The sequence below is a fragment of the Virgibacillus sp. L01 genome (assembly GCF_052246775.1).
Lineage (GTDB): Bacteria > Bacillota > Bacilli > Bacillales > Amphibacillaceae > Lentibacillus.
In genome coordinates this window covers 865,073-922,743 of the sequence record NZ_JBQQCP010000001.1, presented here as the reverse complement: position 1 = coordinate 922,743, position 57,671 = coordinate 865,073, and the positions used below count along the sequence as shown (strand labels likewise).

At 39.2% G+C, this 57,671-nt stretch carries 48 protein-coding genes and 1 riboswitch (2 of these 49 running past the window's edge); of the genes, 31 read left to right on the top strand and 17 right to left on the bottom strand.

Annotated features, from left to right (window positions below; translation table 11 throughout):
* Positions 1-22: the 5' end (the start) of a DUF1450 domain-containing protein gene (locus ACTWQM_RS04195; protein WP_443257090.1), read on the bottom strand. Its footprint begins 224 nt before the window's first position; only the first 22 of its 246 coding nucleotides appear in the window; the start codon lies at positions 20-22; its stop codon lies beyond the left edge, outside the window.
* 133 nt (positions 23-155) lie between these two features.
* Positions 156-1,355, bottom strand: coding sequence for an MFS transporter (locus ACTWQM_RS04190; protein ID WP_443256899.1), 1,200 nt, complete (start codon positions 1,353-1,355; stop codon positions 156-158).
* Positions 1,356-1,623: 268 nt separating this feature from the next.
* Between ACTWQM_RS04190 and ACTWQM_RS04185 the strand changes: the two genes are divergently transcribed.
* Positions 1,624-2,523 carry a DUF1002 domain-containing protein gene (locus ACTWQM_RS04185; RefSeq protein WP_443257089.1) on the top strand — a complete coding sequence of 300 codons (900 nt, stop codon included), beginning with the start codon at positions 1,624-1,626 and terminating at the stop codon, positions 2,521-2,523.
* A 493-nt stretch (positions 2,524-3,016) separates the two neighbouring features.
* Here the strand turns inward: ACTWQM_RS04185 and ACTWQM_RS04180 are convergent, their stop codons facing one another.
* The gene (locus ACTWQM_RS04180) at positions 3,017-3,385 is read right to left on the bottom strand and encodes a DUF3899 domain-containing protein (RefSeq protein ID WP_443256898.1); all 369 of its coding nucleotides are present in this window, start codon (positions 3,383-3,385) and stop codon (positions 3,017-3,019) included.
* A gap of 250 nt (positions 3,386-3,635) precedes the next feature.
* On the opposite strand from ACTWQM_RS04180, the gene ACTWQM_RS04175 reads away from it, so the two are divergent.
* The 6 genes from ACTWQM_RS04175 to ACTWQM_RS04150 all read left to right on the top strand — a co-directional run bounded on the left by ACTWQM_RS04175 (position 3,636) and on the right by ACTWQM_RS04150 (position 10,839).
* Positions 3,636-5,345, top strand: coding sequence for an ABC transporter substrate-binding protein (locus ACTWQM_RS04175; protein ID WP_443256897.1), 1,710 nt, complete (start codon positions 3,636-3,638; stop codon positions 5,343-5,345).
* Between the two features lie 152 nt (positions 5,346-5,497).
* The gene (gene opp3b, locus ACTWQM_RS04170; protein WP_443256896.1) at positions 5,498-6,427 is read left to right on the top strand and encodes an oligopeptide ABC transporter permease; all 930 of its coding nucleotides are present in this window, start codon (positions 5,498-5,500) and stop codon (positions 6,425-6,427) included.
* Complete coding sequence (gene opp3C, locus ACTWQM_RS04165; protein WP_443256895.1) at positions 6,428-7,585, top strand: oligopeptide ABC transporter permease; 1,158 nt, start codon at positions 6,428-6,430, stop codon at positions 7,583-7,585. It begins immediately after the preceding gene.
* Between the two features lie 18 nt (positions 7,586-7,603).
* The gene (locus tag ACTWQM_RS04160; RefSeq protein ID WP_443256894.1) at positions 7,604-8,656 is read left to right on the top strand and encodes an ABC transporter ATP-binding protein; all 1,053 of its coding nucleotides are present in this window, start codon (positions 7,604-7,606) and stop codon (positions 8,654-8,656) included.
* Positions 8,656-9,591 carry an ABC transporter ATP-binding protein gene (locus ACTWQM_RS04155; protein ID WP_443256893.1) on the top strand — a complete coding sequence of 312 codons (936 nt, stop codon included), beginning with the start codon at positions 8,656-8,658 and terminating at the stop codon, positions 9,589-9,591. Before ACTWQM_RS04160 ends, ACTWQM_RS04155 begins: the two co-directional genes overlap by 1 nt.
* Before the next feature lie 471 nt (positions 9,592-10,062).
* Positions 10,063-10,839: a LysM peptidoglycan-binding domain-containing protein gene (locus ACTWQM_RS04150; RefSeq protein ID WP_443256892.1), complete on the top strand. Its 777-nt coding sequence runs from the start codon at positions 10,063-10,065 to the stop codon at positions 10,837-10,839.
* A gap of 64 nt (positions 10,840-10,903) precedes the next feature.
* Here the strand turns inward: ACTWQM_RS04150 and ACTWQM_RS04145 are convergent, their stop codons facing one another.
* Positions 10,904-11,035 (bottom strand): hypothetical protein, encoded by a 132-nt coding sequence (locus ACTWQM_RS04145; protein WP_443256891.1) that lies wholly within the window; start codon positions 11,033-11,035, stop codon positions 10,904-10,906.
* Positions 11,036-11,164: 129 nt separating this feature from the next.
* Here ACTWQM_RS04145 and ACTWQM_RS04140 point away from each other — a divergent pair, with 129 nt between their 5' ends.
* The 3 genes from ACTWQM_RS04140 (at position 11,165) to ACTWQM_RS04130 (ending at position 13,803) form a co-directional block, all read left to right on the top strand.
* Positions 11,165-11,569, top strand: coding sequence for a hypothetical protein (locus ACTWQM_RS04140; protein ID WP_443256890.1), 405 nt, complete (start codon positions 11,165-11,167; stop codon positions 11,567-11,569).
* A gap of 64 nt (positions 11,570-11,633) precedes the next feature.
* A complete protein-coding gene (locus ACTWQM_RS04135) occupies positions 11,634-12,824 on the top strand; it encodes a glycine C-acetyltransferase (RefSeq protein ID WP_443256889.1) in 1,191 nt (396 codons plus the stop codon).
* 46 nt (positions 12,825-12,870) lie between these two features.
* Complete coding sequence (locus ACTWQM_RS04130; protein WP_443256888.1) at positions 12,871-13,803, top strand: L-threonine 3-dehydrogenase; 933 nt, start codon at positions 12,871-12,873, stop codon at positions 13,801-13,803.
* Between the two features lie 198 nt (positions 13,804-14,001).
* Here the strand turns inward: ACTWQM_RS04130 and ACTWQM_RS04125 are convergent, their stop codons facing one another.
* Positions 14,002-15,621 carry an ABC-F family ATP-binding cassette domain-containing protein gene (locus ACTWQM_RS04125; RefSeq protein WP_443256887.1) on the bottom strand — a complete coding sequence of 540 codons (1,620 nt, stop codon included), beginning with the start codon at positions 15,619-15,621 and terminating at the stop codon, positions 14,002-14,004.
* A gap of 270 nt (positions 15,622-15,891) precedes the next feature.
* Between ACTWQM_RS04125 and ACTWQM_RS04120 the strand changes: the two genes are divergently transcribed.
* Positions 15,892-16,524: a hypothetical protein gene (locus ACTWQM_RS04120; protein WP_443256886.1), complete on the top strand. Its 633-nt coding sequence runs from the start codon at positions 15,892-15,894 to the stop codon at positions 16,522-16,524.
* A 129-nt stretch (positions 16,525-16,653) separates the two neighbouring features.
* Positions 16,654-17,637, top strand: a complete 984-nt coding sequence (locus tag ACTWQM_RS04115) for a helix-turn-helix transcriptional regulator (protein ID WP_443256885.1) — start codon at positions 16,654-16,656, stop codon at positions 17,635-17,637.
* Positions 17,638-17,907: 270 nt separating this feature from the next.
* On the opposite strand, the gene ACTWQM_RS04110 is transcribed toward ACTWQM_RS04115, so the two are convergent.
* The 5 genes from ACTWQM_RS04110 to rarD all read right to left on the bottom strand — a co-directional run bounded on the left by ACTWQM_RS04110 (position 17,908) and on the right by rarD (position 23,858).
* A complete protein-coding gene (locus tag ACTWQM_RS04110; RefSeq protein WP_443256884.1) occupies positions 17,908-18,540 on the bottom strand; it encodes a YpmS family protein in 633 nt (210 codons plus the stop codon).
* Positions 18,541-18,543: 3 nt separating this feature from the next.
* Positions 18,544-19,431 carry an SGNH/GDSL hydrolase family protein gene (locus tag ACTWQM_RS04105; protein WP_443256883.1) on the bottom strand — a complete coding sequence of 296 codons (888 nt, stop codon included), beginning with the start codon at positions 19,429-19,431 and terminating at the stop codon, positions 18,544-18,546.
* 356 nt (positions 19,432-19,787) lie between these two features.
* Entirely contained in the window at positions 19,788-20,774 is a 987-nt protein-coding gene (locus tag ACTWQM_RS04100; protein WP_443256882.1) for a homoserine dehydrogenase, read from the bottom strand.
* 55 nt (positions 20,775-20,829) lie between these two features.
* On the bottom strand, positions 20,830-22,590 hold the full coding sequence (locus ACTWQM_RS04095) for an aminotransferase class V-fold PLP-dependent enzyme (RefSeq protein ID WP_443256881.1): 1,761 nt from the start codon (positions 22,588-22,590) through the stop codon (positions 20,830-20,832).
* A gap of 97 nt (positions 22,591-22,687) precedes the next feature.
* Positions 22,688-22,806: riboswitch (SAM riboswitch) on the bottom strand.
* Between the two features lie 149 nt (positions 22,807-22,955).
* Positions 22,956-23,858 carry an EamA family transporter RarD gene (gene rarD / locus ACTWQM_RS04090; RefSeq protein WP_443256880.1) on the bottom strand — a complete coding sequence of 301 codons (903 nt, stop codon included), beginning with the start codon at positions 23,856-23,858 and terminating at the stop codon, positions 22,956-22,958.
* 887 nt (positions 23,859-24,745) lie between these two features.
* Here rarD and megL point away from each other — a divergent pair.
* On the top strand, positions 24,746-25,930 hold the full coding sequence (gene megL, locus ACTWQM_RS04085) for a methionine gamma-lyase (protein ID WP_443256879.1): 1,185 nt from the start codon (positions 24,746-24,748) through the stop codon (positions 25,928-25,930).
* Positions 25,931-25,933: 3 nt separating this feature from the next.
* On the opposite strand, the gene ACTWQM_RS04080 is transcribed toward megL, so the two are convergent.
* Complete coding sequence (locus ACTWQM_RS04080) at positions 25,934-26,488, bottom strand: short-chain dehydrogenase (protein ID WP_443256878.1); 555 nt, start codon at positions 26,486-26,488, stop codon at positions 25,934-25,936.
* A gap of 99 nt (positions 26,489-26,587) precedes the next feature.
* Between ACTWQM_RS04080 and cls the strand changes: the two genes are divergently transcribed.
* The 7 genes from cls (at position 26,588) to hutG (ending at position 35,976) form a co-directional block, all read left to right on the top strand.
* Positions 26,588-28,030 carry a cardiolipin synthase gene (gene cls, locus ACTWQM_RS04075; protein ID WP_443256877.1) on the top strand — a complete coding sequence of 481 codons (1,443 nt, stop codon included), beginning with the start codon at positions 26,588-26,590 and terminating at the stop codon, positions 28,028-28,030.
* 61 nt (positions 28,031-28,091) lie between these two features.
* The gene (locus ACTWQM_RS04070; RefSeq protein WP_443256876.1) at positions 28,092-28,613 is read left to right on the top strand and encodes an acyl-CoA thioesterase; all 522 of its coding nucleotides are present in this window, start codon (positions 28,092-28,094) and stop codon (positions 28,611-28,613) included.
* A gap of 159 nt (positions 28,614-28,772) precedes the next feature.
* The gene (locus ACTWQM_RS04065; protein ID WP_443256875.1) at positions 28,773-30,197 is read left to right on the top strand and encodes an alanine/glycine:cation symporter family protein; all 1,425 of its coding nucleotides are present in this window, start codon (positions 28,773-28,775) and stop codon (positions 30,195-30,197) included.
* A 400-nt stretch (positions 30,198-30,597) separates the two neighbouring features.
* Entirely contained in the window at positions 30,598-32,118 is a 1,521-nt protein-coding gene (gene hutH / locus ACTWQM_RS04060; RefSeq protein ID WP_443256874.1) for a histidine ammonia-lyase, read from the top strand.
* A complete protein-coding gene (gene hutU, locus ACTWQM_RS04055; protein ID WP_443256873.1) occupies positions 32,111-33,757 on the top strand; it encodes a urocanate hydratase in 1,647 nt (548 codons plus the stop codon). The genes hutH and hutU overlap by 8 nt, the downstream gene beginning before the upstream one ends.
* 15 nt (positions 33,758-33,772) lie before the next feature.
* Entirely contained in the window at positions 33,773-35,026 is a 1,254-nt protein-coding gene (gene hutI, locus ACTWQM_RS04050; protein WP_443256872.1) for an imidazolonepropionase, read from the top strand.
* Positions 35,023-35,976, top strand: coding sequence for a formimidoylglutamase (hutG, locus tag ACTWQM_RS04045; protein WP_443256871.1), 954 nt, complete (start codon positions 35,023-35,025; stop codon positions 35,974-35,976). The genes hutI and hutG overlap by 4 nt, the downstream gene beginning before the upstream one ends.
* Positions 35,977-36,010: 34 nt before the next feature.
* Here hutG and ACTWQM_RS04040 read toward each other — a convergent pair whose 3' ends face one another.
* Positions 36,011-36,340, bottom strand: coding sequence for a winged helix-turn-helix transcriptional regulator (locus ACTWQM_RS04040; protein WP_443256870.1), 330 nt, complete (start codon positions 36,338-36,340; stop codon positions 36,011-36,013).
* A gap of 182 nt (positions 36,341-36,522) precedes the next feature.
* On the opposite strand from ACTWQM_RS04040, the gene ACTWQM_RS04035 reads away from it, so the two are divergent.
* The gene (locus tag ACTWQM_RS04035; RefSeq protein WP_443256869.1) at positions 36,523-37,767 is read left to right on the top strand and encodes an aminopeptidase; all 1,245 of its coding nucleotides are present in this window, start codon (positions 36,523-36,525) and stop codon (positions 37,765-37,767) included.
* Between the two features lie 737 nt (positions 37,768-38,504).
* Here ACTWQM_RS04035 and recQ read toward each other — a convergent pair.
* On the bottom strand, positions 38,505-40,652 hold the full coding sequence (gene recQ / locus ACTWQM_RS04030; protein WP_443257088.1) for a DNA helicase RecQ: 2,148 nt from the start codon (positions 40,650-40,652) through the stop codon (positions 38,505-38,507).
* A gap of 565 nt (positions 40,653-41,217) precedes the next feature.
* Positions 41,218-42,513 (bottom strand): branched-chain amino acid transport system II carrier protein, encoded by a 1,296-nt coding sequence (gene brnQ / locus ACTWQM_RS04025; RefSeq protein ID WP_443256868.1) that lies wholly within the window; start codon positions 42,511-42,513, stop codon positions 41,218-41,220.
* A 331-nt stretch (positions 42,514-42,844) separates the two neighbouring features.
* Between brnQ and ACTWQM_RS04020 the strand changes: the two genes are divergently transcribed.
* On the top strand, positions 42,845-44,719 hold the full coding sequence (locus ACTWQM_RS04020) for a cation:proton antiporter (protein ID WP_443256867.1): 1,875 nt from the start codon (positions 42,845-42,847) through the stop codon (positions 44,717-44,719).
* Positions 44,720-44,871: 152 nt separating this feature from the next.
* On the opposite strand, the gene ACTWQM_RS04015 is transcribed toward ACTWQM_RS04020, so the two are convergent.
* Positions 44,872-45,051, bottom strand: a complete 180-nt coding sequence (locus tag ACTWQM_RS04015) for an SE1832 family protein (RefSeq protein ID WP_443256866.1) — start codon at positions 45,049-45,051, stop codon at positions 44,872-44,874.
* Between the two features lie 92 nt (positions 45,052-45,143).
* Between ACTWQM_RS04015 and ACTWQM_RS04010 the strand changes: the two genes are divergently transcribed.
* Positions 45,144-46,007 (top strand): GNAT family N-acetyltransferase, encoded by an 864-nt coding sequence (locus ACTWQM_RS04010; RefSeq protein WP_443256865.1) that lies wholly within the window; start codon positions 45,144-45,146, stop codon positions 46,005-46,007.
* A 192-nt stretch (positions 46,008-46,199) separates the two neighbouring features.
* Here ACTWQM_RS04010 and ACTWQM_RS04005 read toward each other — a convergent pair whose 3' ends face one another.
* Positions 46,200-47,285 carry an AI-2E family transporter gene (locus tag ACTWQM_RS04005; RefSeq protein WP_443256864.1) on the bottom strand — a complete coding sequence of 362 codons (1,086 nt, stop codon included), beginning with the start codon at positions 47,283-47,285 and terminating at the stop codon, positions 46,200-46,202.
* A 193-nt stretch (positions 47,286-47,478) separates the two neighbouring features.
* Between ACTWQM_RS04005 and ACTWQM_RS04000 the strand changes: the two genes are divergently transcribed.
* The 6 genes from ACTWQM_RS04000 to ACTWQM_RS03975 all read left to right on the top strand — a co-directional run bounded on the left by ACTWQM_RS04000 (position 47,479) and on the right by ACTWQM_RS03975 (position 54,130).
* On the top strand, positions 47,479-49,206 hold the full coding sequence (locus tag ACTWQM_RS04000; protein WP_443256863.1) for a phospho-sugar mutase: 1,728 nt from the start codon (positions 47,479-47,481) through the stop codon (positions 49,204-49,206).
* Positions 49,207-49,564: 358 nt separating this feature from the next.
* On the top strand, positions 49,565-50,323 hold the full coding sequence (locus tag ACTWQM_RS03995; RefSeq protein WP_443256862.1) for a TerC family protein: 759 nt from the start codon (positions 49,565-49,567) through the stop codon (positions 50,321-50,323).
* Positions 50,324-50,343: 20 nt separating this feature from the next.
* Positions 50,344-50,703, top strand: a complete 360-nt coding sequence (locus ACTWQM_RS03990) for a DUF488 domain-containing protein (protein ID WP_443256861.1) — start codon at positions 50,344-50,346, stop codon at positions 50,701-50,703.
* A 128-nt stretch (positions 50,704-50,831) separates the two neighbouring features.
* Entirely contained in the window at positions 50,832-52,001 is a 1,170-nt protein-coding gene (locus tag ACTWQM_RS03985) for a chromate transporter (protein WP_443256860.1), read from the top strand.
* Between the two features lie 15 nt (positions 52,002-52,016).
* Positions 52,017-52,457, top strand: coding sequence for an OsmC family protein (locus ACTWQM_RS03980; RefSeq protein ID WP_443256859.1), 441 nt, complete (start codon positions 52,017-52,019; stop codon positions 52,455-52,457).
* Positions 52,458-52,735: 278 nt separating this feature from the next.
* Positions 52,736-54,130, top strand: coding sequence for an L-cystine transporter (locus ACTWQM_RS03975; protein WP_443256858.1), 1,395 nt, complete (start codon positions 52,736-52,738; stop codon positions 54,128-54,130).
* A gap of 254 nt (positions 54,131-54,384) precedes the next feature.
* Here ACTWQM_RS03975 and ACTWQM_RS03970 read toward each other — a convergent pair whose 3' ends face one another.
* Positions 54,385-56,175: a DNA ligase D gene (locus tag ACTWQM_RS03970; RefSeq protein WP_443257087.1), complete on the bottom strand. Its 1,791-nt coding sequence runs from the start codon at positions 56,173-56,175 to the stop codon at positions 54,385-54,387.
* 116 nt (positions 56,176-56,291) lie between these two features.
* Between ACTWQM_RS03970 and ku the strand changes: the two genes are divergently transcribed.
* Together ku and ACTWQM_RS03960 are read left to right on the top strand one after the other, a co-directional pair.
* Positions 56,292-57,152, top strand: coding sequence for a non-homologous end joining protein Ku (gene ku, locus ACTWQM_RS03965; protein ID WP_443256857.1), 861 nt, complete (start codon positions 56,292-56,294; stop codon positions 57,150-57,152).
* Positions 57,153-57,336: 184 nt separating this feature from the next.
* Positions 57,337-57,671, top strand: the 5' end (the start) of a protein-coding gene (locus ACTWQM_RS03960; RefSeq protein ID WP_443256856.1) for an acyltransferase family protein. The gene runs 682 nt beyond the window's last position; the window shows 335 of its 1,017 coding nt (coding positions 1-335); its start codon is at positions 57,337-57,339; the stop codon falls past the right edge of the window.

Genomic DNA, 57,671 nt, shown 5'->3' with positions numbered 1-57,671 from the left:
CCTCAACAACGACAATTCCCATTGCTATCACTTTCTTTCTAATGTCTGAATAAATTATTGACTCTACTAGTTGTAGCATATTCAGTATAACAAATCAATATATTATTGTCGGGAATATTGTTTTAGTATTTATAATTTAGTGTAGAGACCCGGGATTACGAAGAGGAAAGTGAATGCGTCCGTTTCCCCTCATATTCGTGCTTATACCATGCTCCAAGCATTATAGCTCCGCCTATCAGGAGCAGACCACTTGTTACGAAAAACACTGCGGAGAAGCCGAAGAACCCAGCCAGCATACCTCCCAGTGCAGGTCCGATAATATTTCCTAAAAACCGTAAGCTGGTATTATACCCGAGCACTTCACCCTGCATTGACAATGGTGCTTCCTGTCGTATATATGCGACTCGGACTGGAACTAATCCGCCGATCGAAATTCCAAGAAGAAATCTTAAAACAACTAGCTGCCAAATATTGGTCACAAATGCTCCGGGTAAATAGACAATACCGGCCATGAATAATAAGAAAATCATTATCTTTGTGTAGCCTATACGATCCCCTAATCTGCCCCAGCGCTTTGCCATCAACAAATTTCCAAGACCTGCAGCTGAGAAGGCCACGCCAGAATAGAATGCAATGCTGGCCGTGCCGTGTATCTCAGCTACATATAAGGATAAAATTGGCTGGATGCTAAAATGTGCAATTTGAACCAATGTGGAGATAAGCATGACTACGAGCAATACCGGGTTGCGAATGATATGCATAAGTACTTCTTTAGTAGAATAAGATACCTTTTCCTGATTATCATCTGAAAACTGTATTAAAATCTCTCTTACACCAACTAACACAATTATAGCGGATAAAAATATTGTGATGGAAATCCACTTGAATGTGGAAGCATATCCGAAAGCATCAGCGAGCACACCGCCAAGTAAAGGCCCCATCAATGCTCCTGTAATACTTCCAGTCTGTAATGTTCCAAGCACCTGACCGGCAATTCGCCTCGGTGTCTGTGTTGAAATCATGGCCTGTGACATTGGGATAAATCCAGTAAATATACCCATAAATAAACGCAATAAAAAAAGCTCCCAAACTGAATTGGCGAACCCCATTAGGAGTACCGATAATCCAAGCCCCATAGCTGAGATAATCAGAATTTTTTTTCTGCCATACTTGTCACCAATGCGTCCCCAGATTGGCGAGAAAATAAAGGCGGTGACAAAGGTAATTCCGAAAACCCAGCCTGACCAGGTCTGTACATATGAATCAGAGAAACTGCCGAATTCTTCTATATATAACGAAATAAATGGAAGCACCATTGTAATACTTCCGGCAATAAAAAAGTTGGCGAACCACATAATAATTAAATTTCGTTTTATATTAGGATTTTGCTCTGAAATAACAAATCCCTTCTTTCAATATTATTTCGATACACTAAATATATAGTAATAGTAGCTAATTTTACAATATAATGCTCATTGTTTCATTACCACAATGTTAAATTGGTAAACGAATAGGGAAAAATGTATTCATAGTCATCATAAAGCGTTATAATGTATCGTAATTACTAATAGTATTAGACAAGCATCTTATAAAAAACTGACTAATAAAGGAGTAACTGTAATGATGAAAAGTTATTTGAAGTTTGCTGCTGTTTTAGTGTTGATAGTTGGCTTAATTACTAGTCTTGCAGCACCTGCTCAGGCTGCTAATAATGGTGGTATAAATGAAAAACTGGGTGTACCAATTGTTGTCTACGGTGATACCTTGTCAGACGACCAAAAAAGCAAAGTGACGGAGCTACTGGAAGTTACAGATCCTGAGGCGGTAAAAGAATATTCTGTAACTGGTGAGGATATCGCCAATTATATTGATGGTGATCCAAATTCAAGAATGTTTTCATCGGCAAAAATTACGCGTCAGGAAAAAGGTGAAGGCTTAAAAATTAATATTGTAACGCCAGAAAATATTACACAGGTAACAAGTGATATGTATGCGAACGCATTATTGACGGCTGGGGTAGAGGATGCAACAGTTGATGTTGCTTCACCAGTTAAAGTTAGCGGACACTCCGCATTAACGGGAATTTATAAGGCCTATGACGCTGAAGGGCAGCCGCTTGATAAGGAGCGAATGCAATTAGCTGACGAAGAACTTGGTGTCGCAACAGATCTAGCCAAGGATGGGTTAAGTCAGGAAAAAGTAAGTGAATTGCTTACAGAAATTAAAAAAGCAATATCAGAGCAAAATCCGGCTACAAAGGAAGATGTTGAGAGAATCGTTCAGGAGCAGCTTGATCAGTTGGGAATATCATTAAGTGATGCAGATCGTCAAATGCTAATTGATTTATTTAATAAAATGAAAGATTTGGATATTAACTTTGATGAAGTGAAGAATCAGCTTGATAATATTGCTTCTAAAGTACAGGATGTCGTGAACGATGAAGGGTTCTGGAATAAAGTGGAGAACTTCTTTAAAAAGTTCGCTAACGTAATTGGAAACTTTTTAGAAGGTTTGTTTAACTAATAATTTGGGTTTGATGGCAAAATTTACAGGTAAGGATTGTCCACTATTGGCATCGGGTTCAGTTTTGGTAGCGTAAAATGCTAATAACACTAATCAATTAGCATACAGTTCGCCCCTATTGTGGAAGAACCTATTTATTAGTGGAATGAGGATCCGGTTTACTGATTTGACGGATCCTCATTCCGCTATTTCCTTGAAAATCCACGTTTTAAGCTGGGGTTCGGATCCTCATTCCGCTATTTGTCATTTCTACCTCAAATTTGGCTGATTTTCTGCTTTTAAAGGAACGAGGATCCGTCTCACCCTTCAGAGAGCGCATTTTCTGCTATTTAGCGGAATGAGGATCCACTTCGACTGTTTATCGGATCCTCATTCTGAGTAACAATAGTTCATCCCCTCCTATTGCCAGCCTAAGTACAAACAATGCTTAACCCCATAAAACCTTTTAAAAACAAAAAACAACTTATTTATTCGTAATAGATCATTCCATACATTATTGATAACCATAATAGATAAGTACTAATGCGATTAGCAGGGTAATTAATGCGATACTTTGAAAACGTGCAAACTTATAGAAACGTTGATTTACTTTTGATGAAGGAAGTGGCTTGTCTTTCCATTCTTCAAGATAATCACTATGTGATGACATTACATTTCGAAACCTTCTGAAGCCGAATGTAACCCCATCAAAGAACCCGCCTTTCATTGTATACATTGCTAAAAATATGACAAGATAAATCAATGAAAAATAAAATATCATGTTAATGATGTGAACCAATGAGAAGGCTGGTGCCCGAAAATAAACCATGATAAAAATTATACTTATATTGAGAATCAGGATGAACCAATTTTTCCTGTACATTTATCTATTCCACCTTCAAAAATACAATAATATTGAGTATATCATAGTTTAAAATAGTTGAATTGTAATAAAGCTGTAAAATATTTAAGAGCTGATAATGATTGATAGGCAACCGATACAGAGAGACCCGTTTTAATTTTCACAAAAAAGCCTTTACAAACTTGTAAGAAAAATTGTATAATTCTATTTAGTAGATGAAATCTGCTAAAAAGTCAGAAAAATTAATATTATCAAGGGGGTAATTTTCAACATGAAGTTGAAGAAGGTATGGTTTTTAGCACTAGCTTTAATGCTAGGTCTCTTCCTCGCAGCTTGTTCCGGTGGAGATGACGGAGGAGATACGTCGTCAGAAGGCGGAGATGACACAAGCACTGAGGAAAACAGTGGAGAAGAAACAGGTGAAGAAGAAGCTTCAGAGCCTGAACAGGTATTAAATCTTATAAATGGTGATACTATTCCATCAATGGACGCATCTATGGTTACTGATGAATATGGTATCAAATTCTTAGGCGCGACAATGGAAGGGCTTTATCGTATGAAGGATGGCGAAGTTGTACCTGGTATTGCTACAGATCACAAAGTAGGTGAAGATGGTTTAACTTGGACATTCACACTTCGTGAAGACGCAAAATGGTCAAATGGTGACCCTGTAACGGCACATGACTTTGTTTACTCTTGGAAGCGTGCGGTAAATCCTGATACTGGATCAGAATATGGTCCATATATGATGGGTGGCGTTATCAAAAATGCGACAGCTGTTAACGCAGGTGATGTACCGGTTGAAGAATTAGGTGTAAAAGCAATAGATGATTATACATTTGAAGTTACACTGGAAAGCCCAGTACCTTACTTTGAATCATTGACTACATTCGCAACATATTATCCGTTAAATCAGAAATTTGTTGAAGCGCAAGGTGACAAGTATGCTACAAGCACAGACACACTTGTTTTCAACGGACCATTTACTTTGGATAACTGGGAAAGCACAAGCAGTTCTTGGGAGCTTAATAAAAACGCGGACTACTGGGATGCTGAAACAGTAAAACTTGAAAAATTGACTTATGAAGTTGTAAAAGATCCGCAAACAGCGGTAGACCTTTATGAATCCGGTGAAATTGACCGTGCTGGTTTATCTTCTGACCTTGTAGATCAATATGCTACACATGACGATTATCGTGTAGTACCTGAAACATCATTATTCTATCTAAAACTTAACCAAACAGGAAGCGAAGCGCTTGCAAATGTTAATGTCCGTAAAGCGATAAGTAAAGCATTTGACAAAGAAGCATTAGTTAACGAAATTCTTAACAACGGTTCACTTGTATCAACTGGATTTGTTCCAAAAGACTTCGTTCAGACTCCAAGTGGCGAAGATTTCCGTGAAGCAAGTGGTGATCTTGTAACTTACGATAAAGAGGAAGCGAAGAAACTTTGGGAAAAAGGTCTTGAAGAGATTGGTAAAGATTCTGTTACACTAGAATTCCTTGCAGGTGATAGTGAAACAGCGAAAACAATGAACGAATATCTTGCTAATCAGCTTGAAACGAATCTTCCAGGACTAACAATTGAATTGAAACAGGTTCCATTCGAACAACGTCTTGATTTGGATACGAACATGGATTACCAAATTCAGTTCTCTGGTTGGGGTCCAGACTATCTTGATCCATATACATTCTTAAATCTATGGATTACTGATGGCGGAAACAACAAAATGGGATTCTCAAACGAAAAGTATGATAAGTTACTAGAAGAGACTGCAACAACGTTAGCACAGGATCCTGAAGCTCGTTACGCAAACTTCCTTGAAGCGGAAAAAATTCTAGCTGAACAAGCGGCTGTAGCACCTATCTATCAAAGTGCAATGGCTCAACTAGTTCGTCCTAAAGTCCAGGATGTTTACGTAAATGCGTTTGGACCTACTTACGAGTACAAGTGGGCAAGTGTAGGAGCGACAGAATAAAAATTATTTAATAAAATATGCTATAATTTGAAAGGGAAGAGAGTATATGACCTTATGGCATATGCTCTCTTTTGCCCTTTTCGCAAAAAAGTCATATAATATTGAATATTTTTTAAACAGCAGGAATAAACAGAAATTCAGGAGGTGCAGAAATGCTTCGTTATATATTAAAGCGTGTTTTTTATATGGCAATTACTTTATTTATTATTGCCACCGTCTCGTTTTTTCTTATGAAAATGCTTCCAGGAAGTCCATTGTCGGTTGAAAATAAATTAAGTGAAGCACAGCAGGCAGTTGTTTTGGAAAAATACGGATTGAATGACCCCATTCCTGTTCAATACGTGAAATACATAGCAGGTCTTGTACAGGGTGATTTAGGTATATCCTTCCAGTTTGATAATACCCCGGTAACGGATATCATAATGGATCGTATCGGTCCTTCTATGGTACTCGGTGCACAGGCCCTCGTTTTTGGGACAATCCTAGGAATATTATTTGGGCTAATTGCAGCAATTTCCCATAATGGTATTCTCGATTACGGCTCCACTATCATTGCTGTATTGGGTACTTCTATTCCTTCCTTTATATTTGCAGGGTTATTACAGTGGTATTTAGCTGTGAAATTTGAATGGTTCCCTGTAGCATTGTGGGGGACATATGAACATACCGTATTACCTACAATTGCATTGTTGATTTTCCCAATGGCGATAGCAGCTCGTTTTACAAGAACGGAAATGCTTGAAGTACTTGGTTCTGATTTTATTACGACTGCCAGAGCTAAAGGTGTAACTGAATTTGGGATTATTTTCAAACATGGTCTAAGAAATGCTCTTATTCCACTAGTTACAGTTGTAGGACCAATGGCTGTCGGCTTAATGACAGGAACACTGGTTATTGAACAGATTTTTGCCGTTCCGGGAATTGGTGAACAATTCGTTACATCTGTCATGGTAGTGGACTACCCTACCATTATGGGGCTGACGCTATTCTTTGCGTTCTTATTTGTGGCAATAATCTTGATAATCGATCTTCTATATGTATTAATCGACCCAAGAATCCGACTGACGGGAGGGGAAAGTTAAATGACACAAGAAAACGAGCATAAAGACGTACCTAAAGAACTTTTAGTTCCCCTCGAACGGAAAGAGGATACAAGCGAAAAAATTTCTGGTCAATCCAGATCATTTATGCAGGATGCTAGAAGGACCTTTTTTAAGAATAAATTTGCAGTTATTAGTATGATCCTGCTTGTCATTATCGTTCTCTTAAGTATTATCGGACCATATTTCAACGAATATAAGATGGATGGTCAGGATCTTTCGAGGGCAAAAATGCCACCACGTGTACCTGTTCTAGAAAACATTTCTTGGCTAGGTGTAAATGGTACATTAACAAGTGAGTTTGACGGCGATACAGTTAAAGAAGCAACCAAGAATGCTGTTATGCGTTATGATAACAATGAAGAATTTATTGACATTAAAGTACTGGCTGAGGGAGATGGTTCAGCTGACTCAGCTGAAGTAGAGGCTACTTATCACATATACGAAGCACAGGAAATGATGGATCAATATTATTGGTTAGGAACCGATACACTCGGACGTGACCAATGGACACGAATGTGGCTGGGGACAAGGGTTTCTCTAATTATTGCTTCAGTTGCTGCACTGATTGATCTGGTGATAGGTGTGGCTTATGGTGGTATCTCCGGTTACTACGGCGGAAGAATTGATAGTATCATGCAACGTATAATTGAAATTCTCGTCGGTATTCCTAACCTAGTTGTCATCCTGCTGATGATAATTGTACTGCAGCCAGGCATAATTTCAATTATCATAGCCCTTACGATAACCGGATGGATAGGTATGGCACGTATTGTAAGGGGTGAAATTCTGAAGTTGAAAAACGAGGAATTTGTGCTTGCTGCAAGGACACTGGGCCAGTCAGGTGGAAATACTATTAGGAAACATTTATTACCAAATGTTGCTGGGATAATTATTATTAATACAATGTTCACCATCCCGAACGCGATATTCTTCGAAGCATTTCTAAGCTTTATTGGACTTGGAATTGTACCACCCGAGGCGTCGCTTGGTGCATTAATTAATTCAGGATTTGATGTCTTTAGACTTTATCCTTACATGGTATTCTATCCAGCTGTCTTGATTTCTGTAATCATGATTGCATTCAACTTGATTGGTGACGGACTTCGCGATGCGTTTGATCCGAAAATGCATAAATAAAAAGGTAGGTGTCTTTGAGTGAGTAAATTATTGGAAGTAAAAGATTTAAGCGTATCATTTAACACCTACAGTGGTGAAGTTCAAGCTGTTCGGGGTGTAAGCTTTGATGTGGAAAAAGGGGAAACCCTAGCCATTGTTGGCGAATCAGGTTCAGGGAAATCTGTCACAACAAAAGCTCTTATGCAGCTGCTTCCGAAGCCACAAGGTCAAATAAAATCAGGACAGATTTTATTTGAAGGAAATGATATTGCTAATTATTCAAATAAACAAATGCAAAAAATTCGTGGAAAAGATATGTCCATGGTATTCCAGGATCCTATGACCTCTTTAAACCCAACTATGAAAGTAGGGAATCAAATTATGGAGGGTCTTATTAAGCACCGGAATATGAAGCGTGGAGAAGCAAAACAAAAAGCAATAGAACTTTTGGAACAGGTTGGGATCCCCCATCCCATGCTAAGATTAAATCAGTATCCGCACCAATTTTCCGGTGGTATGCGACAGCGTGCAGTAGTTGCAATAGCACTTGCTTGTAATCCGAAAGTACTTATTGCAGATGAACCAACTACAGCACTTGATGTTACCATTCAGGCACAAATTCTCGATCTCATGAAGGACATTCAGCGGGAAACAGACAGTGCGATTGTATTCATCACACACGATTTAGGTGTTGTTGCGAATGTTGCAGACCGAGTTGCGGTTATGTACGCCGGTAGAATTGTCGAAATTGGTAAAGTGGATGAGATATTCTATAATCCTAAACATCCATATACTTGGGGCCTTCTGGGTTCAATGCCAACACTTGATAGTGAAGAAGAAGAGCTCTTTACAATTCCAGGAAGTCCTCCAGATATGTTGAATCCACCTAAAGGGGATGCATTTGCACCAAGAAATCGATTTGCTTTGGAAATTGATACGAAGATGGAACCACCAATGTTTAAGGTCTCTGATACACATTACGCTGCAAGTTGGCTGCTGCATAAAGATGCACCGTACATGGAACCACCTGATTCCGTCAAACGAAGAATGCAAGGATTTGCTTCGACAGACGATAAGGATGGTGAAAAGTAATGGAAAATGAAAAGCTTCTTGAAGTAAAAAATTTACAGAAATTCTTTAAAGCCGGACGTAACAACACCATCAAAGCAGTGAATGGAATATCGTTTGATATTTTTAAAGGAGAAACATTTGGCCTTGTAGGTGAATCTGGTTGTGGTAAATCAACAACAGGCCGGACAATAATCCGATTATATGAAGCTACCGGCGGTGAAGTTAAATTTAAAGATGAAAGTGTTCATGGGAATAAATCCAAAGAGGAATTACTTAAGTTTAACCGCAAAATGCAGATGATTTTCCAAGACCCATCATCTTCATTGAATCCAAGAATGACAGTTATGGATATCATTGCAGAAGGTATTGATATTCATAACCTGGCTAAAAATGAAACTGAGCGTAAGGAACGTGTCGAATCATTACTGGAAACAGTTGGATTGAATAAAGAGCATGCGACTCGGTTCCCACATGAGTTCAGTGGTGGGCAAAGACAACGTATCGGAATTGCCAGAGCCCTTGCAGTTGAACCTGAATTCATTATAGCGGATGAGCCTATTTCGGCACTTGACGTGTCAATCCAGGCACAGGTTGTGAACTTGCTTAAAAAACTACAGCGTGAACATAACCTTACATTCCTGTTTATTGCACACGACCTTTCAATGGTGAAATATATTAGTGATAGAACAGGTGTTATGTATTATGGTAATATGGTGGAACTGGCTGATAGTGATGAGTTGTACAGGAACCCGCTTCACCCGTATACAAGATCACTGTTATCAGCGATTCCATTACCAGACCCAGAATACGAACGAGGTCGAACAAGATTTGCTTATGATCCTGCTGATTATGAAACTGATGAAGAACCTGAGTTCCGAGAAGTTAAACCGGATCACTGGGTGCGCTGTACCGAGAAAGAGTTTCAGCAGTATCAAGAGCAGTTAAAAAATAAATAGGTAAAGAACCCCTGCTGAATAAACAGCAGGGGTTTTAGTTTTGGAATAGATAGGGATACAACAATATAGTTGGAGTTCGTAATAATATATAGTTTTCAAAAAGCCCACTTGGTGAAATAAGAAAGACTTACAATTATATTATTTGAGTTTTTGCTACTCTTTAGATTACGACGAACTAGATTTCAAGCTATTTTCTTCCTTTTAGCGGACCCACATAAATCGACACCTGCTTAAAAAAACAGCGGATTTTATTATGAACTGGTTACAATGAAGTCTAACATTCTATCAAAACAAGCAATTTGCATATAAATATGTAACAAAAATAGTATTATGAAATAAATCTATTATAATTGTAATAAATCTTCGATAGTTTGGTAATCCTTGTAATAGACTCTTAAAAGTCTTGTAACTGCATTGCCTATTGAGCTGTGATACTATGGGCAATGTCAGAATTTAAAGGAGGGACTACCTATGAAGAAATTAGTAGCATCAATCGCTACGGGTGTCATTATTGCTGGCGCGACATTAACCACTGCTTCTGCAGCAGAATACAAAGTAGAAAAAGGAGATAACCTCTGGGATATCGCAGAGGAATATAATACTACCGTAGATGAATTAGTTGAATCAAACGAACTTAAAACAACAGTAATTCAACCAAAGCAAAAGCTGTTTATAAATGAGACATATATGGTAGAACAAGGTGATACATTAACTGGAATAAGTAAAGAATACGATGTATCCATAAAGGATCTGAAGGATTGGAATAAGCTAAACTCAGATTTAATTGTAATTGGACAAGAACTTGAAATAAAAGGTGTTAATGTAGCGAAGGAAGATTCAGCTCCGGCAACAGCTTCAATAAAAAGTTCATCAAATGAATCTTCAAATAACGAGAGTTCATCAAATGAATCTGCAAAATCTAGCAAACAGGAAAAGTCATCACAAGACAGTCCAGAGGGTAAAACAATATCAGTAAGTGCGACAGCATATACCGCTGACTGTACTGGATGTTCTGGGGTTACTTCTACTGGGGTTGACTTAAATGCAAACCCAAATGCCAAAGTAATTGCCGTAGATCCAAATGTAATCCCACTTGGGTCAGAAGTATATGTTGAAGGTTATGGTTATGCTACAGCTGCTGATATCGGTGGTGCAATTAAAGGAAATAAAATTGATATTCATGTTCCAACAAAAGATAAAGCATTTGACTGGGGCGTTCGCACAGTCGATGTAACAATAATTAAATAGAAGACATAAGATAAGGAAAGCATCTTTTAATAGATGTTTTCCTTTTTTATTTTGCAGTTAAACATTAGTTAACAACAAGTGTATTTTCATTTTGTTCGTCCACGACGTTGTTTGTATCATTAGTAGATTGGGTATAACCTATTATACCGAAGCTTAAAATTAAGATCATAAATAGCACCATTAATAGTTCTTTCATATTTTCTACCTCACTTTGATAATCTACTTACTATTATAGTAAAATAGTGATATACATACTATAGTATTTGTAACAAAATATTAGGTAAATGTTACAAATATGAAATATAGTTGGAAAGTAGGGAGTTATATGGTAGAGAAACGAAGTACAGCTGACCTTTTAATACTCTTATCGACAATACTGTTCATAGTTTCCTTATTCTTTCCATGGGTAGGTCTAGCATTCACTGATAGTGCGAGTGGATTTGCACACCGTGGTTATTTTATTCTTATTTTGTTTGTTTATCCTATTTTTACCGTATATGCTAAAAAATCACCAGGATTATTAGGGTTAGCTGGGTCAATAGCTGCAGTAGTTTATTTGCTCTATTACATTATACAGGTTTCACAGCATTATATGGGTGAGCGTGTCAGTGGAGCTGAATCTGGTCTTTATCTAGCAATGATTTCATCACTAGTTTTAGTTACTGGCGTTCTTTTTAAAATAAAAGATGAAAAGCGTGGAACGTATGAATCAAACGGTATTGTTAAATAATACGTGCAATGTGTTAAACTATATTTATTGACTATTGTTTACATACTTTAAGGAGGAAACGCGAATGACAAGTAAAGTATTACATTCATTCTTGGAAGAAAATATTTCAGACCTAAAAGAACGTGGTCTTTATAATGAAATTGACCCTGTTCAGGGAGCAAATGGACCAACAATTACTATCAATGGAAAAGAGTTAATAAATCTTTCATCAAATAATTACCTTGGACTTGCAACAGATGAGCGTTTAAAAGAAGTTGCAAAAGATGCAGTCGACTCACATGGTGTCGGTGCAGGTGCTGTTCGTACGATTAACGGTACACTGGATTTGCATCTTAAGCTTGAAGAGAAGCTGGCAGAATTTAAAGGGACAGAAGCGGTTATTTCTTACCAGTCAGGTTTTAATTGCAACATGGCCGCCATTTCAGCCGTCATGGATAAAAATGATGCAATCCTTTCAGACGAGTTAAACCATGCATCAATTATCGACGGATGTCGTTTATCGAAGGCGAAAATCATTCGTGTAAATCACTCTGATATGGAAGATTTAAGGAATAAGGCTAAAGAAGCAGTTGAGTCTGGCCAATACAATAAGGTAATGGTCATAACAGATGGTGTTTTCTCGATGGATGGAGATATTGCCAAATTGCCAGAGATTGTTGATATAGCTGAAGAATTTGATTTAATTACATATGTCGACGATGCACATGGATCAGGTGTGTTAGGTAAAGGTGCTGGAACAGTTAAGCATTTTGGCTTACAGGATAAAGTTGATTTTCAAATGGGGACGTTATCAAAAGCTATTGGTGTCATTGGTGGATATGTCGCGGGAAAAACTGAATTAATTGATTGGCTGAAAGTACGTTCACGTCCATTCTTATTTTCAACAGCCGTATCACCAGCAGATGCAGCAGCAAGCACGAAAGCAGTTGATCTGCTCATCGAATCCACGGACCTTAATGAAAAGCTATGGGAGAACAGTGATTACTTAAAAGATGGTTTAAGAAATTTAGGGTTTGATATTGGTAATAGCGAGACTCCAATTACTCCTTGTGTTATCGGGGATGAAAATAACACACAGAAATTCAGTAAGCGACTGAATGAAGAAGGTGTTTATGCGAAGGCAATTGTTTTCCCAACAGTTCCAAGAGGAGCAGGTCGAGTCCGTAACATGCCAACTGCAGCACACACTAAAGAAATGCTGGATAATGCTATAGAAATTTATAAAAAAGTAGGAAAAGAAATGGGTCTCATCTAATAAAGGATGAGATCTTTATCTGAAGGAATTGCTGGGGGTAAATATTATGAAAAAAATACTAGTTACAGGTGCTTCTGGCCAGATTGGTTCAGAGCTTGTAACAACATTACGTAAAAATTATGGGGCGTCAAATGTAATTGGATCAGATATTCGAAAGAGAGAAGATGAAGAGGGTCCGTTTGAAACAATCGATGTTACCAACGCAGAAAGTTTATTTGAAACAGCAAAGAAGCATAATGTAGACACTATTATGCATCTGGCAGCCTTACTGTCAGCAAAAGCGGAGTCAGTCCCGCAAACAGCTTGGAATCTTAATATGGGTGGCCTGATGAACGCACTGGAAGTAGCCCGTGAGCTTAACCTGCAATTCTTTACGCCAAGCTCAATTGGCGCATTTGGTCCACTGACCCCAAAATTGAAGACGCCACAGGATACAATAATGCGTCCAACGACAATGTATGGAGTCAATAAAGTTGCTGGAGAATTGCTTTGCGACTATTATTTTCATCGCTTCGGCGTTGATACGCGTGGAGTCCGCTATCCAGGTTTAATTTCCTATAAGACACCTCCCGGCGGTGGAACAACTGATTACGCAGTAGAAATTTATTATGAAGCAGTTAAGAATAAAAAGTACACATCATACATAGCTGAAAATACATTTATGGATATGATGTACATGCCAGACGCGCTAAATGCAATTATACAGTTAATGGAGGCAGACTCTGACAAACTTGTACATCGAAACGCATTTAACATTTCCTCGATATCCGCAGCACCAGAGGACTTTGCAAAAGAAATTCAAAAACATATCCCTGAATTTGAATTAAATTATGATGTTGATCCTATACGTCAGCAAATTGCTGAAAGCTGGCCAGATAGTATTGACTCCTCAAACGCAGCAGAAGAATGGGGATTTAAGGCTGAATATGACATTGCCAGGATGACAAAGGACATGATTGAAAAGATTAGTATAAAGTAATATGTACTAACTCGAGCGAGAAACAGCAAAACTCGAGCGACAAGCAGCGCAACACGCGCGACAAGCAGCGCAACACGCGCGACAAGCGGTCCAACTCGCGCGAGAAGCAGCAAAACTCGAGCGAGAAGTCAATCCAAAACGAGCAACAAAAAAAGAGACTGGATTTGAATAAAACTCAAATCCCGGTCTCTTTTTTAATTAATTGTACATCTCGGCAATTTTTTGCTGCAGTTTTTGGTCAGAAATGTATTCATCATAGCTCATTTCTTTATCGATAACTCCATTTGGTGTAATTTCAATCAAACGGTTTGCTATACTTTCGATAAATTGATGGTCATGTGACGTAAATAAAATGGATCCTTTAAATCTAACCAATCCATTATTTAAGGCAGTAATGGATTCCAAGTCCAAGTGGTTTGTCGGTTCATCTAATATCAACACGTTCGCACTGCTTAACATCATTTTGCTCAGCATGCAACGCACTTTCTCACCACCGGATAAGACACTCGCTTTTTTCAATGCTTCTTCACCTGAGAACAGCATACGGCCCAGGAATCCACGCAAGAATGTCTCTGTCTCATCTTCAGGTGAATATTGACGCAGCCATTCGACAAGTGGCAGGTCATTGTTTTCAAAATAGGCACTATTATCTTTAGGGAAGTAAGATTGTGATGTCGTTACACCCCACTTAAATGTACCTGCATCTGGTTCCATTTCACCCATAAGAATTTTGAACAGTGTGGTTTTTGCAATATCATTTTTACCGACGAGGGCAATTTTGTCATCTTTATTCATCGTAAAGCTGAGATTGTCCAGTACCTTTGTATCGCCGATCGTTTTTGTTAATCCTTCTACACGCAATAAATCATTACCAATTTCACGTCCAGGTGTGAACGAAATATAAGGGTATTTACGTGAAGATGGTTTGATATCATCCAATGTGATGCTATCCAGAAGTTTCTTTCGTGATGTTGCCTGTTTTGATTTCGATGCGTTGGCACTAAACCTGGCGACAAATGCCTGCAGTTCCTTTATTTTTTCTTCTTTTTTCTTATTTGACTCTTGTGCCATTTTTGTTGCTAACTGACTGGATTCATACCAGAAATCATAGTTTCCGATGTAAATTTCAATTTTTCCATAGTCAACATCAGCAATGTGTGTGCATACTTTATTTAAAAAGTGACGGTCATGAGACACTACAATTACTGTGTTTTCAAAGTTAATCAGAAATTCTTCCAGCCATTGTATTGCTTGGATATCCAGGCCGTTTGTAGGTTCATCCAATAACAGAATATCCGGGTTTCCAAACAGTGCTTGTGCAAGCAATACTTTTATCTTCTGGTCAGCAGCCAGATCAGCCATTTTCATCGTATGCAACGACTCATGAAGTCCAAGTCCTTTTAATAAGACTGAAGCATCAGACTCTGCCTCCCAGCCATTCATTTCAGCAAACTCGCCTTCAAGCTCAGCAGCACGCATACCATCTTCTTCAGAAAAATCTGCTTTCATATAAATAGCGTCTTTTTCTTGTTTTACGTTATATAATTGTTCATGCCCCATTAGAACAGTATCAAGAACATTATATTCTTCATACGCAAAATGATCCTGTTTTAAGACAGTCATTCGTTCACCAGGAGATAAGGAAACATTACCTGATTGTGGCTCAACTTCACCTGACAATACTTTAAGGAAAGTGGACTTCCCTGCACCATTGGCTCCAATTAGGCCATAGCAGTTCCCGGGAGTAAATTTCAAATCCACATCTTCAAATAACTTTTTATCACCATATTGTAAACTTACATTAGTAACATTAATCATGCTTTCAGCGTCCTCCATTAAATAGTAATCAACGTAAGCTTACGGGATTTGAACCATTTCGTCAACGTAAACGTTCAAAAAACTCACTTCGAGTACTAAATTTTTACCTCTGTTTTAGAATTTTCGGTCTATTTTAAAAATAATAATTTTTTACCCTTTATATAAAAAAAGACTATATTTTTCTTGGAATATATGTAACAATAAAATAACGACAAATATCATGTTGACAAGGTGCCATTAAGAAGCGGGTAACCTACGGAGGGGAATACTATGGGAGAGAAAACAATATATTTTCTCTTTACTGATACAGGGACGTATTTATCTAAGGCAATCAATTATTTCACAAAACAGCCTTTAAACCATGTCTCCATTGCATTTGAGCCTGACTTACAGGAAGTATACAGTTTTGGTCGAAAAAAGCCACGAAACCCCTTTATCGGTGGTTTTGTGAAGGAAGATATTCGCAGCGATTTTTTAAAGAATTCAACTTGTGCTGTATATTCATATCAGCTTTCCGAAACCGATACGAAAAAAATTAAGGAAAAAATTGAAGAGATTGAATTACGGAAAGATAACTATAAATATAATTTTCTAGGGTTGATTGGGGTATTGCTGCAAGTTGAGATAAACCGGGAAGATGCATTATTTTGTTCACAATTTGTTGCCACGGTTCTTCAGGATGTTGAATCGCTGGAATTCCAAAAACCAACCTGTTTTACGACCCCAGCAGATATTCGGAATCATGATGGGCTGCAATTAGTATATCAGGGAACACTAGGTTACTATCAGGAAAGTCAAAAGGATTTTATAGCAGAACGAAGGTTGATGAAAGAAAGACAATTAAGAAAGCAATCATTTATTTTCTTATTATCTAAAAAAGTTAAACGACTAGTCATCAAATGAGAAGAACCTTACATTATATGTAGAGGTTCTTTTTGCCAGTTAAGGAAAGAATTACTATTGGTGCGACTAAGACTTTCGACATTAGGCTTGAAGATAAGCTGCCATTTCTAATCGAAGGGGGATGTTTTTATGGAAAGAAGCAGTAATTATCGATTATTGAAAATCAGGGAAATTTTATTAAACGAAACGGATGAATATCATCAAATAGGTATAGACGAATTAAGTGAAAAAATTCGTGTTATGGCTGGAGATGTTTCATTTGATAATCGGACGATAAGGCGCGATCTTGAGGCTCTTGATGATATGGATTTTGAAATTGTCCAAAATAGAGGCAAATTCGGCAAGATCCTGTTCAGCCATCAGGCAAGACTATTTGAAACATACCAGTTACGACTGATTATCGATGCCATTTTATCGGCACGTTTTATAACAACAAATGAGAAAGAGAAATTAATTCAGAAAGTAAAGGAACTGACGAGCATACATATTGCGAAAACATTGCCAGAACCGATTTTGTTCGACCAGTCAGCCAATATTGATTATGAAATGGTCAAGATTAATATTGATTGTGTCCATCGAGCCATTTCAGAAGGGAAAGTTCTTACCTATCGATATGGCAAATTTAACGTAAAAAAAGAATTCGAGTATCATCGTAATGGGGATCTCTATCATGTAGAGCCTTATGCATTGATTTGGCAGAGTGATTATTATTACCTAATCGGGCGGTTTCAGGATACAAATGAATTAAGACACTATCGATTGGATCGAATCCGCCATATTGGGGTGAGTGAAACGCACTTTACAAAAAGTGAATTCAATCTTCAGGAGTATGTAAACCAAAGCTTTCACATGTTTGCCGGAGAAGAAATGTGGATGAAAATACGCTTCCAGAACAATATGGTTAATGTGGTTTTGGATCGCTTTGGACAAGAAGCGGATATTAAAGAGATGGATGACGATCACTTCATACTGACGACAAAGGTCAAGCTGTCGGATGGGCTGATTAATTGGATTCTTACATGGGGAAACAAGGCAAAAGTTCTGTCACCAGATCACCTTGTTGATAAAATGAAGGACAAGATCAGTCAAATGCGTGAGGTATACAAGGATTAAAGCTTGGGATCAGGTCTGATTCTAATTAAATGCTATGTTCGGAAGTTCTACATTGTCCAGTTAGATAATCTGTGACACAGTGCGGAGGGCATCTGCCTGCAGAGTGGGCTTTTTTGGCATAAAAACTGTTTAAAACTGAATAATCCTAAATGACAACTGAATAGACATAGCCGGAGACTGATTAATTACTCATATTAACCATAAAGACTGAATAAACGCCGGGAAGACTGAATCACCGGAGTCTCCCCAACACTTCACTTAACTATTCTCTTATTCTTCCGTTTCGATTCCTAGTGATTTATACGGGACTTTAATTTTAAATGCTAGATTGTTTGCTTCTAAGTCAATATGCTCAACACTAACCTGAAAATTACTTCTGATTTCCATGTCTGTCACAGCAAGGTAAATCTCTTCATCCTTGGGACTAACGGTAACCCATTTTGGCATTGGCAAGTACTTTTTCATATACTCCATAATTTTTTGATTTGGAAGCTCAAGTAATCCAATTGAGATAGATTTCTGTTCTAAAATAACGTCACCATTCTCCTGTACAAAAGGTTCAAAGTGAACAGATAGTGGTACTGTTGATGAAAATACAGGAAGTTCTCCTATCAAATGGACATCTTCTTCCAATGATACCTTATAATGGTGGTTAGTACCTTTTAGAAGCTTATCAGTATATGCATTAACTAGCTCATTTAAGTTCTTTTTTGTTGTACGGACGACGAACTCCGAACTTTGCTGGGCATTTTGCTTATCATTAGCAGGTGTTTCTGTGTCGGAAACAGGCCAAAAAATAAGTGCTACTATACATATTAATATCACAACATTTAAACCTATTAGAATTAAAAAAAATCGCTTCCATCTGTTTTTTGGCTTTTTATGTTCCGCCAAACCACTCACCTCCTAGTCTGTTATGTGTTCCAATACACGTTTGGCGATTCGTTGATAGCCCCGATGATTTGGGTGAAAGTTATCATCTGCGAATAAATCTTTTTCTGTATCTTTAAATAAATCAACGGTAGGTATATATGTCGCGTTGTCATACTGTTCTGCAACATTTTTACCTGTGTTGTTCCAATTTTCAACAATCATACCAAGTTCTTTGAGATCTTTAAAATATTTTTCAAAGGGATTGTAGAAACCTAATAGATATATATCAGCTTCTGGGTTTAATTCTTTTATTCTTTCAAAAATATTCTTCACCCGTTCTTTATATGCCACCCGTTCCTGGGAAAAATCCTTAATCGTCAAGTCAGAAAAGTTTTCTTTGACGACTTGCATAATATCATTTGCACCTATGGTAATCAATACGATATCCGCTTTTTCAATCGATTGTTCTATTTCTGGCTGTTCAAGCCGCTTTAATAGCTGGCTGGATCGGTTCCCCCGTTTACCATAGTTCTCAAATGTTACCAATTGTTTTTCTTTATTAATGGTATTATCGAGGATTCCTACGTAGCCACCATCCACAACTTTATCACCGACGCCTTGTGTTAATGAATCTCCAATGGCTGTAACATGTGCTTCTTTATTCGTGAAAAAGTCAATTGTACCTTGAAGAGCATCGCTTATTATTTCCCCGAACTGCGCGATTGGTTCTTTAGTTTCTTGTTCTGACTGACTATCTTCTGTATCTTTCTCCTTATCTGCCTTGGTTTCCTGTTGTGTCTGTTCCTGCGAATTATTATCTTTTGATTCTTTTAATTTTGGCCCAGGCTGGTTTAAGGACATAATAATAGCTAAACCTACAAGCAGTATACCCAAAATAATAACAATGTATCTTCTTTTCACAAATCTCACACCTATACTGAAAATATTCTACCTATATATATTGAAATGATAATTTGTCTTAGTACATATCACGTTCATTACTATATATGTACCCATTTTGTTTGGCAAGTATCAGTAAATCATATTTCGATTGTGTTACACTTTTGCCTAATTAAAAATAATTCCCTGTAAATCATATGTTTAAACGAAAAAAATTCGCCTTCATAAGAAGACGAATTTATTTGGCAGATAAGAAAGTATAAATCCTTCCTAACTGCATAAGTGCAACTAAGGCTTTCGCCATAAAGGCTTGGCGACAAGCCAAGTTTTCTAACAGTTAGGAAAGTAGTACCTTCCTAACTGCATAAGTGCAACTACTAACCTATAGCTATTGGTGCTCGCTCTTTTTTAAATAGTATACAAAAATCCTCAATCATGGCACTTGCGGTCGGGAAGGACCCTGCACCTGGTCCTGTAAAAGTTAAGTCACCAACAATATCGCCTTTAATATGAATAGCGTTGTTTACGCCTTCAACAGCATATAATGGATGCTCTTTTGAAACAGCTTCTAGTTCAACGCTCGCAGTAAGGTTCCCTGCAGCATCATGGCCTATCTTTGCAATATGCTTTAATCGCTTGCCTTCTGTTTGTAAAGCCTGAATGGATTCTTCGGTGGTATTACGTATACCAACGCGTGTAACATGCTCTATATCTGGCTGTTTTTCAAAAATAAGATCACTGAGAATCATTAGCTTATAAAATGCATCAAATCCATCAATGTCATTTTCAGGATTTGATTCGGCATAACCCCAGTTTTGTGCCTCATCCAATGCACTGGAGAATGTTATATTCTTTTCCCGCATAGCTGACAGGATAAAGTTCGTAGTACCATTTAAAATTGCTTGCACATATTGGATCTGATTTGCTTTTAACAGCTGTTGGATAGTCTGGATAATCGGTATACCACCAGCTGTTGTTGCATCATATCCAATTCGCACATTGTACCGGGAGGCAAGATTTTTCAGCTCGTCACCGTGAGTTGCAAACATTTCCTTATTAGATGTGATGACGTGTTTTTTTGCCTGAATGCATTTTCTTAGCAATGAAAAAGCTGGTTCTTTTCCAACAATTGCTTCAAAGACAACATCAATTTCAGGATTATTTAAAACAGTATTAACATCTGTTGTAACGTTTGTCTTGGCTGCGATTTTCTGATGTTTGTCAGGATGCTCAATAATAATTGTTGAAATGTTGATGGGGGCCCCGACTAGTTTTTCGAGCCGCTGTTGGTGAATGTGCAGTGTTTGGTAGACACCACATCCAACAGTTCCAAGCCCGATTAACGCAATATTTATCGGTCTCATCTATTAAACCCTCCTCTTTTTTAAAAATAACCGCAGATCCCCCTGTTTTTTATTCTTACGCTTCTACAAGCACGCTTCCAGAGTTATTCCCTCGAATACGAACCGCTTCCTGGTAGATGTTTTTATTTGTAATCACAGAAAGCCCAGCAGCTTTCGCATGTTTCGCTGTTTCATCTGTATTTTTTGGATTTTCCACCCAAACTATTTTACCGTCCTTATTAGTAAATTGCTCAATTGTTTCTGGTGCTAGCGTATTGTTATAGGACAGTACGGCGTCAATTTCAAGTGGCACATCAGCTAGCTGTTTATATGTTTGTTCATTCAATAATGCTTGTTCCGATGAACTTAACGGCACAATTTGAAATCCTAACTGCTGTAATTGCTTTGTACTTTTATAAAAGGAACTAGATTGATCTTCTAATCCGCTAACCGCAACAACTTTTTGGCGGATACCACCATCTTTACGGTCAAAAGGTGATGATAAGAGCCATTTGACTGCATCTTCTTCTGTTACCTGGAATGATTTTGCTTCACCAGTAGCATTAGCAATTGCTTGGTCTAAATCAACTAATATATCATTGGTTGATTCAAGTCCAATAGAAAGTCGGACTAGCTCTTCCGTGACACCACTTTTAACCAGGTCTTCTTCACCTAATTGCTGGTGTGTGGTTGATGCTGGGTGGATGATTAACGACTTCGCATCACCGACGTTGGCAACATGTGACCAGAGTGTAACACCGTCAATCAATTTCCGGCCTGCGTCACGGCCACCCTTTATTCCAAACGTTATAATCGATCCATAGCCATTCTGTAAATATTTAGTGGCTAATTCGTGTGATGGATGATCCTGTAACCCAGGAAAATTAACCCATTCAACTGCAGGATGTTTTTGTAAATATGCTGCAACTTCTTCGGCATTTTTGTTATGGCGCTCAACACGTAAGTGCAATGTTTCCAGACCTTGAAGAAACAGGAATGCATTCTGTGGACTTAGGCAAGCACCTATATCACGCAGTAGCTGTACGCGCAGTTTGGTAGCGAATGCTGCTGGCCCAATATCGACATAGCGAAGGCCGTTGTAACTCTCGTCAGGTTCAGTGAAGACTGGGAATTTACCATTTCCCCAATTGAACCTGCCGCCATCAACGACAACGCCGCCGATAGTTGTACCATGGCCGCCGATCCATTTAGTGGCTGAATGTACAACAATATCTGCTCCCCATGTCAGTGGCTTCGTATTATAAGGAGTCGCAAATGTATTGTCAATGATTAATGGAACCCCGTTATCATGGGCAATTCCTGCAATTTTTTCAACGTCCAGCACATTGAGACTTGGATTTGTAATAATCTCTCCGAAAACAGCTTTTGTTTTTTCGGTAATTGCGGCACGAATACTCTCTATATCTGTACCATCGACAAATTTAACATCGATCCCGTAACGAGGAAGTGTGTTAGCAAATAAATTATATGTGCCACCGTATAGATTGCTGTCAGCAATGATTTCATCACCACTGCTTGCAAGATTTAAAATGGCCAATGTAATGGCTGACATCCCGGAGGAAGTTGCAACTGCGGCTACACCATCTTCCAGTAATGCGATTCGCTGTTCGAATGCATCAACAGTCGGGTTCATAATTCGTGAATAAATATTACCAGGTTCTTGTAGTCCGAAAAGATTTTGTGCATGTTCAGTATCCCGAAAAACATAGGAAGTGGTTTGATAGATGGGTACTGCACGTGATCCTGTTGCTGGGTCCGGCTCCTGACCACCGTGAAGTAACTGTGTTTCCTGATTGTGAAGATGAAAATTTGACATGATAAATTCCTCCTTTAAATTTTTCTGTATTCTGGAGGGAGAGGAGATAATAAAAAGCCCTCTTCCTAAGAAGAGGGCGTAGTATGTAACGATCCTCCCCTTATCTTCCAGATCATACTTGACCTGTAGGATTTAGCACCTTACTAAGCATTCTGAAAAGCTTTTAAGGTTGCTGGGTTTCACAGGGCCTATTCCCTCCACCACTCTCGATAAGAGATGTAACTTTATTGGCAGTTAAGAAAGCATAAATCCTTTCTTACTGTATAAATGTAACTAAGGCTTGGCGTTAAGCCAAGTTTTCTAAAGTTATTGAATATTATAAACGCAGCAATGATTGTACGTCAAGTGAATTCTGAAAATTATTTTTAATTTTTCTCCTTAAGCCGAACTGAGCTGCGATGTGCAGAAGCCATGTAAATAATTAGTGCTATCCAGATTAGTGCGAACGATATAAAATGCGCCAGTGAAAAAGTCTCCTGGTAAACGAAAACACCTAGAAGAAGCATGATAGTTGGTGCAATATACTGCAGAAATCCTATCATTGATAATGGAATTTGTTTAGCTCCGCTTGCAAACAATAACAGCGGGATCGCAGTAACAACACCAGCGCCAAACAGTAATAACCCAAAACTGGAAAACATTGAATCAGCTGCCAATGAACTGTCAGGAATAGATAACAAATAGATAAGAGCAATAGGGGTGACAATCAATGTCTCGATGGTTAAACCGAACATTGCACTGACATCGACTGTTTTTTTCAGCAAGCCGTAAATTGCAAAACTGAATGCCAGCAATAACGATACCCACGGGAAAACACCATAACTGATTGTCAGATTAATAACACCAACTGCAGCCAGCAGAAATGATAACATCTGCCCTCGTGTCAACGTTTCTTTTAGTACAATCATTCCTAGTAAAATGCTTACAAGCGGGTTTATGTAATAACCGAGGCTTGCCTGAATTACGTGTTCATTGTTAACCGCCCATATAAACGTAAGCCAATTGATACTAATGGCGATTGATGCGAATGTAATCCCGGTCAATTTCTTTTTATCGTTTAAAATAATTATGCATTCTTTCAGGAAGAGGTACCATTTTTGCACAACTATAACCACAATAATCATGAAAATAAATGACCATAATATGCGATGTGCTAATATTTCATCAGGTGGAACCTGGTCTATCAGCTTCCAATAAGCAGGAAGAAATCCCCATAATAAATAGGCGCCTGCTGCATATATAATTCCAATCTTATTGTCCTGATTCATTTTGAAAACCTCATTTCTACGATGTGTCCAGATTTGAGAAACACTACTGACATGCAGACTACTAAACTAAATAATTCAACCTTCACTGCCTAAAATAAACGCATAGACCTTGAAAGAATAAGAAAGGCTGAAGATACACTACTGAAGTTGACTTTGGATCAACGGTGAGTAGTTAATATAAACTGCGAACTACTTTTTAAAAAGTTTGAGTGTTATGGTGCCGCTCCGGAAATACACTTCGCGCACCTAGGGCGGCTGATGAGCCTCCTTGTTCCTACGTCGCTGCGTAGTCTCATCTAGGGCTCAGCTCCCACAGGAGTCTACGTGTATTTCCTACGCTGTTAACTGGAGTAAAAATCGCTATAGAATTAATGTGTGACAGCTACACTAGTCCGGGTGAGCGGAGGGCGGTGACTCCAGCGGGAACCGGCTAAAATCAGTCACGTCCTGTGACCAACGCCGGTACTAAAACGTCCTGTTCGTCGTAGCAACAGCTGAAGATCCCGCAGGAAGCGGTTTTTGCTTCCGAGGAAGCTGAAGCGTTGCCCTAAGGTGCGCATCCGCCCGTAGCGACCCCGGACGGCGGGATATGTTATAGAGATTATTCCAGCAGTTACGTCGCAGTTCATATCTTATGTGTACAAAAAACTTTTATCAATGTTGTCAAGGCAACAATTAAAAACGCTCTGTGATTACCAACGTCCCTGTTTGAGCTTATTCTATAGATACGAAAGTTGAGTAAGTAAACCAATTCTAGATTTTCTTTCTGAAAAAAGCAATAACTCTGCTTTTAAAAATTCCTCGGAAAACGCTTTCAAAAAGCCGGTGAATACAATATGATAGAAGTATATGAGATTACAAGAATGTTTATCTAGGGGGAATTACTAATGGCAAAAAAGCATAAACACTTTGAAACATCGGTTATTCATGAAGGATATGACTCGAAAGACATGTTGGGTAGCCTGGCAACACCTTTATTTCAAACATCAACCTACACATTTAAAACAGCAGAGCAGGGCGAACGACGATTTGCTGGTGAGGAAGAGGGCTATATTTATTCGAGGCTGGGTAATCCGACTGTAAGTGTATTAGAAGAACGAATTGCAGCTTTGGAGAATGGCGAACGAGGGCTTGCTTTTGGATCAGGGATGGCAGCTGTGTCTGCTATTTTGATTGCACTGACAAAGGCGAATGATCATGTGCTGTGTTCATCAGGACTGTATGGATGTACATTCGGTTTACTAGCCATGATGGAAAAGAAATATAATATTTCACATGACTTTTCAGCAATGGAAACAAAAGAGGAAATTCGATCATTGATTAAGCCTGAAACGACATGTATTTATGTCGAAACACCCATTAATCCAACAATGAAGTTAATTGATCTTAAAATGGTAGCTGAAGTGGCACATGAAAAAGGAATTCCAGTAGTTGTCGATAATACATTTTCATCACCATATTTACAACGACCAATTGAGTTGGGGTGTGATGTTGTACTCCATAGTGCAACAAAATATATCGGTGGCCATGGAGATGTAGTTGCAGGGCTTGCCGTTGGAAAAAAGGAATTTTTGGATGAAGTTGCAATGACAACCTTAAAAGATATTGGTGGAATTATGTCACCAATGGATGCCTGGTTATTACTAAGAGGACTTAAAACACTGCCTATCAGGATTGACCGCCATTGTGATAATGCCGAAAAAATATTTGAGAAATTGCGTAAACATCCTAAGGTTGCACGTGTTTTTTATCCTAATGATGAAAGTCATCCGGATTTTCCGATTCGTCAAAAACAGATGAAACGGGGCGGAGGTTTAATTTCATTTGAAATAGATGGGACAAAACAGGATGCACAACGAATGCTGAATAACCTGAAGTTCCTGAAAATTGCTGTCAGTCTTGGTGATGCAGAGACATTAATACAGCATCCGTCAACAATGACACATGCTGTTATACCAGAGGAATCACGTCTTGACATGGGAATAACCGATCAGCTTATCCGGTTATCCGCAGGTCTTGAGGCCTGGGAAGACATTTGGGCCGATCTGGAACAAGCTTTGAACAACCTTTAATTATTATGGTCGCATGTCCCATGGTTCTAGCGTCCCAACAATGGTTTCATTATTATCGGTTGTGATAGCGTGAATGACACCGTCTGAAATTTCAGTATGCGTAAGCCAGCGGGAATGGTTATCTTCTAAAATAAATCCTAAAAAGACGCGTCTGTACAAGCAATTTTCTGGTACAGGCGTGTTTTCTTTTTCAAAAAAACGGGCACTACCCTGTATATGAATTAATCGCCAATTAGTACTTAAATCCTGTTTGCCTATCATATCCTTAATTAAAGGAAGGGCTTGCGGAGCTGTTGAATGAATCCAGCTGACCACAATGTCAGGTATACCATGCCTTTCAAACAAGTTAAGTAATTCGTTTGATAAACAAGTACTGTTTTGATAATCAACAGAAATTCCATGAAGTTTTTGTGGCTGTGTGATCTCTTGCTTAAGTTTATTAAGCTTCGTTTTGTTCCGTCCGATTACAGATACATGATATCCTTGTTCTATCAGCCAATGACATACATTTTTCAGCATGCCAGTACCTCCAACAACTAATGCGTGTTGATTTTTCATTTTTCCACATCCTTTATATATAATACTAGGCTAACGTATTAGTTGATTTTATGCTATATTAAAGGATAATGTAACTGCTTGGTAAGGAGAGATATACACGTGAGTTTTTTGTCTGTTTTCTTTGGTTTTATACTTTTCTTTAATATTGCATTGGCATTAGCGATTATCTTTCTGGAACGAAAAGATCCAAGCTCAACATGGGCCTGGTTAATGGTATTGCTTTTCATCCCAATTGCCGGGTTTATTTTGTATTTGATTTTCGGTAAGAGATTAAGCTCCCAGCGGATATTCACATGGGATACAAAAAGTAAGCTGGGTGTAAAAAGGGCTGTACAGCAGCAGTTGCGAGCTATTGAAGAAAATAATTTTGACTTCAAGCATAAAGAATTAGTGGAGTATAAGGACTTATACTACCTGCATTTACGGAATAACGATGCCCTTTTCACACAAGATAATAGTGTGAAAATATATACAGATGGTGAAAAGAAATTTAATGCATTACTTGAGGATTTGGAAAAGGCGGAGGACCATATCCATTTACTTTACTATATTATTCGTCATGATCAATTAGGAAAGAGAATTGCCGATGTTTTAATCAAGAAGGCTGGTCAGGGTGTTGAAGTACGTGCGCTGTATGATGATATGGGTTCGAGAGGAATCAGTAAAAAGTTTCTCAATCGTATGCGTAAAGCAGGGGTGCAGGTTGAATCATTTTTTCCGCCGAAGATACCCAAAGTTAACTTGAAAATCAATTACCGTAATCACCGAAAGCTGGCAATTATCGATGGTACAGTTGGCTATATTGGTGGGTTTAACATTGGTGATGAATATCTTGGCCATAACAAAAAGTTTGGCTACTGGCGTGATACGCATTTACGTATTAGCGGTGATGCTGTGCCAAACATGCAGACACGCTTTATTTTGGATTGGAATCAGGCATCACGTAACGATATTATGTATGAAGACCGTTATTTCGAAGCAGAAAGTGACGGGGATGTTGGGGTGCAAATCGTTTCAAGCGGTCCGGATTCTGATTGGGAACAAATTAAAAATGGCTATATTAAAATGATTATGACAGCAAAAGAATATGTTTACATACAAACGCCATATTTTATTCCAGATGAGAGCCTTCGGGATGCATTACGAATTGCTGTGCTATCAGGTGTTGATGTAAAGATAATGATTCCGAATAAACCGGACCATCCATTTGTCTACTGGGCAACACTTTCTTATATTGGTGATTTGCTTAATGCAGGTGCAGTTGTTTATATTTATCAGCATGGATTTCTTCATGCAAAAACGATTGTTGTTGATGGAAAGATAGCTTCTGTTGGGACCGCGAATATTGACGTGAGAAGTTTTCGGTTAAATTTTGAAGTCAATGCATTTTTATATGATAAAGGTTTAGCAGAAAGATTAGTAGAGGCATTTCACGATGATGTTGCACATTCAACGATAATGACAAAGAAACTATACGCCAAACGCTCATTAGGAATAAGGTTTAAAGAATCGGTTTCCAGATTACTTTCACCTATATTATAAAGAGTACATCGGGAAACAATGGGGAAATATAATGTAAGACTACTATTTAGGAGAGATTTAAATGGAAAGTAAAGCATGCACATATTCTTTGGCGGTGAAAACATCACACGTTTTACCACCAGATACCAATTCACATGGTACATTGTTCGGCGGTAAATTAATGGCACATATTGATGACGTAGCCGCAATATCTGCCGGACGACATGCCAGAAAGCCGGTTGTTACCGCGTCAACTGATTCAGTAGACTTCCTGGCGCCTGTTAAAGAGGGCGATACTATCTGCGTAGAAGCATTTGTTACATGGACTCACAATACATCAATGGAGGTGTTTGTGAAGGCTGTAACAGAAGACTTGCTGACTGGCGATAGAAAAGTATGTACAACAGCATTTATGACATTTGTAGCCGTTGATGATGATGGAAAGCCAACACCAATTCCTTCCGTTTATCCTGTAACAAGCCAGCAAAAGAATTTACACGAATCTGCACCTGTTCGTGCAGAAAGGCGGAAAGAACGCAGAAAGCATTCAAAAGAGGTTGCATCTACTTTTGGTACAGATTTCCCTTGGAATCAAGGGGATTAGGGATTTTTTCCCATTGAGATTAAATATGAGTTTGAGTTATAATAACTATTTAGCAGGAGCCATTTTTATTGGCTTCTATTATTTCTTTTGGTGAAAGATTACAAACCAGCATATTGGGGAATACCCTTTTAAATATGGTTTGAAAGGGGAACAAACATCATGGATTTATTCGAGAAAATACTTGGAATAGCAAACGAAGCGATGTGGACATATATTTTAATAGCAGCCCTAATCGGGGTGGGACTTTGGTTCACTATTAAAACGAAATTTGTTCAATTTCGTTATCTGCCAGAAATGTTCCGCGTACTATTTGATAAACGAACAATTATTGCTTCAGGAAAAAAAGGTACATCATCATTTCAGGCATTTGCAATAAGTGCTGCATCACGCGTTGGCACCGGAAATCTTGCCGGGGTTGCGTCGGCAGTTGCAGTTGGAGGCCCAGGTGCTATTTTCTGGATGTGGCTGATTGCGTTGCTGGGCTCAGCTACTGCATTTATAGAAAGTACACTTGCACAAGTTTATAAAGTTCCAGAAGCTGATCAGTATCGTGGCGGACCCGCATATTATATGGAAAAAGGGCTTAATAAGCGCTGGCTTGGGATAGTTTTTGCAATCACCATTACATTTACATATGGGCTTGTATTTAATTCTGTTCAATCCAATACAATAAGTCTTGCCTTCAATGGTGAATTTGATATAAGTAGAAACGTAATGGCTGCTGTTCTGGTTCTGTTAACGGCAATCGTTATATTTGGCGGACTAAAAACCATTGCAAATGTAACACAAATCATCGTTCCGGTGATGGCGATTCTATATATTATCATAGCTATTTATATTCTTATTATTAATATAACTGCTGTTCCTGAAATGATTTCACTAATTTTTGCCAATGCATTTGGTATTCGTGAAATTGCTGGCGGCGGATTTGGCGCTGCCATTCTGATGGGAATTAAGCGTGGGTTATTTTCCAATGAAGCTGGGATGGGTAGTGCGCCGAACGCTGCTGCCACTGCTGAGGTTTCCCACCCAGCCAAACAGGGTCTGATTCAAGCATTAGGTGTATTTTTCGATACGATCCTTATTTGCAGCGCGACAGGCTTTATCCTGATTTCTGCAGGTGGTATTTACGGAAGTGAAGCGGATGGAATTCAATTGACACAAAGTGCATTCGAGTTCCATATTGGTGACTGGGCAGCAGTCTTTATAGCCATCGCAATTTTCTTTTTCGCCTATAGTTCTATTCTTGGAAACTATTACTATGGGGAAAATAATATTGGTTTTATTAAAGAAAGCAAGATAGCTCTATTTATCTATCGTATCGCTGTATTGGCAATGGTAGTATTTGGTGCAATCGCTACATTCGATCTAGTGTGGGCGATGGCCGATCTGACAATGGGTATTATGGCACTGATTAACCTCTATGCCATTTCCAAGCTGTTTAAAATTGCGAATCGCGTCTTACAAGATTACCGCGAACAGCGGAAGGCCGGTAAAGATCCCGTGTTTTATCGTGACACCCTGGATGACCAGACAGGTATTGAGTTCTGGGGTCGTGACCAAACATCTGAAAAAGAAGAATAAATGCTGCGGTGCTGTCTGCTTCCTGATGGGGAGCAGGCAGTTTTTGTTATTTTTCGGCTGAAAGGGTGAATTCGCTGAAGTTGTCACAGATTCGGCTGAAAATCACAATGATTCGGCTCAAGTTGTCACAAAATCGGCTCAAGTTCACAAATTCCCCGCTCAAGTTCATAATTGCACCCACACCGCCACTCTCAAAATTAAAGTTGCATCATCAAGGGAAAACGCTTACAATATAAAGTAAGAAAATTTCAATATTGAGGTGCGATTATGTTTTTACATCGGAAACTGCAATATTCACTCACCAATAATAACGGATACCCAGGAGGCATGGTTTAACGACCATAGCCTCCTTTTACTTTGTGCGCTTTATTATAGTAAAGCGATGATACGGAGGTGCAATATGATTATTTTAACAGATGAAACGTTGTCACTGGAAGATGTGAAACAGGTTGTTTTTGACAACGAGCAAGTAGCTTTAGCACATGATACCGAAATGAAAATTAGGGCCAACCGAAAGACCGTTGAGAATATGCTTGACGAAAAGCAGACCATGTATGGGATCAATACTGGATTTGGCAAGTTCAGTGATGTCTTAATTGCCGAGGAAGACTTGGATGAACTGCAGTTAAATCTGATTCATTCACATGCATGTGGGGTTGGTGATCCATTCCGAGAAGCAGTTAGCCGGACGATGCTGCTGTTGCGAGCCAATGCGCTTGTTAAAGGATACTCGGGGGTGAGGCCGCAATTGATAAATCAGTTTATCGAGCTGATTAATGCGGGGATTCATCCTGTTGTTCCTCAGCAGGGTTCACTTGGAGCTAGTGGTGATTTGGCGCCACTGTCACACCTTGCATTGGCATTGCTTGGTGAGGGGGAAGCTTTTTATAACGGAAAACGGATGAAAACGATGAATGCGTTAAACGATGCAGGCATCCCCTCTTTAACACTTAAAGCTAAAGAAGGGCTTGCACTTATTAATGGAACACAAGCAATGACTGCTGTCGGTGTGGTAGCCTTTTTAGAAATGGAGAAGCTGCTCCATCAAAGTGAACAGATTGCAGCTATGACAATGGAGGGATTGAACGGAATAATGGATGCATTTGATCATGACTTGCATCAGGTACGTGGCCATCAGGAACAAATTGATGTAGCTGCACGAATTCGCGCAATTCTCTGCGACAGCAAGCTTACAACTAGGCAGGGTGAAATTCGGGTCCAGGACGCGTATTCATTAAGGTGCATTCCACAAGTGCTCGGAGCATCATGGCAAACAATTAATTATGTAAAAGAGAAACTGGAAATTGAGGTCAATGCCGTAACCGATAATCCGCTCATTTTTTCAGATGAAAATAAAGTGATTTCTGGTGGGAATTTTCACGGACAGCCGATTGCTTTTGCGATGGATTTTCTGAAACTCGGAATTGCTGAGACTGCTAATATTGCAGAGCGCCGAATTGAACGACTGGTGAATCCTCAGCTAAATGATCTGCCACCTTTTCTAAGCCCTAATCCAGGACTTGAATCAGGAGCGATGATTATGCAATACAGTGCCGCTTCACTTGTTTCGGAAAATAAAACGCTCGCACATCCGGCAAGTGTCGATTCAATCCCATCTTCCGCTAACCAGGAGGATCATGTAAGTATGGGAACGATTGCGGCACGTCATGCACTGCAAATGCTGCAGAATGCACGGCATGTTGTTGCGATTGAACTTATTTGCGCTATGCAGGCAGTTGAGTTTCGAGGTATAGATAGTATGGCATCGCAAACGCGTGAATTTTATAAGAAAGCTCGTAATCTGGTTCCTAGTATCACAAAAGACCGAGTATTCGCGACGGACATTGAAAGACTAGCAAACTGGCTGAAAAATAATCAGGAAAGTGAAGTAAAACATAAAGGAGGGGTTTTACATGAGTAAAGTGACAGCGAAAAAAGGATTAGAACTGGAGTGTAAAGGGTGGGAACAGGAGGCTGCATTACGAATGCTGTACAACAATCTTGATCCGGAGGTAGCGGAAAACCCGGATGAGCTTGTAGTCTACGGCGGAATTGGGAAGGCTGCACGAAATTGGGAAGCGTTTGATGCCATAGTTAACACACTTCGCAATTTGGAAAATGATGAAACAATGCTGGTTCAGTCCGGTAAGCCTGTTGGCGTTTTTAAAACACATAAACATGCACCACGTGTGCTTCTTTCCAATTCAGTATTAGTTCCAAAGTGGGCAACATGGGATCATTTTCATGAGCTTGATAAACAAGGGTTAATGATGTATGGACAAATGACTGCAGGGAGCTGGATCTATATTGGAACACAAGGGATTCTGCAAGGCACATATGAAACATTTGCAGCACTTGCTAAAAAGCATTTTAACGGATCATTGAAACACACAATCACATTAACGGCAGGACTTGGCGGGATGGGCGGTGCACAGCCTCTTGCGGTCACGATGAACAAAGGGGTTGTTATCACTGTTGAAGTAGATAAGAGCCATATCGAAAAAAGAATGAAGAAAAAATATTGTGATGTGATGACAGCTAATCTTGATGAAGCAATTAAACTGGCAAAAGACGCTAAACAGAAAGGGAATCCTTTATCAATCGGATTATTGGGAAACGCAGCAGAGGTACACCATGAACTTTTGACAAGAGATATTCAAATCGATATCGTGACAGACCAAACATCAGCACACGATCCGTTAAATGGCTATATTCCAACTGGTTATAATGTCGAGGAAGCGGCTGTGCTACGCAAAAATGACCCAGCTAATTATACCAAACTGGCAAAACAGAGCATGGCTAAACATGTGGAAGCAATGCTTGACTATCAGCAAAATGGGTCAATTGTGTTTGATTATGGAAATAACATTCGCCAGGTTGCTAAAGATGAGGGAATTACGGAGGCCTTTAATTTCCCAGGCTTTGTACCAGCATATATCCGGCCATTGTTTAGTGAAGGTAAGGGACCCTTTAGGTGGGCAGCATTATCAGGCGATCCGGAAGATATTTACCGTACCGACCAATTAATTAAAGAACTTTTCCCGGAAAACGAAGAACTTATTCGCTGGATTGATATGGCACAGGAACAAGTTGCCTTTCAGGGATTGCCTTCACGTATTTGCTGGTTAGGCTATGGAGAACGGGCAAAAATGGGACTCGCAATAAATGAATTGGTCCGAAATGGTGAACTGAAAGCACCAGTCGTTATCGGCCGTGATCATTTGGACTGTGGATCTGTTGCATCACCAAACCGCGAAACAGAAGGTATGAAGGATGGCAGTGACGCAGTCGCTGATTGGGCCGTTTTAAACGCCTTAATTAATACAGCTGCTGGTGGTTCATGGATATCATTTCATCATGGTGGAGGAGTTGGTATGGGTTATTCATTGCACGCAGGCATGGTCGCTGTGGCCGATGGGACTGACTTGGCAAAAGAACGCCTGGAACGGGTATTAACAACAGACCCAGGAATGGGCATAATCCGTCATGCTGATGCAGGCTATGAAAAAGCGCAGAAATTTGCAGAAAATCATGACATTACAATTCCGATTAAAAAGTAGGGGGCACTATTTATTATGAAAGCAGACACACTTATTACAAACATTGGGCAGCTATTAACGATGGATAAAAAAGGACCTGTCAAAGGTAGTGACATGAATGACTTAACGGTAATGGAAGGAGCCGCCGTTGCAACTGAAAACGGGAAAATTGTCTGGATTGGTTCAGCAGAAAAGGCGGTTAACATTCAAGCTGATAAAACAATCGATGCAGAAGGTAAACTTGTTACACCAGGACTTGTCGAGCCTCATACTCATCTGGTCTTCGGTGGATCCCGTGAAGAAGAAATGGCACTAAAACAGCAAGGTGTACCTTATTTGGAAATCTTAAAGCAGGGCGGAGGCATATTATCAACGGTAAATGCTACACGGGAAGCGTCATATGATGACCTGCTGGAAAAGGCACTATTTCATATGGATCGAATGGTAATGCATGGAATTACAACTGTCGAGGCGAAAAGCGGATATGGACTTGATAAACAAACTGAACTCAAGCAACTGCAGGTAGCTAAGGAAGCTAACGTCAAACATCCGCTCGATATTGTTTCGACATTCATGGGTGCTCACGCAATTCCACCCGAATATAAAGAAGATACTGAAGCATTTTTAGGTCTGATGAGTGAACTTTTTGATGAAATAAAAGAAAAGAACCTGGCAGAATTTGTTGATATTTTTACTGAAACAGGTGTCTTTTCTGTTGAACAGTCGCGCCGCTATTTAAAAAAGGCAAAAGAAAAGGGATTTGGATTGAAAATACATGCCGATGAAATTGATCAATTAGGTGGAACTGAGCTTGCTGTAGAGGTTGGCGCTATTAGTGGAGAGCATTTAGCTGTGGCCTCTGATAATGGGATAAGCCAGTTAGCTTCATCGAATACAATTGGCGTTATCCTTCCTGGAACTGTTTTTTATTTAGGAAAGGATACGTATCCTCGTGCCAGGAAAATGATTGATGAGGGAGCGGCTATCGCTGTTTCCACTGACTTTAATCCGGGAAGCTCGGTAACAGAGAATCTGCAGTTAATTATGTCAATTGCAGCATTAAAATTAAAACTAACGCCAGCTGAAATATGGCATGCTGTGACAGTTAATGCTGCACATGCGATTGGCCGGGGTGATAAAGCTGGAACGATCGCTACCGGTCGCATGGCCGATATCGTTATCTGGGATGCTCCTAATTATATGTACGTTCCGTATCACTATGGCGTTAATCATGCAAAAACGGTAATTAAAAACGGTGAGGTTTTATATGAAAGAGGAGAAATACGATGAATTTACGTCATGTGAAACCAGCTGGTGAGGCTATTTTTAAAGATCGATATACAACAAAAGCTAAAGAATTATTAACGCCATGGCAAAAGGGGACGACTCATGACTTTTCAGTTGTTGGTGTCCCATTATCCAAACCATCGATAAGTCATTCAGGAGCATCGCAGGCACCGGGCGCGATTCGGGCAGCATTACAAAGCTATACAACATATTCTGCTGAAGCTGGAGTTGAATTTACCGAACCGATAATTGACTTTGGTGATATTTATATGGACCCTACGGATATCAAGGGCAACCAGCACCGTATATATGAGGGGTTATCAGATGTCTATTCAACAAATGCGGCAAATCACTGGATGGTACTTGGTGGGGATCATTCCATCAGCTATTCATCTATCAAGGCATATGCCAAAGACAGGACAGTAGGCGTTATCCAATTTGATGCACACCATGACTTGCGCAATACCGAAGACGGTGGTCCGACAAATGGAACACCATTTCGCCGCTTGCTTGATGACAGCATTATAGACGGTGAAAATCTTGTCCAAATTGGAATTCGCGACTTTACCAATGCTAAAGCATACCAGGACTATGCCGATGCGAATGGGGTAGCTGTATATACAATGAACGATGTGGACCAAAATGGAATGAAAGCTATTTTGGAAAAAGAATTAGCAAGACTTGCCGGAAAAGTGGATGAGATTTATATGTCGGTCGATGTCGATGTTTTGGACCAGGCATTTGCACCGGGTTGCCCGGCAATTGGCCCTGGCGGCATGGATAGTAATACACTTTTGGAGGGGGTGTTATTTGCATCTGAAAACAAAAAGGTCAACACAATGGATATCGTTGAAATTGACCCAACAATTGATTTTCGTAATATGACAAGCCGGATTGCAGCATATGTCATGTTGAGTTTTATGAAAGGGAAGCGGATGAATTTTAGAAATTAAAAAGGAGCCCTAAACAGCAGGCTCCTCAACTATATTATACTTTGCTTTCATCGATATCTTCCATAGATACCCAGTCATCAGCCCAATGCTGAATTTCTTGAATAACCGGTTTTAAAGCTTTCCCTTTTTCAGATAATGAATATTCAATTCGAACTGGGAATTCCGAGTATATATTACGTTCAATAATTTCTTTTTGTTCTAGCAATTTTAATCGATCAGAGAGCAACCTCCCACTAATTGGCAAATCCGCTTCCATTTCGGAAAAACGTTTTGTGCCTTCTAGCAGTTCAAACAATATTAAACCAACCCAGCGTTTACTGATAATTTCCATTGCATTTTCAAAACGCGGACATAAATCACTCATACAGATCACCTCTCTGACGAAATAATTTGATTACAAATAGTAACCTATTTATATAGTAACATATAACAGGGGTTGCGTAAATTGAATATGATTCGAAATACCTGTCTGTATCATTTGGTAATTATTTAGATTTGTGAAATAATAACGATAAACGAAATATTATTTTTTTTGGAGGTAAAAATATGGTAGATCAACAAACAAAGGAAAAGTATGCTGAATTAGCTTTACGTACAGGGGTTAATTTGCAGGAAAATCAAGCTTTAATGATAAATGCACCAATTGAGGGAGCAGATTTCACAAAAACTGTTGCCCGAAAAGCGTATGAAATGGGCGCAAAAAATGTACATATTAATTGGGTGGATGATGAATTAACCTTATTAAAATACGAAAATGCACCAGATGAAGTCATTGCCGATTTCCCTGAGTGGCGCGTCAAATTATATGACACGTATGCTGAAGATGGAGCGGCAGTATTGTCAATTCGCTCTACAAACCCTGACTTATTAAAGGATATCGATTCATCACGTGTTGCTAAAGCAAATAAAGCTGCTGCACAAGCGATGAAGAATTTCCGTCAATATACGATGAATGACCGAATTACATGGTCAATCATCTCGATACCAACAGGTGACTGGGCTCAAAAGGTTTTCCCTGACAAATCCAAAGAAGATGCAATCGAGGGTCTATGGGATGCGATTGTCAAAATTGTTCGTGTTGACCAGGATGACCCAATTGCTGCATGGAATGCACATAATGAAACACTAAAAACTGCACGTGAAATATTAAATAAGAAAGCATATAAAAAGCTTATTTATAAAGCTCCAGGGACTGATTTGGAACTGGAACTTCCAGAAGGGCATATCTGGAAAGGCGGATCTGCAGTATCTGAGCAGGGTACTACCTTTAATCCGAACATGCCGACAGAGGAAGTGTTCTCCCTGCCACATAAATATGGTGTTAATGGAACAGTTTCCAGTACAAAACCACTGAATCATGGTGGAAGCCTGATTGATAATTTCAGTCTGACATTTAAAGACGGAAAAGTTGTTGATTACAAAGCAGAACAAGGCGAAGACACACTCAAACACTTGCTGGATACAGATGAGGGTGCACGCCGATTGGGTGAGGTTGCACTTGTGCCACACGAGTCACCAGTATCACAGTCAGGTCTGATCTTTTACAACACTTTATTTGATGAAAATGCATCTTGTCACATTGCTTTAGGCAAAGCATACCCTACAAATCTTAAGGGTGGAGCTGAAATGAACGACGAGCAGCTTGATAAAAACGGTGTGAATGATAGTTTAACGCACGTTGATTTCATGATTGGTTCAGAGGAACTAGATATTGATGGCGTGCTGGAAGATGGCACAACAGAACCCGTATTCCGTAACGGAACATGGGCATTGAATATTAAAGGTGACTAATAATAATGGAGGAATTGGCAGTAATGTCGATTCCTCCTTTTTTTATTAATTCAACTTTCGCAGCGTAAAATGAACGCATAAACCTTGAAGGAATAAGAAAGGCTGAAGACACACTATTTGAGTTGACTATATAAACAGCGAACTAACATGCTGAGTGCTATGACACCGCTTCGGAAATACACTCCGCGCACCAAGGGCCCAAGGGCGGCTGATGAGCCTCCTTGCTCTTACGTCGCTGCGTAGTCTCATCTAGGCCTCAGCTCCCACAGGAGTCTACGTGTATTTCCTACGCTGTTGACTGGAGAAGGAATCGCTATAGGATAATTGTGTGACAGCACTACACTAGTCCGGGTGAGCGAAGGGCGGTGACTCCAGCGGGAACAGCAACAGCTGAAGATCCCGCAGGAAGCGGTTTTTGCTTCTGAGGAAGCTGAATCGTTGCCCTAAGGTGCGGATCCGCCCGTAGCGATCCCGGACGGTGGGACGAGAGTTTATATAAATTATTCCAGCAGTTACGTCGTAGTTTATAGTACAAAAAACTTTTATCAATGTTGAAAAGGCAACAATTAAAAACGTTCTGAGATTACCAAGGCTGTTTGAGCTTATTCTATAGATGCGAAAGTTGAGTTATAATTATCGTTTCTCAATCACAAAAAGTAGCATGTAAAAATTACATGCCACTTTCTATACTATAGGTTCGATTGTAGTAGTGAATCATAGCTGGGATAAAGTCCTAATCAGGCAAGGTTATTTTTCACAAGTACTGCCTTAATTTTCGTATAATCATATCCTTCTGGTAATGATTCTTTTAGAGCCTTCAGTTTGGGCTCTTCCAATTCATTACGGGCCTGCATGACTGTTTGTTCTTCATCACTGGTAAAAAATATCTCCCATGCGATTGGATGTCCATCTTTAAACGCCTTGAAAATGTGGCCTTCAATCGTTTGCTGGGATAATTCCCGGATAACAGCGACGTCCCTTATCTGTTTACCATCCTTAAACATCGTGTAACTAATAATGTGACTTGGGCGGTCATCAGCCTGTTTAGCCTTTTTAGGAGAAGTAGATCCGACCCCGGATATAGGCACAGCTTTTGTCACATTTGGATTGTCACGGCGCCATGCCTGAACAACAGCAAGGAAGTCAGCACCAAATTGGTCATATTTTTTTTCACCGACACCCTTAATCGACAGCATATCTTCTTTTGTTTCTGGAAAATAACGGCTTAGTTCCTTTAATGTTGCATCTGAAAATAATACATATGGTGGAACGCCTTTCTCATCAGCCATTTTCTTGCGTAATTCTCTAAGCAAGGTAAACAATTCTTCCTGATAATCTGCTTCCTCACCTGCGGGAATCGGTGCCGTGTACATCCACACTGTTCGACTGCCTTTTAAGACATCAACCGAGTTCTGATTTAATTTTACTGTTGGAAATTTGCCCTCTTCGGTTGCGAGTATTTGTTCAGCTATTAAAAAATGAATCCATTCGGTCAATGCTTTTTCTGTGTAGGCAGATAATATTCCATAGGTGGAAATCTTATTCAAGCGAAAATCATTTATTTTTTTATCCTTCGATCCTTTTAGAACCTTGGCAGTCATTCCGACACCAAAACGTTCACCCATTCGCTTTACACAGGATAGAATCATTTGTGCTTCTTCTGTTATATCAGTCCGTTCCTGTCGGTGAAGACAATTACTGCAGCGGCCACACGTTTGGTTCGAAGGATTATCATTAAAATAGTCGAGAATAAAAGATGTCAAACAGCTATGTGTATGGCAATAGTTGATCATTGCCTGCAGCTTGCGGTATTCACTCTGCTTTGCGTCATCATCCATGAGTGATTGTTCAATGAGGAATTTTTGCAGTTGGATATCTTGTGGAGAGAATAGCAGAATACAATCACTGTGCTCTCCATCTCGACCAGCTCTTCCTGCTTCCTGGTAGTACGATTCAATTGTCATTGGCATAGCGTAATGGATAACAAAACGCACATTGGATTTGTCAATTCCCATCCCAAACGCATTTGTTGCAATCATAATTGACTTTTCATCATGGATAAATGCTGCTTGTGCTTCTTTTCGTTCGGTTTCGGATAATCCAGCGTGGTATTTGGCTACGGAAATACCTTTTTTAGTTAATTGATCATATAATGCATCTGTCTGTTTTCTTGTAGCAGCATAAATGATGCCAGATTCATTTTGATGTTCGTCTAAAAAAGACCGGATATAAGTCGGTTTATCCTTTCCTTTAACGATATGGAACGCCAGGTTTTCCCGTTCAAAACCGGTGTTAACAACATGTTCACTTTCTATATCTAACAACGATTGAATATCTGATATAACCTCTTCGGTCGCAGTTGCAGTTAAACCAACCATTACAGGAATATTGGATAATCGTTTTAAGTTCGGAACGATTGAGCGATAACTTGGTCTGAAATCATGCCCCCATTGCGAAATACAATGTGCCTCATCAAAAGCAATTAACGCTAATTTAATTCGCTTTATAACAGATACGAAAAAAGAAGACTCGAAGCGCTCTGGAGCAACATAAACGAATTTATAACGACCTGCTTCGATATCATTCAGCCGCGACTGTTGTTCACTTGCTGAAAGTGAACTATTTATGTAAGTTGCAGCAATTCCCAGAGACAAAAGTGCATCCACCTGATCCTTCATGAGGGAAATTAGTGGTGAAATAATAATAGCTGTTCCATCTAATGTTAGACCAGGAATCTGGTAGCATAGCGACTTACCACCACCAGTTGGCATAACTGCTAATGTATTCTGTTTTGAAGTAATTTTATCTATTGTCTGTTTTTGTCCTGGCCGGAATGTTTCATAACCAAAATATGTTTGCAAGACTTTTTCTTCTTGTTCAATCATCATGTTTATTCCCCTTTGCTTAATTTATATTAACATATTTTTAGTCGTAAAAAGAGCCAACTTGCCGACAAAATTTAACAAAGATTTGGGTAGTGACATAGATCAAAAAAAAGAGGCTTGGACAAACGTGTTTTAGTCAAAAGAGATCCAAACTATGATTCAGAATTCCTGAAATTAGTTCGGAATTATTTTGCAGCTAAGAAATCAACATGGCGGCCGAATAACGGCCACCATCTATCATGAAAATGATTTTGTAATCGAATTAGAGAGGTAATTTCATATAGCTGCGGGGTCTTCGGACACGTGCTATTTCCGCAGGGAGTCACCGCCCTCCGCTCACCCGGACTAGTGTAGCTGTTACACAATTATTCTATAGCGATTCCTACTTCAGTCAACAGCGAAGTGTATTTCCGGAGCGGCATAATAGTACTCATACTTCTTAAAAAGTACTTCGCAGCATTATATCAACTACGTATTAGATCCAGGCATTGAAAATGGACGTCTAAACATTTTATCCCGTTATTATTTGTCTTTAAAGTGGAAAGTCTTGTTATGTCACTGTCCATTAGCTTGAGTAAGAGGGTGCCAGGCTGCCTTTGAATAGGTATCCAATTATCCCGCCGATTATTGCTGGGATGAGCCATCCTAGTCCGAGTTCGAAAAATGGTAAAAATTCCATAGCAGATGAAACAGCTGGCATCGTTAATCCAAACGCAGTCAAACCATCATACAATGAGACAATCCCTGTTAAAAGAATCGCACCGCGGTATACCGATTCAGCCCCATTAAATAACCTTTGGGTAAAAGTAAGTAAAATCAGAACAATCGCGATTGGATAAATAAATACAAGTACTGGTACAGAGACACTAATAATCGTGTTTAATCCTTGATTTGCAGTCAGGTAACTGGCAACTGTTACAAGCAGAATAATCCAATTGTACGAAAAACGAGTTATTTTGGTGAAAAACTGCCCGCATGCTACAACAAGACCAACTGATGTTGTAAAGCATGCTAAAGCCACGATACCCCCAAGCAGTAAAGCGCCAAAACTGCCAAACATAAGATTCGCAGCACTTGATAAAATATCGCCACCGTTGGTATAGTTTCCATTAGTTGCCATTTTGGCGCCAATCCAGCCAATTGAACCATATACCGTTATAAGTCCAATTCCGGTTACAATCCCTGCCTTTAGGGTAGATTTTACAAGCTCTTTTTGTGATGAAATACCACGTTCTTTGAATGCATTCACAACGATAATGCCAAATGCTAAGGCTGCAATTGCGTCCATCGTCAGATAACCTTCGGCAAAGCCGGTGAAGAAGGGTGATGCAGCATACTTTTCAGTCGGTCCTGTCATAGGGCTGTCCAATAGTAAGAAAGCTCCGACACAAAGGGAGACAATAGCAATAAGTAAAACAGGTGTTAAATATTGTCCAATCCGATCAACCATTTTGGATGGATTTCGGCTAACAATATATACTATTAGAAAGAAAATAGTAGTGAATAAAAATAAAGAAAGTGTTGAAGTATCCGCGAAAGGTTCGACACTCATTTCATAAGCTACAGTTGAAGCACGAGGTATTCCGAAAAACGGTCCGATTGCTAAATAAACAACTGAAGTGAAAATAATTCCGAACATCGGATGTACACGATCAGCAAGTTCCCTTGCATCGTTTTTTACAAACGAAATAGCAGTTACAGCAAGTATCGGCAGACCTACGCCAGTGATAACAAAGCCAGCAATGGCCGCCCAATAAGAGGTGCCTGAATCAATTCCCAATGTTGGGGGATAGATTAGGTTTCCTGCCCCAAAGAATAATGCGAATAACATAAAGCCAATGATAAATGTATCTCTATTCATATGTTTCGTTCCCTTCTTCTACGATGTTGTGTCATGCCGTAAAGATTACTTTAATTATGTAATAGTTCAGATAATTTTGCTTCTGAACTGCCAAAAAAATCTGGTGAAAAATTCGAAAAATAGCTTAAAGCAAAATAATTCTAACAATCCAGGAAACCGCTGTCAATGTATTATATGAGTTAGTTCTAACATTTCTGTGAAACATAACTAAAGGAACTTGAGAATTGTACGATGCTATCTGTTAAATTAAAATTGTTTACATTCAATCATTACACATTTAAAATAACTTATTATTGACTTATTATCGAAAATTTTAGTTAGGGGGTCTGATATGGTAGCAACTTTACTGACCGAAATAATGCTTATAGGTCTTTTAGGGATTGGCTCTCAATGGATTGCATGGCGCTATCGAATGCCAGCGATTGTCGTCATGTCCATTACTGGTTTACTGGTAGGTCCGATATTTGGATTTATGAATCCCGAAGAAGACTTTGGAAGTTTATATAAACCTATCATTTCTGTGGCTGTAGCAATTATCCTTTTCGAGGGAAGCTTGAATTTGAGTTTCAAGGAAATTCGAGGACTGGGACGCCCGGTATTCCGGATTTCAACAGTAGGGGCATTTATTGCTTGGATTCTTGGTTCACTGACTGCGCACTATATAGCCGGGTTGTCGTGGGCTGTTGCATTTGTAATCGGCGGCCTGTTTATTGTGACAGGTCCAACCGTTATTATGCCACTGCTGCGCCAGTCAAAACTGAAGCCAAGGCCTGCAAAAATTCTCAAATGGGAAGGTATTATTGTTGACCCAATTGGCGCACTGCTCGCCGTTTTTGCTTTTGAAATTATTGCCTTCCTGACTTCGGCTAACCCGGATGGTTCGGCATTACTATTATTCTTCGCTGCTTCTGTATTTGCTGCAATATTAGGCTGGGCATGTGGCCGTGGAATGGGCTGGATGTTTGAGACGGGAAATATTCCGGAGTTTTTAAAGTCACCTGCTATTTTCATCGTTGTCATATTCTGCTTTACATTAGCGGATGAGGTTATGCATGAGACAGGGTTACTCGCTGTTACAGCTATGGGTATGACGTTAGCCAATATCGGAATAAGTTCAGTCGCAGACATGCGCCACTTTAAGGAAAACATATCAATATTATTAATTTCCGCAATATTTATCATGCTTACAGCTTCATTACAGGTAGAAACGTTACTGCAAGTGTTTGATCCGCATATTATTGGATATGTAATACTAATGATGTTCGTGGTTCGTCCGATATCCATTTTCCTATCAACATTTGGTACAGATTTATCATTAAACGAAAAATTATTGCTAGGATGGATTGCTCCGAGGGGAATTGTTGCACTGACAGTCTCCAGCTATTTTGCTTCTATTTTGGGTGAAGCAGGATATGAGGATGCATCAATTATTACGACACTAACCTTTGCATTAGTATTTTTTACCGTTGTTGCGCATGGTTTCACAATACGCTGGACGGCAAGAAAGCTACATCTTTCAATGGAGGGAAGACCTGGTACATTAATTGTGGGGAGTAATAAGTTTACGATAAATCTCGCTAAATCACTTAAAAAACAGAAAGCACCAGTCATCATTGTGGATTCTTCATGGGAACGATTAAAATTGGCCCGTGAAGCGGGAATTGCATTTTATCACGGCGAAATGCTGTCAGAGCAAACAGAATACCATTTAGATACAATTCCTTATGATTATTTAATTGCAGCAACTGACTTTCACTCGTATAATGCACTTGTCTGTACAACGTTTATTCCAGAATATGGTCGGACGAATGTATTTAAAATCAGTCCGTATAACCTGGTTGACAGTGATGTGAACAGTACTGTTGATAAAGTTGGTGGAAGAATTCTGTTTAAAGAAGATGTATCAAAAGAGGAACTAACCAATAAAATCTCAAGTCACTATAAATTTCGCCAGACTGCAATAACTGATCAATATAGGTATAAACAATATTTAGAAGAAAAAGAAGATGAGTCAATTCTTCTGTATATCATTAAGCCATCCGGTCAAATCAAGTTTTACTCAGAAGAAATGAGAGTAACACCAGAGAACGGAGACACAGTAGTTAGTCTCACACCACCAGTAAAAGAAATTAAAAAAATACGTGAACGAATCGAAAATCAACGCAACGAAAATGAGAATGGAAACGGGAATGAAAGTGAAAAATGAGGAGATACCTCTTCCCGATTAATGTCGAATGTATTAGCTGAAAAACAGGGCTGTCAGAAAGTTATTCTGTCAGCCCTGTTTTTACATAGGCAGTCGACCAATTAAGGCATGCAAGGGGTTCTAAGAAAGCAAGATAGCATTTCTTTTTCTAATTACTTCATTTCTTCTAGTTTGCGATTAAATTCAGCAAGTTGTTTTTCTATCTGAATTAGTTTCTTTTCGCCGGCCGCTGTATTTACACTAAATGATGTTGCTTTTTCCAGATCCCCTTGAATACGGATATAGTCAGACTTCAGTTCTGCGATTTCCGCTTCAATTTCTTTTTTTGTCATGAATATCACTCCTAGGTAATAGTTTAGCTGAAATGGTCTTTACAAAACAAGAAATTAAGTTACTATTATGTAAATAAAAGGGGGCTTTCTGTATGGATATTAAGCTCGAAGTTTCTCTCGCAAATTATAAGAAAAGTGTTGAATCGCTGCTGATGGAAAGGGAGGCGTCTAATAACCTAATGCTTGGAATACTCGATCGGCTTGCCAATGATAGTGATTCCTATAAAGAAGGCTTTCATTTAGGACTGGTCGAGCAAAATGGTGAAACAATCTACGCATTTATGCAGACTTCAACGAACAACTGGATACTTGCTGACGTCGGTAATGTACATAATAATGTTATTCGTCAGGTCGCAGCATTTCTTTATAATAGGAATGTTGTTGTTCCTGGGGTATTGGGGCCCACTGAGAAAGCGGAAATTTTTAAGAAAGAGTGGGAAAGGCTGACGCAATTACAGGCAACGATCGAAATGAAGCAGTTAATATATCAGCTGGATCAACTGAATGAAATTTCAGAGACCAAAGGGGAACTGCATGAAGCTAAACCTAAAGACCGTACACTCGTGAAAAAATGGCTGATGCAATTTGGTGTTGCAGTAAGTGAAAATATCTCTGAGGAAGATGCTGATCAAATGGCTCAATCGTTTATTAGTAACCGAACAATATATTTCTGGGTAGTAGAGGGTAATCCGGTTTCCATGGTTAATCGTTCACGAAAAACCAAGAATGGTGCAACGCTCAATGCGGTTTTCACCCCGGAGGAATATAAGCGGAATGGATATGCAACAGCTACCGTAGCGAAATTAACAGAAAAACTTCTTAAAGACGGCTTTAAGTTCTGCAGCTTATATACGGACCAAGCCAATTCAACTTCCAACAGTATTTATAAAAAAATAGGCTATTATGAAGTAGCATCCTCAATTGTATATACATTTAACAATAGACACCATTTGTAAATTTTGTTGCGTTTAATCCTTGGACTACGACATAGCATGGAAAAGAACTTGAGTGCTATGACACCGATGGAAATACATTCCGCTTTCCGTGGGCGGTTAGTCTGTGTGTCAAAGACAACAATAATTACTGGAAGAAACTAAAAAAGTAGCATGGAGTTTTTTCCACGCTACTTTTCACATAAACCAATCGAATTAAATTAATGCGTCATCCTGGTTAGTTTTTGATCCCTGGTATGTTTTATAAAAATGCACGATGATTGTTTTCACTACTGCATAGAACGGTACTACAAAAAGAATTCCCAGAAAACCAGCAATGCTCCCAGCCGCAAGAATTAAGGTAATAACTGTTAGCGGATGAAGCTTTAATGCACGTCCCATTACATTCGGTGATACAAAGTTACCTTCGATTTGCTGTGCAATAACCATCACAACTGCTACCCATACACCTGTCATCGGATCCTGGAAAAAACCAACGATGATAGCCGGAATAACAGCAAGAAATGGTCCAAGAAATGGGATAACACACATGACCATACCGAATAATGCTAGTGTTAACGCGTATTCTAAGTTGATTATTAAGTAGCCTATGAATAGTAAAACACCAATACAGAAGCTGACTATCAACTGACCTTGGATATAAGAAGTCAATGCATCATCGATTTTTTGCATTAATGCACGAATGTTTTCTGCCTTTTTCTTTTCAAAAATTTGTGTCATAAACGGCGCAAATCTTTCGCCATCCTTCAACATGAAAAACAAGAAGAACGGTACAAGCACTAATGCAAAGACAAATCCAATCAGCTGACTGACAAACCCAAATATAAATGACATGGCAGATTCAATGTGTGATTGTATGTTTGACATAAAATTATCAATGGTGTTATTTACTTCTGGCGGAATCAGATTTTGGTTGGCCTGCCAATATGTTATGATATCTTCAGCGCCAGAAACCATTTTAGGTATATTATCAATCAGGTTTGTGAATTGCTTTTGGGCAATTGGTGCAATATAAGTGGAAATTAAAAATCCAAGTAAAATTAAGAGAAGAAATACAATAATTATCGAAAACACACGATTAATTTTATAATTTTCCAAGAAGTGCATGACTGGCTTTGTTAAATAAAAGAGTATACCAGCGCCAACGATAGGTATGGCAACAGCGCCCATATATTTGAAGATAGGATCAAAAATAAAATTCGTGGCAGATATAAGTAAGATTAATAGAAAGATAAGTATAAACATTGTTAATGTTTGAAACCATCGTTTTTCGAGCACCATTATCACAACTTTCTTTTTTATAGTTCATTTTTTCCATTCTAACTGTTTTTGTCAATAATAGGAAGGTTCCTTCACTATTTTCACCTGAAGCAGCTACGAATAAACATAAATTTTCATAGAGAAATAGAATATAGGCACAAAGTATGCTAGAATTTGAGCAAATGTAGTCGTCATTAAGAGGGGGATACACCTTATGGATAATTGGGAAGCGGCATATAAAAAGTGGAGATCATTTCAGTATCTTGAACCATCGTTAAAAAAAGAGCTGGAAAATATAAAGGATAATAAAACGTTGGAAGATGCGTTTTACAAGGAATTAACTTTCGGTACTGGTGGTATGCGCGGCGTGCTTGGACCTGGCATTAACCGTATGAATATCTATACAGTTCGAAAAGCCGTGAGTGGTCTTGTAAATTATTTGAAGGTAAATTGTGTGAATGTGAGAGACCGGGGTGTAGTAGTCTCCTATGATTCCAGGTATATGTCCCAGGAATTTGCACTGGAAACAGCAAAGGTACTCGGTGATTTTGGCATTAAAGCATATGTCTTTAATACATTGCACCCGACGCCATTGCTGTCGTTTGCTGTGCGATACCTTGGAACAGTCGCTGGCGTTATGATTACCGCTAGCCATAACCCGCCTGAATATAATGGGTTTAAAGTATACAATGAGGATGGTGGACAGATCACTCCAGATGAAGCAAGTGATATAACTGCTGCCATTCAGGAAGCCGGAGATGAACTGATAATTCCGTACATGGAAGAAAAAGATCTGGAGGAAAAAGAATTACTCACATGGATTGGCAGTGAAATTGATAATGCTTATTTGGAATGCTTAGAGCAAATTTCCAATTTGAATGAGGATGAACGTAAGCAGGATAAAGACCTACAAATCGTATTCACGCCACTACACGGAACAGCTTATGATTTAGTGATGAAAGGACTGCATCAATTAAACTTTAACGATGTAGAAGTTGTTAAGGAACAAGCTGAACCAGATCCGGAGTTTTCAACTGTTACGTCACCTAACCCGGAGGAACACCAGGCATTTAGTATGGCTATTGAGCTTGGGAAACAGTCGGGTGCTGATATTCTGATTGGTACAGATCCTGATGCAGACCGATTAGGTGTTGCTGTCAGAAATGAAGCCGGAGAATATAATGTTCTCACTGGAAACCAATTGGGGTCATTATTATTGGACTATATTCTGTCACATAGTGGACAGGCATTACTGGCAAATGGCCGTATGTTAAAAACAATTGTAACATCAGAGCTAGGCCGGAAAATTGCCGATTATTATGGTGTTAAGACGATTGATACTTTGACTGGTTTTAAATTTATTGGTGAAAAAATCCGCCAATTTGATGCAACAGGTGAAACGTTTGTATTCGGTTATGAAGAAAGCTACGGCTACTTAATAAGCAGTTTTGCGCGGGATAAAGACGCTGTCCAGGCAGCGGTATTCGCAAGTGAAATGGCTTATTATTGGAAAAAACAAGGAAAAACGCTACATGATGCGTTAAATGAACTGTATGATAGACATGGGTATTACCTTGAAGGAATGTCTTCTCTAACATTAAAAGGTAAAGAAGGTTCCGAAAAAATCAATGCTATTATGAAAACATTTCGAAAAGATCCGCTTACTGCAATAGCAGGTTTACAGGTTGAGCAGATTGAGGATTATGATTCTGGCGAGCGAACTATAGTAGGAAGTGAGCAATCGACTGAACAAATTGATCTACCACAAGAAAACGTCGTTAAATATAAGCTGGAAAAAGATAGCTGGGTCTGTTTACGACCATCCGGAACCGAACCGAAGATTAAATGTTATTTTGGGGTGTGCGGATCTAGTAAACAGGAAAGTGGTGATCGCCTGGAAGCAATGAAGGCATATATGGATAATAGGATCAATCAGATGTAGGAATATTTTATTTGGGAAACGGGTATTGTATAACAAACAATACATTTAATGGTAAACCCAGGAACTGATTTCATTAGTTGACAATTAACGAAGAAAAAGGTTAAATTTAAGTAACATAATATTCCTGAAGGGGAGTAGCTGGACAATTATAGCCGTCATTTCGAGATTATATCTCCGGCGTAATTGGCAACGTGCGTTGTTAGCGAGACCTTTACCACTAAACGGTAAGGGTCTTTTTTAATGGTCCTTACCTGTTGGTGGGGGCCATTTTTTTGGCAGATAAGAAAGTATAAATACTTTCATAAGTGCAACTAAGGCTTGGCGATAAGCTAGGTTTACTAATGAAGGAGAGATTTAATTGGATATACAGTTATTAATTGAATATTTATGGGTATTAGTCATATTAATCGGTCTTGAAGGTCTCTTGGCTGCAGATAATGCACTAGTTTTAGCAATAATGGTGAAACACTTACCTCCAAAAAAACGTAAGAAAGCCTTATTTTACGGATTAGCAGGGGCTTTTGTATTACGGTTTGGCTCACTATTCATTATCTCGTTCCTTGTTGATGTATGGCAAGTACAAGCATTAGGTGCAGCATACTTGTTGTTCATTTCGATCAAGCATTTGTATGACAAACTCTGGTCTAATAAAGAAGAAAAGAAACCAAAAGAGTCAGGCAGCGGTTTTTGGATGACGGTTGTAAAGGTTGAATTTGCTGACTTGGCATTTGCAGTTGACTCTATTCTGGCGGCAGTGGCACTTGCGGTTGCTTTACCACCAACAGATTGGCCAAGTGTAGGTAGCCTTGATGGTGGACAGTTCGCTGTAGTACTTGCCGGTGGTATGATTGGTCTAATCATTATGCGATTCGCTGCAAACGTATTCGTTGATTTACTGAATAAACGGCCTGGCCTTGAAATAGCCGCATTTGTAATTGTCGGTTGGGTAGGTGTGAAACTAGGATTAATTGTACTTGCACATCCTGACATTGCTTGGATTCCACATGACTTCCCGCATTCTACAATATGGAAACTGATTTTCTACGCAGTATTAGTTGCGATTGCAGCTGCCGGATGGTTTATGTCAGGTAAGAAAAAGGTAGAAGAAGAGGAGTAAATTCATAAAGGGGTGTTTTAATGCCTGTACAAATGAAGCGAATTTATGAAGACGTCGAAACAAATGATGGTGTACGTATTTTGGTAGATCGTGTCTGGCCACGGGGGATGTCAAAAGAAGATGCTCATCTGGATCATTGGATGAAGGAAGTCGGACCATCGAATGATTTGCGTAAATGGTTCGGACATGACCCAGATAAATATGATACATTCAAAAAGAAATATAAAGAAGAACTTGAACATGGTGATCAGCAGGAAGAACTCCAAAAACTAAAGGACTTAACCAAACAGCATAACAAAAATCTGACATTATTATTTGCAGCAAAAGATGAACAATACAATCAGGCACGCGTTTTAAAAGAAATATTAGACCGGCAATAGACAGAAATCCCCACTATTAATTTAGTGGGGATTTTTTCGTTAAGTTTTTGTAAATTTAACTGCCTTCATGCGGTTAATATGTTATTTTTAATAGGAAGAAATTTGGGAGGGAGGGACCGAGGTCTGTTATGAAGAAATTAACAGAAATTCTAAGTGCTTCGTTAAAGCTGGGACTCACTTCTTTTGGAGGACCGGTCGCACACCTGGGTTATTTTAAAGATGAATACATCGACAAGCGAAAATGGCTCGATGACAAGACATACGCTGATATAATCGCCTTGTGTCAATTTCTTCCTGGTCCTGCTAGCAGTCAGGTAGGGATTGCCATCGGTATGCTCCGTGGCGGCTTTTTAGGAGGCGTAGTGTCGTGGCTTGGTTTTACAATACCATCTGTTATTGTGCTTGTAATGTTTGCACTTTTATATCAGACATTTTCATTGGAAGGGGCCGCCTGGATTGGAAGCTTGAAAATTGTAGCGGTGGCAGTTGTCGCCCATGCTGTGATTGGTCTCGGTAAAAAGTTAACACCCGATCAGCCAAGAATAGCGGTGGCATTAATTGCAGCGATGGTTATGCTGTTATTCCCGTCAGCAATTGTACAAGTATCCGTAATTATTGGAGCGGCCATAGTAGGGTATTTCCTCTTTTCCAAGCAAGCTGAATCAAAGGTACAGCCTTTTTCTGTTTCAGTTACAAAAAAACAAGGGATTGCTTCAATATCGATTTTAGTTTTATTATTGATCTTTCTGCCAATTCTTTCGCAAACTGCATCAAACATCTATCTTTCTATTTTCGATACATTCTTTCGTGTTGGAGCTATCGTTTTTGGTGGGGGTCATGTTGTACTTCCATTGCTGGAGCAGGAAGTCGTTCCGAATGGCCTGTTATCGAGTAGTGAATTCTTGGCAGGATACGGTATGGCTCAAGCGGTTCCAGGACCTTTATTTACATTCGCAAGTTATTTAGGAACGATGATTAGTGGGGTTGCCGGTGCTATTGTTGCAACGATTGCTATCTTCTTGCCGTCATTCCTATTAATTGTTGGTGCGCTTCCTTTCTTGAGTGAATTACGTAAACGTTCAAGTTTTCAAGGGATTCTAACTGGTGTCAATGCAAGTGTGGTTGGGATTTTACTTGCAGCACTCTATGACCCTGTTTTTACAAGTTCGATTAATAACGGAGCTGACTTTGGACTTGCAGCAATTCTATTTGGCCTGCTCCATTTCTGGAAAACACCTGCATGGCTAATCGTAATTATTGGTGTTATAGTTGGAACTGGTATAAGTTATACTCTTTAAACATGAGGTGATTCAATGGCTGAGCATCATTTTCGATTAAAAGCAGACTGGCCTGGTGGACGAAATAGTACAGGTTCAATTGAAGCAGGGAACTTACAAACGAAAATCTCTATTCCACACGAAATGGATGGCCCTGGAGTAGGAACAAATCCCGATGAGATGCTATTAGGTGCAGCTGCAACATGCTATCTGATTACATTAGCGGCAATGATTGAAAGGGCAAATCTGCCGTTGAAGGAAATGGGACTAGAATCAGAAGGCATTGTTGACGTGACAAAAGGTGTTATTACGTATAAAAAGATCATCCACAGGCCAACAGTTGCACTTCAGGAAAATGCAGAGGAAACGGATTATAAGAAATTGCATAAACTGGTTGAAAAAGCAGAAACAAGCTGTATGATATCCCGAGCTCTAAAAGGTAATGTTGAAATAGAATTGCAAGCAAATATAACGTAACAAGGTCGCATTTTGTGGCCTTGTTATTTTTTATGAGGTTGAAGATCTCGAACAGAAAGGCGGTTGAAGTTCTTTTACATTTTATGAAAGGTCCCCTAATCTACAAATCTATGAAAACATACTTCCATGATTGACAATTCATGACATATCATTGTATATTATAAAGCATACTATTTTTATAGGAATTATATACATAAATTAGTATCATTTCTTTATGATGGATCATATAATGATGCCATAGCATAAAGCAAAATAATTTCAAAAAGGAGGGATTTATCGTGGACTTAGCATATATTTTAGTGAACATCGCGGCCTTAGCAGCAATCATAGGAATTCTTATATACATGCAAAAGAAACATTTTTCATTTAGCAAACGCGTGTTTACAGGTTTGGGACTAGGTATTATTCTTGGTGCTATTTTGCAAGCCGTCTACGGTACAGGGTCGGAAGTGTTATCACAAACGACTGAGTGGTATAACATTGTTGGCAGAGGATACATCAGCTTATTAATGATGATTGTCGTGCCGCTGGTTATGGTCTCAATTATCCAATCAATTATTAACTTGGAAAAAGGGTCTGAACTTGGAAAAATGGCAGGATGGATTATTGGTATTTTGGTAGGAACTGCGATGATTGCAGCACTTGTAGGAATAGGAAGTGCCGCAATATTTGACTTGAATGCGAGTGAAATTGAGGCAGGTCAGGCAGAAAACGATCGAGGAACAATGCTGGAATCAAGGTTGGGTGATGTAGAAGATCTGTCTACACCTGAAAAAATTCTAAGCTTTATTCCGTCAAACATATTTCTGGATATGACGCAGCAACGGTCTACATCTGTAATCGCAGTAGTAATATTCTCGATAATTATTGGTATAGCCGTTCTTGGTTTACGTAGAAAAAATCCAGAACAGGCAGAAATGTTTACGAAAATAGTAAATTCAATATATGCAGTGGTTATGCGAATTGTAACATTGGTTTTGCGATTAACACCGTTTGGTATACTCGCATTAATGGCAAATACAGTAGCCAACACAGATGTTGCTGGTATTATGGAGCTAGGTAAGTTTGTTATTGCTTCATATGTAGCACTGGCTGTTATGTTTATCATCCACCTTGTTATGGTAGGCGTATTCGGATTGAATCCAATGACATACTTGAGAAAAGTGCTGCCGGTACTTGGCTTTGCATTTACTTCACGTTCAAGCGCCGGAACAATTCCGCTGAATATCCAAGCGCAGCGCAACTCACTTGGTGTTGATTCTGGGATTGCCAATATGTCTGCATCATTTGGTGCGACAATCGGGCAAAATGGCTGTGCAGGAATTTACCCAGCTATGTTAGCTGTCATGATTGCGCCATCTGTTGGAATTGATCCATTTACACCGGGATTCATCACCCAATTAGTACTCATCATTGGTATTAGTTCATTTGGGGTAGCAGGTGTCGGTGGTGGCGCAACATTCGCCGCATTGATAGTCCTTTCATCAATGGGTCTGCCAGTAGCATTAGCCGGACTATTAATCTCCATTGAAGCGCTAATCGATATGGGGCGTACAGCACTTAATGTAAATGACTCCATGCTCTCAGGTACTCTAACATCACGTATAATGAAGAAATTAAACCTGAAAACCTTTAACGATAAAACAGCAATCGAACAGGAAACATCACTATAAATTAAAAAATAGTCGCTCCGGATTGGGGGCGACTATTTTATTGCTTAAAAAGGGGCTCAACTCGAGCGAGCTGGCATGCAACTCGAGCGACAGCGCCTAAACTCGAGCGAGCCGGGACGCAACTCGATCGACAGCGCCTCAAACTCGAGCGAGCTGGCAATCAACTCGATCGACAGCGCCTAAACTCGAGCGAGCTGGCACGTAACTCGATCGACAGCGCCTCAAACTCGAGCGATTCAGCACTCCACCCCAGACTACCTCTCCACAAGTCCCAAAATCTTATCCATAATTTGCGATTTCCCCACTTCAAAATAACCATCGAACGGGCATCCATCCTTCTTCACGCGATCAACAACATTAGTAATTGTGAACGCGTCAGGTGTGAGCCCTTCCTTTACTTCTTCCCAGAATAATGGTGCTGAGACTGTTGCATCATCCCTTTTCCGCGGAGAGTATGGGGCAATTAATGTTTTGTCTTTACCATGCTGTAAATAGTCAATATACAACCGATCTCCTCTGTTTTTTTTGAGTCGCTCCGTTGTAAATAAATCAGGGTGCTCCTTTTCAATTGTCCATGCGATTGCTTGGGTAAAAACCCCTGTTTGATCATATGTCATGCTTTTTTCTGGGATAGGAATGTGTATTTGGATCCCTTTTCCGCCGGATGTTTTGACAAATGAAACAAGTTCAAGGCTGTCGAGCATTTGTTTCAATAGATTTGCAGCCTTAATCGCCAGTGGAAAAGACTCTCTGTCAGGAGGGTCCAAGTCGAATGCGATTTCTGTTGGGGTGTCACTACCGATCGGCTGAAAGGGAATGTGAAATTCAATTGCTCCATGATTGGCAAACCATAAAAGCGAATCCAACGAATCACAAATAAAAAATTCCTCTCCATCAATAGTGATGCTTTTAATGAAGGATGGTGCGTAATCGGGAAGATGTTTTTGAAAAAAAGATTCTTCATTCACGCCATCCGGACAGCGTATAACAGTTAAACGTCGATCATTTAAGTAGGGGAGCATATAAGGTGAAATCTCCCGAATGTAAATAAGCAAGTCACCTTTCGTCATGCCACCCTGTGGCCAGAAAGTCTTATCTGTATTTGAAAGTTCAAATGTATCTGGAGGCATTGTGATATCGATTTTTAATTGATCAAGCGTACAATCAGACGCCGCCATATTAGGCAGTATTTGATTAAATTCAGGCTCTCGCAACTCATTTTTATACAAATCTAATGTGTGGATTTCAGCACATATTGCTGGGGGGAGACTATAGCCATCTGCCTCTTTTGTCCCATTTGCACGAAATAGTTCTTTCAGTGTAGTAAACGCCTCGTCTTCAATCCCATGTTTACATTTCCCAACAGGTATTACTTCATCATGATCAAATACACAAACAGTGAAATAGTCATTTTTGGTATTATAAAATGTCAAAAAGCCATTTATGTTCCGCCAATTTTTGATTTTGAACCAATCTTTATGCTTCTTTTCATCTTCGTAAATACTGTTTATGCGTTTGGCAACCAAGCCTTCCCCTTTATAGTCAAAAATTTTCCCCCACAATTCGTCCGAGTCGTTTGAAAAAGGTACAAAATATAAACGGTTTTCAATCGGATACTTTTCAAAAATGGCAGCAAGCTTTTTTTTCCGTTCAGCAAACTTTTCGTCGACTAGTGTTTCACCCTTGTATGCCAATAAATCAAACGCCATAAAGCTTGCTGGACGATTTGCAGCAGCATTTTGAATCGGTTCCTTATTTTTCAGCCGGCCACGCTTTTGTATTAAGGAAAAGTTAGCCTGATATGCATTATTCAAAACGACCAGTTCACCATCAACCCGGAGCGGAAGAGAATCCTCGATGGACGACTGCTGGGAATGGCATGCCTCAATAATTTCTGGAAAATTTGCAGTTAAGTCTGTATCGTTCCTGCTGATTATGCGGATTGATTCTTTCTCCCAATGAAGAACACAGCGAAATCCATCGTACTTTACTTCATATACCCACTCAGACCCAGTGGGTATATGCTCGCTGGCAATTGGCTTCATTAACTTCACGGCTAACACACTCCTTTTATATTAATGTTGCTCATACTGCGTGAAAATATCAAAAGGATAAAAATAAACCATGGCGGGACACTATGGGGAAAAGGGAGGTTAGAATAATGCACACGATGTGGAAGGGAACCATCAGTTTTGGACTTGTGAACATCCCTGTGAAAATGCATGCTGCAACTGAAAATAAGGACGTGAAATTGCGACAGCTCCACAAGGAATGCCAATCTCCGATAAAATATCAGCGTACATGTCCAGTATGTGATCGTGAAATTGAAAGTGATGAAATAGTAAAAGCATATGAATATGCTAAAAATAAATTTGTTGTGTTGGATGATGAAGATTTAGAGAACTTAAAGAAGGAACAGGCTGATAAAGCTGTTGAAATTGTTGATTTTGTGAAATTAGACGAGATAGATCCAATTTATTTTGAAAAAAGTTACTTTCTCTCGCCGAGTGAAGGTGGAGGGAAAGCATATAGTCTGCTTCGTTCTGCACTTGAGGACACAGGTAAGATTGGGATTGCTAAAATGATTATCCGTTCAAAAGAGCAACTTGCGGTTATCCGTATTTATCAGAATACACTTGTAGTGGAAACAATCCATTTTCCCGACGAAGTTCGTAATGTTCAGGATGTGCCAAATGTTCCAGAAAAGACAGAGACACCGGAAAAAGAATTGGACACTGCTAAAATGTTAATAGATCAGTTGACAACAGAATTTGACCCGGAGAAATATAAAGATGAGTACAGATCTGCCTTATTGGATTTAATTGAAGAAAAGAAAAACCAGGAAGAAGTTACAACAGCGAAAGACAAGCCGAAGCCTGAAAAAGCAACAAATCTGATGGATGCACTACAAGCTTCATTGAATCGTGCCCAGGATGATCAGCAGAAAACCAAAGAAAAAGAAAATACGAATACAAAATCAAAAAAGAAGTCATCAACTCAAAAAAAGAAGGCTGTTAAATAAAACGAGCATGTCACCTTTCCTATAAGAAAGGGGCATGTTTTTTTACACTGACATTTCAATTTTTCATTCCATTTACATTTCAATAACAACCTCAATAAATCAACGGTATGCTGTCGTATTTCTGTTTAGAAACGGGTATAGCATTATAGGGGTGCAAGATTTAAATGTAAAAGGGATGAGAAGCATGGAGCGAAATGCATTTTTTGATAACGCGAAAGTATTTTTAATTTTTCTTGTCGTATTTGGCCATATGATACAGCCCTTTACAGATGGTTCACGGGGAATGAATTCACTTTATTTATGGATTTATACGTTCCATATGCCAGCTTTTATTTTCCTGGCAGGTTTCTTTGCAAAAGGATCCGGGAACAAGAAATATATAACAAATTTAGCTAAAAAATTATTAGTACCATATATTATTTTTCAGGTTCTATATACAGTTTATTACTTTTTTATTGGAAAAGAAGGATGGCAGGCAGGAGTGTTCTATCCGCACTGGTCATTATGGTTTTTGTTTAG

Excerpts from the sequence above, each read along its gene's own strand:
- ACTWQM_RS04190 (WP_443256899.1), bottom strand. The coding sequence starts at position 1,355 with ATGTGGTTCGCCAACTTTTTTATTGCCGGAAGTATTACAATGGTGCTT.
- ACTWQM_RS04185 (WP_443257089.1), top strand. The coding sequence starts at position 1,624 with ATGAAAAGTTATTTGAAGTTTGCTGCTGTTTTAGTGTTGATAGTTGGC.
- ACTWQM_RS04180 (WP_443256898.1), bottom strand. The coding sequence starts at position 3,385 with ATGTACAGGAAAAATTGGTTCATCCTGATTCTCAATATAAGTATAATT.
- ACTWQM_RS04175 (WP_443256897.1), top strand. The coding sequence starts at position 3,636 with ATGAAGTTGAAGAAGGTATGGTTTTTAGCACTAGCTTTAATGCTAGGT.
- opp3b (WP_443256896.1), top strand. The coding sequence starts at position 5,498 with ATGCTTCGTTATATATTAAAGCGTGTTTTTTATATGGCAATTACTTTA.
- opp3C (WP_443256895.1), top strand. The coding sequence starts at position 6,428 with ATGACACAAGAAAACGAGCATAAAGACGTACCTAAAGAACTTTTAGTT.
- ACTWQM_RS04155 (WP_443256893.1), top strand. The coding sequence starts at position 8,656 with ATGGAAAATGAAAAGCTTCTTGAAGTAAAAAATTTACAGAAATTCTTT.
- ACTWQM_RS04150 (WP_443256892.1), top strand. The coding sequence starts at position 10,063 with ATGAAGAAATTAGTAGCATCAATCGCTACGGGTGTCATTATTGCTGGC.
- ACTWQM_RS04145 (WP_443256891.1), bottom strand. The coding sequence starts at position 11,035 with ATGAAAGAACTATTAATGGTGCTATTTATGATCTTAATTTTAAGCTTC.
- ACTWQM_RS04140 (WP_443256890.1), top strand. The coding sequence starts at position 11,165 with ATGGTAGAGAAACGAAGTACAGCTGACCTTTTAATACTCTTATCGACA.
- ACTWQM_RS04135 (WP_443256889.1), top strand. The coding sequence starts at position 11,634 with ATGACAAGTAAAGTATTACATTCATTCTTGGAAGAAAATATTTCAGAC.
- ACTWQM_RS04130 (WP_443256888.1), top strand. The coding sequence starts at position 12,871 with ATGAAAAAAATACTAGTTACAGGTGCTTCTGGCCAGATTGGTTCAGAG.
- ACTWQM_RS04125 (WP_443256887.1), bottom strand. The coding sequence starts at position 15,621 with ATGATTAATGTTACTAATGTAAGTTTACAATATGGTGATAAAAAGTTA.
- ACTWQM_RS04120 (WP_443256886.1), top strand. The coding sequence starts at position 15,892 with ATGGGAGAGAAAACAATATATTTTCTCTTTACTGATACAGGGACGTAT.
- ACTWQM_RS04115 (WP_443256885.1), top strand. The coding sequence starts at position 16,654 with ATGGAAAGAAGCAGTAATTATCGATTATTGAAAATCAGGGAAATTTTA.
- ACTWQM_RS04100 (WP_443256882.1), bottom strand. The coding sequence starts at position 20,774 with ATGAGACCGATAAATATTGCGTTAATCGGGCTTGGAACTGTTGGATGT.
- ACTWQM_RS04095 (WP_443256881.1), bottom strand. The coding sequence starts at position 22,590 with ATGTCAAATTTTCATCTTCACAATCAGGAAACACAGTTACTTCACGGT.
- rarD (WP_443256880.1), bottom strand. The coding sequence starts at position 23,858 with ATGAATCAGGACAATAAGATTGGAATTATATATGCAGCAGGCGCCTAT.
- megL (WP_443256879.1), top strand. The coding sequence starts at position 24,746 with ATGGCAAAAAAGCATAAACACTTTGAAACATCGGTTATTCATGAAGGA.
- ACTWQM_RS04080 (WP_443256878.1), bottom strand. The coding sequence starts at position 26,488 with ATGAAAAATCAACACGCATTAGTTGTTGGAGGTACTGGCATGCTGAAA.
- ACTWQM_RS04070 (WP_443256876.1), top strand. The coding sequence starts at position 28,092 with ATGGAAAGTAAAGCATGCACATATTCTTTGGCGGTGAAAACATCACAC.
- ACTWQM_RS04065 (WP_443256875.1), top strand. The coding sequence starts at position 28,773 with ATGGATTTATTCGAGAAAATACTTGGAATAGCAAACGAAGCGATGTGG.
- hutH (WP_443256874.1), top strand. The coding sequence starts at position 30,598 with ATGATTATTTTAACAGATGAAACGTTGTCACTGGAAGATGTGAAACAG.
- hutU (WP_443256873.1), top strand. The coding sequence starts at position 32,111 with ATGAGTAAAGTGACAGCGAAAAAAGGATTAGAACTGGAGTGTAAAGGG.
- hutI (WP_443256872.1), top strand. The coding sequence starts at position 33,773 with ATGAAAGCAGACACACTTATTACAAACATTGGGCAGCTATTAACGATG.
- hutG (WP_443256871.1), top strand. The coding sequence starts at position 35,023 with ATGAATTTACGTCATGTGAAACCAGCTGGTGAGGCTATTTTTAAAGAT.
- ACTWQM_RS04040 (WP_443256870.1), bottom strand. The coding sequence starts at position 36,340 with ATGAGTGATTTATGTCCGCGTTTTGAAAATGCAATGGAAATTATCAGT.
- ACTWQM_RS04035 (WP_443256869.1), top strand. The coding sequence starts at position 36,523 with ATGGTAGATCAACAAACAAAGGAAAAGTATGCTGAATTAGCTTTACGT.
- recQ (WP_443257088.1), bottom strand. The coding sequence starts at position 40,652 with ATGATTGAACAAGAAGAAAAAGTCTTGCAAACATATTTTGGTTATGAA.
- brnQ (WP_443256868.1), bottom strand. The coding sequence starts at position 42,513 with ATGAATAGAGATACATTTATCATTGGCTTTATGTTATTCGCATTATTC.
- ACTWQM_RS04020 (WP_443256867.1), top strand. The coding sequence starts at position 42,845 with ATGGTAGCAACTTTACTGACCGAAATAATGCTTATAGGTCTTTTAGGG.
- ACTWQM_RS04015 (WP_443256866.1), bottom strand. The coding sequence starts at position 45,051 with ATGACAAAAAAAGAAATTGAAGCGGAAATCGCAGAACTGAAGTCTGAC.
- ACTWQM_RS04010 (WP_443256865.1), top strand. The coding sequence starts at position 45,144 with ATGGATATTAAGCTCGAAGTTTCTCTCGCAAATTATAAGAAAAGTGTT.
- ACTWQM_RS04005 (WP_443256864.1), bottom strand. The coding sequence starts at position 47,285 with ATGGTGCTCGAAAAACGATGGTTTCAAACATTAACAATGTTTATACTT.
- ACTWQM_RS04000 (WP_443256863.1), top strand. The coding sequence starts at position 47,479 with ATGGATAATTGGGAAGCGGCATATAAAAAGTGGAGATCATTTCAGTAT.
- ACTWQM_RS03990 (WP_443256861.1), top strand. The coding sequence starts at position 50,344 with ATGCCTGTACAAATGAAGCGAATTTATGAAGACGTCGAAACAAATGAT.
- ACTWQM_RS03985 (WP_443256860.1), top strand. The coding sequence starts at position 50,832 with ATGAAGAAATTAACAGAAATTCTAAGTGCTTCGTTAAAGCTGGGACTC.
- ACTWQM_RS03980 (WP_443256859.1), top strand. The coding sequence starts at position 52,017 with ATGGCTGAGCATCATTTTCGATTAAAAGCAGACTGGCCTGGTGGACGA.
- ACTWQM_RS03970 (WP_443257087.1), bottom strand. The coding sequence starts at position 56,175 with ATGAAGCCAATTGCCAGCGAGCATATACCCACTGGGTCTGAGTGGGTA.
- ku (WP_443256857.1), top strand. The coding sequence starts at position 56,292 with ATGCACACGATGTGGAAGGGAACCATCAGTTTTGGACTTGTGAACATC.